Consider the following 51,509-nt stretch of genomic DNA (forward strand, 5'->3'; position numbering starts at 1 on the left):
CTTGAAAAGTTTTATCCACAGCGCAACCGCAGGCTTGCCGATGCCATGATTGCGTCGGGCAGCGCGGTGCTTTCCGAGTTCCCGCTGGACGCCGGGCCTACGGCCAGCAACTTCCCGCGACGCAATCGAATCATCAGTGGTTTGTCCCTCGGCGTGCTGGTGGTCGAGGCCAGTGTCGCCAGCGGTTCCTTGATCACCGCGAGGCTGGCGGCGGAACAAGGTCGTGAGGTGTATGCGATTCCGGGATCGATCCATCATCCCGGCGCCAAGGGCTGTCATCAGCTGATTCGCGACGGTGCGATGCTGGTGGAAACCATCGAACATATCCTCGAAGCGTTGCGCGGCTGGCAGCAGTTGCCGTTAGCCATGCAGGCTCCGTCGGTAGCTCATCCGCTGTTGATGCTGCTGCACGCGGCGCCGCACACCAGTGAAGCGTTGTCCGTCTCCAGCGGCTGGGCGCTGCCCAAAGTGCTGGCGGCGCTGACGGAACTGGAAATGGACGGCCGGGCGGTCTGCGAAAGCGGGCGCTGGTTTGCGCGGGTGAGCTAGGTTTTATAAGGAACATCGGTAAACTGCGCAGAGCCTTATTCCGGAGAGTTTTTCATGGTCAACAGTTGGCGTGTGCAACAAGCCGCGCAAGCCATTCGCGCAGGGGCGGTGATTGCCTATCCAACCGAGGCGGTCTGGGGCCTGGGTTGCGACCCGTGGGACGAAGAAGCGGTCGAACGTCTGCTGATGCTCAAGGGCCGGTCGGTGGACAAGGGCCTGATTCTGATCGCCGACAACATCCGCCAGTTCGACTTCCTGTTCGAAGATTTCCCAGAGCTGTGGATGGACCGCATGGCCAGCACCTGGCCGGGGCCGAATACCTGGCTGGTGCCGCATCGGAATCAGTTGCCGCAGTGGATTACCGGCGTGCACGAAACGGTGGCGTTGCGGGTCAGCGATCACCCGTTGGTGCGGGATTTGTGTGCATTGGTCGGGCCGTTGGTGTCGACCTCGGCCAACCCGCAGGGCCGGCCGGCGGCGCGGACGCGGATTCGCGTGGAGCAGTATTTCCGTGGGCAGCTTGATTTGATTCTTGGCGGCAACCTCGGTGGGCGCAAGAATCCGAGCGTGATTCGCGATCTGGCGACCGGGAACGTCATTCGCCCGGGTTGAGACCGCGTCATCGTTCTTCGCGGGCAAGCCTCGCTCCTACAGGGATCGCATACAAACTGTAGGAGCGAGGCTTGCCCGCGAAGAGGCCCTCAAGGCAACAAAACAGTCGAACCTGTCGTCCGCCGTGCCGACAACTCGGTCTGCGCCTTCGCCGCGTCAGCCAGTGAATACTTCTGGCTGATCTCCACCTTCAGCTTCCCGCTGATGATCATCTCAAACAACTCATCCGCCATCCGCTGCAGGTTTTCAGCGTTGTTGGCATAAGTCGCCAGTGTTGGGCGGGTCACGTACAACGATCCCTTCGCCGACAAAATCCCCAGGTTTACGCCGTCCACCGCGCCCGAAGCGTTGCCAAAACTCACCACCAGGCCCCGAGGCGCTGTGCTATCCAGCGAAGTCAGCCAGGTGTCTTTGCCGACACCGTCGTACACCACCGGGACTTTTTTGCCGTCGGTCAATTCCAGTACGCGTTGTGCGACGTTCTCGTGGCTGTAGTCGATGGTCGCCCACGCACCGTTGGCCTTCGCCAACGCGGCTTTCTCCGGCGAGCTGACCGTGCCGATCAACTTCACGCCCAGCGCCTTGGCCCATTGGCAGGCCAGCGAACCGACACCCCCGGCAGCGGCGTGAAACAGAATGGTTTCGCCACCCTTGAGTTCATAGGTCTGACGCAACAGGTACTGCACGGTGAGGCCCTTGAGCATTACCCCGGCGGCTTGTTCAAAGCTGATCGCGTCCGGCAGGTGCACCAGATTGGCTTCCGGCAATACGTGAACCTCGCTGTAGGCGCCCAATGGGCCGCTGCCGTACGCCACGCGATCACCGACCTTGAAGCGGGTGACTTCGCTGCCCACTGCCTCGACCACGCCTGCACCTTCCGAACCCACGCCCGACGGCAAGGCGGGCGGCGCATAGAGGCCACTACGGAAATAGGTGTCGATGAAGTTCAGGCCGATGGCCTTGTTAGTGACGCGCACTTGCTGCGGGCCGGGCTCGGCCGGTTGGTAATCCACATACTCGAGCACTTCGGGGCCGCCATGGGCGCGGAACTGGATACGCTTTGCCATCAGAACTCTCCTTAGGTCTTCAGCTACTAGAGGTGTAGTGCCAAGCGCCCTATCGAACTCCCAAGCTTGATCCCCGTCAACTGTGGCGAGTCCATCTGCAATGTTATGCTACGCGCCCATTTGCGCCGGCCCCCGCTCCCATGGAGCGCCGCGTAGTTTTGCCCGATTCAAGGTGAAGACATGACGACCCGCACCGAGGCCGTAAAAGCCTACCTGCTCGACCTGCAAGACCGCATTTGCGCTGCCCTGGAAGCCGAAGACGGCGGCACGCAATTCGTCGAAGACGCCTGGACCCGGCCTGCCGGCGGTGGCGGTCGTACCCGCGTGATCGAGAACGGCGCGGTCATCGAAAAGGGCGGCGTCAACTTTTCCCACGTGTTTGGCAGCGGTCTCCCACCGTCCGCCAGCGCCCATCGACCTGAACTGGCCGGCCGTGGCTTTGAAGCCCTGGGCGTGTCGCTGGTGATTCACCCGCACAATCCGCATGTGCCGACTTCCCACGCCAACGTGCGCTTTTTCATTGCCGAAAAAGAAGGCGAAGAACCGGTCTGGTGGTTCGGCGGCGGCTTCGACCTGACCCCTTATTACGGCAACATCGATGACTGCGTGCACTGGCACCGCGTCGCCGAGCAGGCCTGCGCGCCGTTCGGTCCGGACGTCTATTCGCGCTACAAAGCCTGGTGCGACAGCTATTTCCACATCAAGCATCGCCACGAACCGCGCGGCATCGGCGGCCTGTTCTTCGATGATTTGAACGAGTGGGATTTCGACACCAGCTTCGCTTTCATGCGTGCCATCGGTGACGCTTACATCGACGCCTACTTGCCGATCGTGCAGCGCCGCAAAAATGATGCGTTCACTGCAAAACAGCGCGAATTCCAGGAATTCCGCCGTGGCCGTTACGTCGAGTTCAACCTGGTTTACGACCGTGGCACGCTGTTCGGCCTGCAATCGGGTGGGCGTACCGAGTCGATCCTCATGTCGTTGCCGCCGCAAGTTCGCTGGAGCTATGACTGGAAAGCCGAGCCCGGCAGCGAAGAAGCACGCCTGACCGAGTACTTCCTGCAAGACCGCGACTGGTTGGCCCAGGCCTGAGGATTTCTGATGGATCGTTACGTCGTATTCGGTAACCCGATTGGCCACAGCAAGTCGCCGTTGATCCATCGTCTGTTCGCCGAGCAGACCGCTCAGCAACTGGACTACAGCACTTCGCTGGCACCGCTCGACGATTTTTCCGACTTTGCCCGGGAGTTTTTCCTGGAAGGTCGCGGGGCGAACGTGACGGTGCCGTTCAAGGAAGAGGCGTTCCGTCTGGCCGACAGTGTGACGGCGCGAGCGCAGCGGGCTGGCGCGGTGAACACCCTGAGCAAGCTCGCCGATGGCACGCTGCTGGGCGACAACACCGATGGTGCCGGGCTGGTGCGGGACCTGACGGTCAACGCCGGTTTCAGCCTCAAGGGCAAACGCATCCTGCTGCTCGGCGCCGGCGGCGCAGTGCGCGGTGCGCTGGAGCCACTGCTGGCCGAGCAACCCGCCTCGGTGATCATCGCCAACCGCACGGTGGAAAAAGCCGAGCTGCTGGCAGAATTGTTCGCGGATCTGGGGCCGGTGTCGGCCAGTGGTTTCGACTGGTTGCGGGAATCGGTGGACCTGATCATCAACGCGACATCGGCCAGTTTGTCAGGCGATGTACCGCCGATTGCGGGCAGTCTGATCGAACCGGGCAAGACCGTTTGCTACGACATGATGTACGGCAAGGAACCGACCTCGTTCTGCCGTTGGGCTACGGCGCATGGCGCTGCCGTGTCGATGGATGGTTTGGGGATGCTGGCTGAGCAAGCGGCAGAAGCCTTCTTGCTGTGGCGTGGCGTACGCCCGGACACAACGCCGGTGCTGGCCGAACTGCGCCGCCAACTGGCGGCGTAGCCCTTGTAGGAGCGAGGCTTGCCCGCGAAGTTTTTGGCGTACTTAAGGACGCCTTCGCGGGCAAGCCTCGCTCCTACAGGGTTTGATGTTCAATCTTCGAAATGGATCGGACATTTCTCTGCGCCTTCGAGCTTTCGCAACTCTTCCACCACCGGCGGTCGCGCCCCGCGCAAGGTCAGGCTACGGTCCTGCTTGCGTAGTCGCCGCGCTTCCTGGTGCAGCATTTCCACACCCGAATAGTCGATGAAGTTGATCTGCTGCGCCTCGATCACCACCCGCGCCCCGTGCATGCGTTGCAGGCGCACTTGCAGGTAATGGCTGGCGCCGAAAAAGATCGAACCGCCGACCCGCAGAATGTCTTCATCGCCATCGCGCCAATGCTGCACCCGTGGTTGCGAGGTGCGCTTGAGGTAGAAAAACAACGACGCGAGCACGCCGGCATAGATCGCGGTCTGCAATTCCAGCAACAGCGTGGCGACACAGGTCAGCGCCATCACCATGAACTCGGCGCGGCTGACCCGCAGCAACGCGCGAATGCCGCGATGATCGACCAACCCCCAGGCGATCAGCAGGATGCTGCCAGCCATGGCCGGGATCGGAATATGCGCAATCAGGTTGGCGCCGAAGATCGCAAACAGCGCCACCCACAACGCGGAAAACACCCCCGCCATTGGCGAACAGGCACCCGCTTCGTAGCTGAGGCCGGAACGGGTGAAGGAACCGGCTGACAGCGAACCGGAAAAAAACGCACCGACCATGTTCGATAAACCCTGCGCGCGGACCTCCTGATTGGCATCGAGCAATTGCTGCGAGCGTGCCGACAAGGAACGGGCAATCGACAGGCTCGTCACCAGCCCGAGCATCCCCACCGCTACTGCGCTGGGCAGCAATCGCAAAATCATGTCCAGATCCAGTGGCAACGGGCTGAAGGGCGGCAGCCGCCCGACAAACGCGCTCACCAGGTTCACGTGGCCGAACATCGATGGCCACAGCCAAACCAGCAGCCCGGCGAGGATCAGGGTGATCAGCAGCGTCGGCCAGCGAGGCAGCAACCCTTTCAGGATTATGCCGACGACGACTGTTGCCAGTCCCAGCCCGAGCGAGGGTTTATCCACCGCATCGAGGTGCTGCAGCAGTATCAAAAAGCTGTCCAGAGCGGTGGCCTGGCTAGGCAAGTCCAGCCCCAGCAGGTTGGGCATTTGACCAATGGCAATCACCACGGCGGCGCCGAGGGTGAAGCCCAATACCACCGAGTGCGAGACAAAATTCACCAGTGCGCCGAACCGCAGCAAACCCAGTAGCCACTGGAAAATGCCGGCGAGCAGCGTCAGAAGCAGGATCAGCGTGATGTAGTCCTTGGACGCAGGGACGGCCAGAGGACTGACACTGGCGAACAGGACAATCGAAATGGCTGCCGTAGGCCCACAGATCAAATGCCACGATGAACCCCAGAGGCAGGCGATCAGCACCGGGATGATGGCGGCGTACAAGCCGTATTCCGGTGGGAGACCGGCGATCAGCGCGTAGGCAATGGATTGCGGCAACGCGAGAATGGCGCCGCTGAGACCGACGATCAGGTCACGGCCGACGCTGGCGCGGGTCTGCCGGGGCAACCACGTGAGGAAGGGGAAGAGTGAATGGCGGCTGGGGAAGGCCATGGGTCCTCTCGGTTGAAAATTTTGCGCAAGGGTATCAGGAGACGACGATCCTTCCCTTTGTAGGAGCGAGCGATGCGGCGATCCGACTTGCCCGCGAAGAACGTAACGCGGTTCTTTAGAAAAACCGCGTTATCGTTCTTCGCGGGCAAGCCTCGCTCCTACAGAGGATAGGATCACTTACAACTTGGCTTTTACCGCCGGCAACGCATCCTTGCCGTCCGCGGTCTTCACGCCTTCAAGCCATTTATCCAGCACCGCCGGATTGGCCTTGATCCACGCCTTGGCCGCATCCGCATTGCTGACCTTCTTGTTCACCACATCCGCCATGATGCTGTTTTCCATCTCCTGGGTGAAACTCAGGTTGGTCAGCAACTTGCCCACATTCGGGCAGGCCTCGGCGTAACCCTTGCGGGTCAGGGTATGGACGCTGCCGGTGTCGCCGAAGTATTTCTCGCCGCCCTTCAGATAATGCATTTTCAGCTGCACGTTCATCGGGTGCGGTGTCCAGCCGAGGAAGGTCACGAATTTCTGTTTCTTCACCGCACGAGACACTTCGGCCAGCATCGCCTGTTCGCTGGACTCGACCAGTTTCCACTGGCCCATGTCGAAGTCGTTCTTCTTGATGATTTCTTGCAGCGAGATGTTCGCCGGGGCGCCGGAGCCGATGCCGTAGATCTTCTTGTCGAACTTGTCGGCGAATTTATTCAGGTCGGCAAAGTTATGCACACCCGCGTCCCACACGTAATCCGGCACCGCCAGGGTGAATTCGGTGCCATCGAGGTTCTTCGCCAGTTGCGTGACGTCGCCGGTGGCGACGAACTTGTCATAGAAACCCTGCTGCGCCGGCATCCAGTTGCCGAGAAACACGTCGACCTGGCCATCCTTCAACCCGCCAAAGGTAATCGGCACCGCGAGGGTGTCGACTTTGGGCTTGTAGCCCATGCCGTCCAGCAGAAACCCGGTGATGGCGTTGGTCGCGGCGATGTCGCTCCAGCCAGGGTCGGCCATTTTCACCGTCTCGCAGCTCTGATCGGCATACGCCGACGCACTGCCCAGAGCCAGCAGTCCGACCGTCAGTACTGTGGATAACTTTTGCATGGACTTCCCCTTAACATTATTGGTTTTGGCAGGGTTGTGGATAACGTGCTTTACGCTCCAGATCGTCGAGGTCGATGTGGTTGCGCATGTACTGCTGACTGGCGTCCACCAGTGGCTGGTGATCCCAGCTCTTCAGCTTGCCGATGGTCAGTGCCTCGGCGACGAAACGCCGACGACGCTGGCTCGCGAGCACCTGTTGGTGTATCGCCGGGATGTTCCATTTGGCCCGTGCTTCGGCGAGAAATTCCTCGAACAGGAGCCGATGTTGCGGCGACTGGCTGAGTTCTTCCTGTTCACGCGGGTCGTTGTGTACGTCGAAGAGCAGGCACGGATCGTCTTCGCTGTAGATGAATTTGTAGGCGCCACGGCGAATCATCATCAGCGGACTGATGGTGCCTTCGGCCATGTATTCGCCGAAGACTTCGTCATGACCGCCCTGCCCTTGCAGGTGCGGAACCAACGAGCGGCCATCCAGCGGCAAGCCCGGTTCCAGAACCCCGCCGGCCAACTCGACAAACGTCGGCAGCAGGTCGGCGGTGGAAACCGCAGCGCTGACCCGTCCGGCGCCAAACTGGCCGGGTGAACTGATCAACATCGGCACGCGCGCGGCCATTTCGTACCAATGCATTTTGTACCAGAGGCCGCGCTCGCCGAGCATGTCGCCGTGGTCGCCGGAGAACACGATAATCGTGTCGTTGATCAGCCCGGTATCTTCGAGCGTTTGCAGAAGTTTGCCGACGTTACTGTCGATATAGCTGCAAGCACCGAAATAAGCCCGGCGTGCATCGCGGATCTTATCCACAGGCAGCGGCTTGTCCCACAGGTCGTAGACCTTGAGCAAACGCTGGGCGTGCGGATCGAGCTCGGTTTGTGCCGGGGTTTCGGGCAATGGGATGTCGGCGTCGTCGTACAGATCCCAGAAGGCCTTGGGAATGGTGTACGGGTCGTGTGGGTGAGTCATCGACACGGTCAGGCAGAACGGCTGGTCGCCGTCTTCGCGGATGTGATCAAACAAATACTGCTGGGCCTTGAACACCACCTCTTCATCGAAATCCAGCTGATTGGTACGCACGCAAGGCCCGGCCTGCAGCACCGACGACATGTTGTGATACCAGGTCGGACGCACGTCCGGTTCGTCCCAGTTCACTGCCCAACCGTAGTCGGCCGGGTAAATGTCGCTGGTCAGGCGTTCTTCGTAACCGTGCAGTTGGTCCGGGCCGCAGAAGTGCATCTTGCCGGACAGCGCGGTGCGATAACCGAGGCGCCGCAGGTAGTGGGCGTAGGTGGGCACGTCGGCAGGGAAATCGGCCGCGTTATCGTAGGCGCCGATTTTGCTCGGTAACTGACCGCTGACCAGGGTAAAACGCGACGGCGCGCAGAGTGGGCTGTTGCAATAAGCGGCGTCGAACACCACGCCTTCGGCTGCGAGGCGGCTGAGATTGGGCAATTTGATCGGCGAAGGGCCGTAGAACGGCAACATTGGCGCGGCCATCTGATCGGCCATGATGAAAAGAATATTCTTGCGCTTCATGTGATCGCGGCATTCCATAGTGAATATTTATGCGAGAGTGCTGCAATCGAGCATGGAGTCCATGTGATTTGTGGTAAAGCCCATGCCAGGCAATGACTAGGATAAGCACAGCTTATGTATGACGCCCTCGGTGATTTGTCTCTGGATCTGCTCCGCGCCTTCGAAGCGGCTGCCCGCCATCACAGCTTCACCGCCGCTGCGGTAGAGCTCGGCACCACGCAACCGGCCATCAGTCAGCAGATCAAACGGCTGGAAGATCAACTCGCCACACGGCTGTTCGATCGCATTTATCGCGGGATCGAATTGACCGAGGCCGGGGCGATTCTTTTCGAGCAGGTTCAGCTCGGTTTGCAGAATATCGACGCAGGATTAAGTGCGATCAGTGCACAGCAACAGCATGAAGTGTTGCAGGTCGCCACCGATTTTGCTTTTGCCGCTTACTGGCTGATGCCCCGATTGCACCGCTTTCACGCGGCCAATCCTCACGTGGACGTTAGCCTGGTCACCAGCGAACGCAGCCTCAATATGCTGCGCACCGATATCGATGTTGCCGTGCTGTTTGGTGACGGGCGTTTTAAACAGGGCGAAAGCCATTGGCTGTTCAGCGAAGAAGTGTTCCCGGTGTGCAGCCCGCTGCTATTGAAGGACCGTCCCCTGCCCTTGCCGCCCCAAGGGCTGCTGGAATTTCCGCTGCTGCACCTGCGTGGCGAAAACAGCAGCAACTGGTTCGACTGGAGTGGTGTGTTTCGCGAATTGGGGATTACTTCGGCGCCGGCGCCCGGGCAGTTGCGATTCGACAATTACACGCTGTTGATTCAAGCGGCGATTGGCGGCCAGGGCGTGGCGATTGGCTGGCGGCACCTTGTGGATAACTTGCTGGCGCAAGGTCTGTTGTGTCGGCCAATTGCTGAAACGGTGATGTCCCGGCAGGGCTATTACGTGGTCCTGCCCCAACGCAAACGGCGTGGGGTGTTGATTCAACAGTTCGTGGATTGGTTGATGGCCGAGCAGGCCAGCAGTGCGCAATCGCTGAATGGTCTGCCTTTGCCTTCGATTGCGGTGTGAAAGCAAGAAGGTCGTCCGGGCGCGGCCCGAGCTTTCACTACTCTGAAGTCGCCACGAAATTCACGTGTTCGCCCACGTGAAGATTGAAGTGCATTTCATCGGCGATCCCTATCGCGACACGTTTCAAGCGATCCAGCGGTTCGGCCAGCCCCGGTTCCAGGCTGCTGCTGGCGTGGCTGAAATGCTCGATCGTCAGCCCCGGGATGCCACGCGGTGCATTCACCAGCGTCCAGTGCAACTTACTGCTTTGCAGGGATTCGTGGATTTCTTCGGCGGCGTGGCGTTGCAGTTGATCCTCGATCTCCGGATCGTCCAACACCTCGAAATCCCCCACCAGAAACAGTCGGGCAATGCCGGCAGCCTGCATGCCGGCTATCAGCGCATCGACGGCGAGCACCTGTTCGACCGGGCCCGGAACAATGGTTTTTTCAACGTGTTCGCTGTTGAACGGCAAGCCTGGTGCGTCTAATAGACAGATGACGGCCGAACAGCCCGCGACGCTTTGTTTGACGCGCTCGGCCTCAAACAGGTCGCCCGTCTTGGTGCGCAAACCCGGACGTGGCGCGAGTGCCGTCAAGTCATCGAGGATGGCGATCACTTCGTGTTGCCGCCGCAGCATCTCAGCCATCAGCGCACTGCCCAGGCTACTCATGGCACCATAAAGCACCACTTTTACCACCGGGGTTTCGGCATTTTTCATGGCTGGGCTCCGTTTCCTGGGTGTATAGCATTTGACCTGTGGGAGACGGTGAGGGTTCGACAGGGATTCAGAGGGTTTCAGATGCAACAGATCAAGGGTTACCACGCCCACGTGTATTTCGACGCCAGCACCATCGACCAGGCGCGAACCTTGTGTGAGCGGGCGGCACAGCTGTTCCCGCTGAAAATGGGTCGGGTGCACGAACGTCCGGTCGGCCCGCACCCGGACTGGAGTTGCCAACTGGCATTCGGGCCGGAACTCATCGGCGACGTGTTGCCGTGGCTGGCGCTCAACCGCAAGGGTTTGGTGGTGTTCCTGCACCCGGACACCGGCGACGATCTGCTCGACCACACCGAACATGCCATCTGGATGGGGGCGATCCGGCCGCTGGACCTGTCTATTTTTTGATCAGAGTGTTTCTTCGGCTTCGCCCGGCAGGTGTTCGTCCAGGTGCAGCCAGGGCAGACGGCTGTCGGTCCAGATGTGCCGCTCGGCCGGAGCCTGCTCGGGATGATCGAGCGTGGCGATGGTCAGGTCGATGCTTTCGGGACTGAGGTGTGTCACCAGCGCGAGTTGCGCCCCACAGTTCGGGCAGAAATATCGTACGCAACTGGATGACGAGGCGTACTGCGCCGGTGTGCCTTTCAGCCATTCAAAGGTCGATGCGGGCACGGTGATCCAGGTGGTCACGATCCCGCCGCTGACTCGTCGGCAGATTGAGCAGTGGCAGTGGGCGATGTCGTGCAGCGGGCCGCTGAATTGATAGCGCAGATGTCCGCAGTGGCAGCCGCCTGTGTGAAGTTCGTTCATCACATTTCCTCCTGTTGCGTATGTTCCGACGCCATCGCGAGCAGGCTCGCTCCCACATTAGATCTTCAGTGAATACAGAATGGGGGGCGACGAGATCAATGTGGGAGTGAGCCTGCTCGCGATGGCCTCAACTCGGTCTCACGCCCTGCCACCCGTCCGACGACCGGTCGCACATCCGGTCAATGCTTTCATCGGCGAAAGCTGGGTGAAAGCTTCCCCGATTAGGATCGCCCCCACTACCGGCAACAGACCGGTCGGCCAATGCCAGTGTTTTATCGCTCGCACAGCCCATTTAACAACAACAATGGTGACCCTGATGTCCTTTACTACTCGCCGCTTCGCCGCAACTCCGCCCGTACGCCTCGTGCTTCCCGTTCTGCGCTGACCCACCCGGTTCGCCCATTCCCTAGCCGCGCTACGCCTGGAGTATTCCCATGCTGACTTTCCTTGGCTTCGCCATGGTCATCACGTTCATGTTCCTGATCATGACCAAGCGCCTGTCTGCGCTGATCGCCCTGATCATCATTCCAATCGTCTTCGCTCTGTTCGGCGGTTTTGCGCCGAAGATCGGCCCGATGATGCTCGAAGGCATCACCAAGCTTGCGCCGACCGGCGTGATGCTGATGTTCGCCATCCTCTACTTCGCCCTGATGATCGACTCCGGCCTGTTCGACCCGGCCGTGCGCAAGATCCTCAAACTGGTCAAGGGCGACCCGTTGAAAGTTTCGGTCGGCACCGCCGTACTGGCGCTCGTCGTCTCCCTCGATGGTGACGGCGCGACCACTTACATGATCTGCGTGGCCGCCATGCTGCCGCTCTACAGCCGCATCGGCATGAGCCCGCGGATTATGGCTGGCCTGATCATCCTCGCCGGTGGCGTGATGAACATGACGCCCTGGGGCGGTCCGACTGCCCGTGCGGCCAGTGCGTTGCATGTGGACCCGTCGGCGATCTTCGTACCGATGATTCCGGCGATGGGTGCCGGTGTCCTGGCCATCCTGGCCATCGCTTACTTCTACGGCAAACGTGAACGTGCGCGTCTGGGTGAGCTGCACCTGGTGGGCGACGAAATCGACCACAGCGAAATCAGCGTTTCGCAGTTCCCGGACGCCCGTCGTCCAAAGCTGATCTGGTTCAACGGTGCCCTGACATTCGCACTGATGTGCACCCTGATCGCAGGCCTGCTGCCGTTGCCGGTGCTGTTCATGGTGGCGTTCAGTATTGCCATGATCGTCAACTATCCTTGCCTGCAACAGCAGAAGGATCGCGTTGCGGCCCACGCCGGCAGCGTGCTGGCGGTGGTCGGTTTGATCTTCGCGGCAGGCATCTTCACCGGTATCCTGTCGGGCACCGGCATGGTCGATGCGATGTCGAAGAGCCTGTTGGCGGTCATCCCGGATTTCCTCGGCCCGTACCTGGCCGTGATCACCGCGCTGGTGAGCATGCCGTTCACGTTCTTCATGTCGAACGACGCATTTTATTACGGCGTGTTACCAGTACTTGCCGAAGCGGCCAGTCATTACGGTATAACCGCAGTTGAAATGGCACGTGCCTCGATCGTCGGTCAGCCCGTCCACTTGCTGAGCCCGCTGGTACCATCGACCTATTTGTTGGTGGCCCTGGCCGGTATCGACTTCGGTGACCATCAGCGCTTTACCCTGAAATGGGCAGTGCTGGTGTGCATGTGCATACTGGTTGCAGCATTGCTGATGGGGATTTTTCCGCTGTTCAGCACTCTATAAGCCCAAGACTCACCACTGGGGGTCCAGGCTTCGTTTTTTGAAGCCTGGGCCCTTTGTGGTTTAACACTCGCTCAAAGGAATACACATGGAATGGCTGACCAACCCTGAAATCTGGGTTGCCTTCTTTACCCTGACCGCCCTGGAAATCGTCCTGGGTATCGATAACATCATCATGATTTCGATCCTGGTCAGCCGCATGCCCAAGCACATGCAGGCGCGCACCCGAATCTTCGGCCTGGCGCTGGCCATGGTCACGCGGATTCTATTGCTGCTGTCGATTACCTGGGTCATGCGCCTCACCGCAGACTTGTTCGAAGTGTTCGGCCAGGGCATTTCCGGGCGAGACCTGATCCTGTTCTTCGGTGGTCTGTTCCTGCTGTGGAAGAGCTCGCAGGAGATGTACCACGCGCTGGAAGGTGAAGACGAAACCAACGAGGAGCCGGGTGGCAAGGGCGGTAACTTCCTCTACACCATCATCCAGATCGCGATCATCGACATCGTGTTCTCGCTGGACTCGGTGATCACCGCCGTCGGCATGGTCTCCCACGTACCGGTCATGGTCGCGGCGATTGTTGTGGCTGTGCTGGTGATGATGCTGGCTTCCGGCACCATCAGCTCGTTCATCGACAAGCACCCGTCGCTGAAGATGCTGGCGCTGGCGTTCCTGCTGATTGTCGGTACCGTGCTGATTGCCGAATCCTTCGATGTGCACGTGCCAAAAGGCTACGTCTACTTCGCCATGGCGTTCTCGCTGGCGGTGGAAGCGATCAACATCAAGATGCGCACCGCGATTGCGAAGAAGAAGAAACAGCAGGACCCGGTGAAACTGCGCAAGGATATTCCTGGGCAGTAAGCCGAATGTAAAACCTGTGGGAGCGAGCCTGCTCGCGATAGCGGCCAGTCAGTCAACATCAATGTTGAATGTGACGGCCTCATCGCGAGCAGGCTCGCTCCCACATTTTTTTTGTGCGGCCGCCAGGCCCTGATTTCATGACAGTTTTGTTTCAATCACCTCTTTAGCTATGCGATGCTGGCGCGCAGACCGTTAGCCAACTACAGCTTAAGTACACAACGTAGAAAGTCGCGCGGCACCGTCAACTTGCTCCTTTGGGGCGCTACCACCACAGGGGGCCCTTATGCTCACCCTGCTCAATTTGTTATCTGCCGTGGCCTTGCTGATCTGGGGCACGCACATCGTCCGAACCGGCATCCTGCGGGTCTACGGTTCCAACCTGCGCCATGTGATCGGCCAGAACATGTCCAAGCGCTGGCTGGCGTTCATCGCCGGCATAGTCGTGACCGCCATGGTCCAGAGCAGCAACGCCACCGCCATGCTCGTCACCTCCTTTGTCGGCCAGGGCCTGATGGCGCTGATGCCTGCGCTGGCGACCATGCTCGGCGCCGATGTCGGTACGGCGTTGATGGCACGGGTGCTGACGTTCGATTTGTCATGGCTGTCGCCGCTGCTGATTTTTCTCGGGGTGATTTTCTTCCTGTCGCGCAAACAGACGCGGCTCGGCCAGATGGGCCGGGTGGCCATCGGTCTGGGCCTGATCATTCTGGCCCTGCAACTGATCGTCGAAGCGGCGGCGCCGATCACCCAGGCGCAAGGGGTCAAGGTCATCTTCGCCTCGCTGACCGGCGACATCCTGCTCGACGCCTTGGTCGGCGCCCTGTTCGCGATGGTTTCCTACTCCAGCCTGGCCGCCGTCCTGCTGACCGCGACCCTGGCCGGCGCCAGCGTGATCAGCTTGCCGGTGGCCATCGGCCTGGTGATCGGCGCCAACATCGGCAGCGGCATTCTGGCGTTCATGAGCACCAGCATGCAGAACGCCGCGGGCCGTCAGGTGGCGCTCGGGAGCCTGCTGTACAAGCTAATTGGCCTGTTGCTGATCATTCCGGTGCTCGACCCGTTGGTGCACTGGATCGACAGCCTCGACTTCAGCCCCCAGGAAATGGTCATCGGCTTCCACCTGCTCTACAACACGGCTCGCTGCCTGATCTTGCTGCCGACGGTCGGGATAATGGCCAGGCTGTGCGCATGGCTCTTGCCGGAGCGCCCGGAAATCAACGGCACGGCCAAACCACGGCACCTTGATCCGACGGCGCTGGTGACCCCCAGCCTGGCGCTGGCCAACGCCGTCCGGGAAACCCTGCGCATAGGCGATCTGATCGACAGCATGCTGGAAGCCATGCTCGACGTGCTGCGCGGCAAGCAAACTGCCGTCACCCAGGAAATGCGTCGCCTGACCGATGATGTGGATGCGCTCTACAACTCGATCAAGCTCTATCTGGCGCAAATGCCCCGTGAAGACCTCAGTGAGCAAGACAGTCGGCGTTGGGCAGAAATCATCGAGCTGGCGATCAACCTCAAACTCGCCAGCGACCTGATCGAGCGCATGTTGCGCAAGGTGCAGCAACAGAAAACCTCGCAGCGCCGGTCTTTTTCCGAGGTCGGCCTGGACGAATTGGCGGGGCTGCACAGCCAGTTGATTTCCAATTTGCGCCTGGGGTTGTCGGTGTTCCTCAGCGCCGACAAGGAAAGTGCCCGCCAGTTGCTGCGGGAGAAGCGTCGCTTTCGTGCACAGGAACGCCGCCTGGCCCATGCTCACGTCAGCCGGTTGCAACGTAAGATTGTGCAGAGTATCGAGACCAGCTCGCTGCACCTGGAGCTGATCGCCGACATGAAGCGTCTGAATTCTCTGTTTTGCAGCAGTGCTTACGTGGTGCTGGAAACGTCTGACACCGGTGCGCTCGCTGTAGATGATTTGGCTGACATCACACATTCGCCTTGAACGTCTGGCAGTGTGGTCAGTCAGTTATATGTATTCAGCTTGATGGCCATTCGCGAGCAAGCCCGCTCCCACATTTGAAATGCATTCCTCTGTGGGAGCGGCGGTGCGACGGTTCGACTTGCTCGCGAAGAGGCCCTGACTGACGACACGGATCTCCAAATCAGCCGTATGGAAACTCGCTATGCGTTGTTTGTTGTTCGCCTGCCTGTTGCTCGGATCATTCCCCTCCTTTGCCCTGGACCGCTTCCAGGTCGAGGGCTATACGCTGCCCAACGGCCTGCAATTGCTGCTCAAGCCCGGCACCGAGCGCGGGCATGTGGCGATTCGCCTGGTGGTCGGCGTCGGCATCGATGATTTCAACTGCGCCGACAAGGAGCTTCCGCACCTGCTCGAACACTTGCTGTTCAGTGGCATCGACGCCACCGGCGAAGGTGGTCTGGAAGAGCGCATGCAGGCGCTGGGCGGCGAGTGGAACGCCTACACCAGCAACGCCGACACCACGTTCGTCATCGAAGCCCCGGCGAAAAACCAGCGCAAGGTCCTCGACCTGCTGTTGGCGCTGTTGACCCAGACCCGAATCGACGACAACGCGATCAACGCTGCCAAGAAAGTGGTCGAGCGCGAAGACGGCGGCCATTACTCGCACCTGCAACGGTGGCTGGATCGTCAGGACCTGGGCCACACCGCGAGCAATCAACTAGCCGTGGAGCTGGGCCTTAAGTGCCCGGAGCGGGCTGAGGTCGATTACCTGACCCGCGAACAACTGGAGAAGGTACGCAAGGCCTGGTACGCGCCCAACAACATGACCCTGATCGTGGTCGGCGACCTCGACCGCTTGCTGCCGGGTTATCTGGAACGGGCCTGGGGCGAGCTTGATGCGGTTGACCCTACCGATCACCCGCCGCTGCCGGAAATCAACGCCAGCGCGGCCCATGAACGCACGTTGAGTCACGGTATTGTCGGCGCGGGTGCCAAGTTGCACTGGTTGGTGCCGGAGCCCGTGCTGGCGGATCAGCACGACGAAACCTTCGACCTGCTCAAGGATTATCTGGACTGGGCGCTCTATCGTCAGATGCGCCTTGCCCATGGTCTGTCCTATGGCCCCTCCGCCGAGCGCGAAGTGTTTGGCGGCGTGGGTTTCATGAGCCTCAACGCCGACCTTGAGCGCGACGATGTGACGGCGGCGGAACAGGTGCTGGATGAGTTGAAGGCCGGGTTGCTCAAGGACGGTCTGGACGCCGGCACCTTCAACCGTCTCAAGCAGGCCGCCATCGCGCGCCAGGCCTGGGCCGTGCAAGGCAACAGCGCGTTGGCCGATTACTACTGGAGCGCGTTGAGCGACTACGAAGACGGCCGCTTCGCCGACCCGGCCAAGGAGCTCCAGGGGGTTACGCTGGAAAAAGCCAACAAGGCCATGCGTGAATTGCTCCTGCAGCCGGGTTATCTGCGGATCGAGAAGCCGTTGATGAGTTATGACCAGGTGCTGTGGGCAATTGCCGGGGCGTTCGCTTTGATGGTGCTCGGACTAGTGGCGTGGCGCATCCATCGTAAGCAATAGCCAACCCCTGTAGGAGCCGGCTTGCTGGCGATGGTCGTCAACGATAACGCGTATTTTCTGAATAAACGCGGTGCCTTTGAGTCCATCGCCAGCAAGCCGGCTCCTACAGTTTTGCGTAGGCCAGCGAACGCTACTTCACCCTCGCCACACCGCCCCCCGGGCGGTAACCTGTCGGGGTTTTTTCCTACGACTATTGTGAACCGCCGAATGCCCACCCTGACCTTGTTCGTACAGCGCATCCTCGAACTGATGAAGCGCTATCCCGGGGTCATTGCGCTCGGCGGTTTCATTTCCGGGGTCGGCAGCTTCATGCTGGTGGATCGTCAGCAAGGCCTGGCGACGTGGATCACCATCATCATGGTGTTGAGCTGGATCTGGCTGATGCTGGAAAACAGCCTCACCAAGCTCTTCACCCGAATCTTCAAACGGGAAATTCCCCAGCCGTTGCTGCGTTATGCGACGCAGATGATCCACCAGGAAAGCCTGTTTTTTGTCCTGCCGTTCTTTTTCATCACCACCACCTGGAACAGCGGCCAGTTGTTCTTCACCGGGCTGCTGGGCATCGCCGCGCTGATTTCCATCACTGATCCGCTTTACTACAAGTGGCTGGCGCCCCGGCGCTGGGCGTTCCTGGCATTGCATACGCTGACGCTGTTTGCCGCGCTGCTGACCGCCCTGCCCGTCATCCTGCACCTGACCACCTCCCAGAGTTTCAAACTGGCGCTGGGCACCGCCGTCGTGCTGTCGTTCCCGAGCCTGGCGTCGATCTTCCCCATTCGCACCGTGCGCAACGCACTGGCAATCCTGAGCATCACCGTCGGCATCGGCGGCGTGGGTTGGGTGCTGCGCTCGTGGGTGCCGCCGGCCACGTTGTGGATGACCGATGTGGCGATCAGTACGCAAATGCAGGACCGCACGCCGGGCAAGAGTCTGGAAGAAGTCAGCGCCGAGCAGATCCGTGGCGATGGTCTGTACGCCTACACCGCGATCAACGCCCCGCGCGGTCTCGACGAGCGCATTTACCATGTGTGGCAGTTCAACGGCAAAGAGGTCGACCGCATCGCCCTGGACATCCACGGCGGGCGCAAGGAAGGCTATCGCGCCTGGACCCACAAGCAGAACTTCCCCGGTAACCCGGCGGGCAAGTGGCAGGTTCGGGTGCTGACCGAAGACGGCCAATTGATCGGGGTGTTGCGCTTCAAGATCACGGACAGCACACCGACCAAAGAAAAGTAATGCGGTTCGTGCTATTACGTAGCTCTGCGTAACAGCCGAACAAGCACGGAGCTTATGACCAGCAGCACAATGGCCGGCAATGCCCAACTGGACGCCGCTCACTCCCCCGCTCAGTTGCGGGTGACGGGTGACTGGACGCTTGCCCATTACGCCGAACTCAAGGACCTGAGCGAAAAGCTTCGCGGCCAATACGACGACAAAACCCACATCGACCTCAATGGCCTCGGCGCGCTCGACACCGCCGGCGCATCGCTGCTGGTGGAATTGCTCGGTTCGGACCGTCTCGGAAAATCCGCTGAACATCCGGACTGCACCTTGTCTGTCGCCGATCGTGCGTTGTTGCAGACCGTTTATTGCTCGATGACCGACTTCTGCGTACCGATCAAGGAAGCGGAAATCAGCGTCGGCATTCAGTTGCTGACCCGTATCGGCCGCGCAGTGGATGCCGTCTGGCAAGACACCCTGCAACTGCTGGGCTTCGTCGGTCTGATACTGGAAACCATCGCCCGTGGGCTGTTCCGCCCGAAGCGCTGGCGCATCACGCCTATGGTCGCGCACATCGAACAGACCGGCCTCGACGCCGCGCCCATTGTTGCCCTGCTGACCTTTCTTGTGGGTGCGGTGGTGGCGTTTCTCGGCGCAACGGTGCTGGCGAGTTTCGGTGCGAGCATCTTCACCGTGGACCTGGTGGCGTTCTCCTTCCTGCGTGAGTTCGGCGTGTTGCTGACCGCAATCCTGATGGCCGGGCGCACCGCCAGTGCGTTTACCGCGCAGATCGGCTCGATGAAAGCCAACGAAGAAATCGACGCCATCCGCACCTTGGGTCTCGACCCGATGGAGTTGCTGGTGGTGCCACGCGTGCTGGCGCTGCTGGTGGCGCTGCCGATGCTGACCTTTGTGGCGATGCTCTCTGGGATTGTCGGCGGTGGCGTGGTCTGCGCCGTGGCGCTGGATATCTCGCCGGCGATGTTCTTGTCGCTGCTGCAAACCGACATTGGTGTGCAGCACTTTCTGGTCGGCATCGTCAAAGCGCCGATCTTCGCCTTCCTGATCGCCGCCATCGGTTGCCTTGAAGGCTTCAAGGTCAGCGGCAGCGCCGAGTCCGTCGGGGCGCACACCACGTCGAGCGTGGTGCAGTCGATTTTCGTGGTGATCGTGCTCGACGCCGTGGCCGCACTGTTTTTCATGGAGATGGGCTGGTGAGTCGTCTACCCCGAGCGCCCTCCGAGGCGGTGATAGAGGTCCGTGGGCTGTGCAATCGCTTCGGTCGCCAGAGCGTGCACGAGAACCTCGACCTGGATTTGTACAAGGGCGAAATCCTCGCGGTGGTCGGCGGTTCCGGCAGTGGCAAGTCGGTGCTGTTGCGCAGCATTGTCGGCCTGCGCCAGCCCAGCGAAGGCGTGGTGAAAGTCTTTGGTAAAAACCTGCCGACCCTGTCCGAACACGAGCGCTCGATGGTCGAACGGCGCTTCGGTGTGCTGTTTCAGAAAGGCGCGCTGTTCTCTTCGCTGACCGTGACCGAGAACGTCGCCCTGCCCCTGATCGAACACGCCGGGCTGAGCCGCAACGATGCCGAACACCTGGCGGCGGTGAAACTGGCGTTGGCCGGGTTGCCGCTGTCGGCGGCGGACAAGTACCCCGCTTCGCTGTCCGGCGGCATGATCAAGCGCGCGGCACTGGCCCGGGCGCTGGCGCTGGACCCGGACATCCTGTTCCTCGACGAGCCCACCGCCGGCCTCGATCCGATTGGCGCGGCAGCCTTCGATCAATTGATCCTGACCCTGCGCGACGCGTTAGGGCTGAGTGTGTTTCTGGTGACCCACGACCTCGACACGCTCTACACCATCACCGACCGCGTGGCGGTGCTGGCGCAGAAGAAAGTGCTGGTGGCGGACGCCATCGACAAGGTGTCGGAAACCGACGACGCGTGGATTCACGAATACTTCCATGGCCCTCGCGGCCGCGCGGCGCTGTCAGCCGCTCAACAGCTTAACGAGGTCTGACATGGAAACCCGAGCCCATCACATATTGATCGGCCTGTTCACTGTGATTGTGGTGGCAAGCGCCCTGCTCTTCGGCCTGTGGCTGGCCAAGTCCAGTGTCGACACCGAGTTCAAGGATTACGAGATCGTCTTCAACGAGGCGGTCAGCGGCCTGTCCAAGGGCAGCGCCGTGCAGTACAGCGGGATCAAGGTCGGCGATGTGGTGAGTTTGCGCCTGGACCCGAAAGACCCGCGTCGCGTGCTGGCGCGGATTCGCCTCGGCGGCGATACGCCGATCAAGGAAGACACCCAGGCCAAACTGGCGCTGACCGGGATCACCGGCACCTCGATCATCCAGCTCAGTGGCGGTACACCACAGAGCCCGACGCTCAAGGGCCACGACGGCAACTTGCCGACGATTGTGGCCTCGCCCTCGCCCATCGCCCGTTTGCTCAACGACAGCAACGACTTGATGGCCGGCGTGAACGTGTTGATGCACAACGCCAATCAGATGTTTTCGTCGGAGAACGTCGAGCGCATCAGCAAGACCCTCGAACACCTGGAACAAACCACCGGCACCATCGCCGATCAGCGCGGTGACATCCGTCAGGCGATGCAGCAACTCTCTGCCATCGGTAAACAAGCGACGGCGACGCTGGAACAGACCGCCGCCCTGATGCGCAACGCCAACGGCCTGCTCACCGATCAGGGCACGCAGATGTTCGGCAGCGCCGAGCAAGCCATGAAGTCGCTGGAACAAAGCAGCGCAACCATCAACAAATTGCTCACCAACAACCAGGATTCGCTCAACAGCGGCATGCAAGGCCTCAATGGCCTGGCCCCGGCTGTACGTGAGTTGCGCGACACCCTGACCTCGTTGCGCGCCATCTCCCAGCGCCTGGAAGCCAACCCGAGCGGTTACTTGCTGGGCAATGACAAGAACAAGGAGTTCACGCCATGAAGCTGACTCACATCGCCCTCCTCGGCGTTTTTACGCTGACCGGCGCCTGCTCGATCCTGCCCAAGTCCGAACCGTCCGACGTCTATCGGCTGCCCTCGGTCCAGGGCAGCGTTTCGGGCAGTTATGGCACGGCGCAACGCTGGTCACTGCGCCTCACCAAACCGCAGGCCAGCGAGGCGTTGAACAGTCCGCAAATCGCCGTGATACCGCAAGGCGACCTGATCAGCAGCTACAAGGCTTCACGCTGGAGCGATCCGGCGCCGGTGCTGCTGCGCAATCGTCTGCTCGATGGTTTCCAGCGCGATGGCCGGGTGCCGTTGTTGAGCACCGATGACAGCAATTTCCAGGCGGATCTGGAGTTGGGCGGGAGTTTGCAAGCGTTCCAGACTGAATACCAAGGCACCTCGGCGAGTGTCGTTGTGCGTCTGGATGCGTTGCTGGTGCGTGGTTACGACCAGCGCATTCTCGCCAGCCGCCGCTTCGAAGTGCGTCAGCCGCTGAGCGATGTGAAGGTGCCAGCGGTGGTGGCCGGGTTTGGCCTGGCGAGCGATCAGCTGACGGCGCAGGTGGTGGATTGGGCGGTTGAACAAGGACAGAAAGTCGCGCCGCCACCGCGACCGTAAGCCGACGCAATCCCCTGTAGGAGCGAGCCTGCTCGCGATAGCGGAGCGTCAGTCACATTCATTTCGACTGGTACACCGCCATCGCCGGCAAGCCGGTCTCACTCCCACAGGGGGGTGGTTAGCCGAAGAACCAGTAGCAGACGCCAATGGCGCCTAGCACCCCGGCCAGCTCCGCCAGCAACGCACACCCCACCGCATGCCGTGCCCGCTGAATCCCCACCGCGCCGAAGTACACGGCCAGCACATAGAACGTCGTCTCGGTACTGCCCTGAATCGTCGCCGCTACCAACGCAGGGAAGCTGTCTACCCCGGACGTCTTCATGGTTTCGATCAGCATCGCCCGTGCGGCGCTACCGGAGAACGGCTTGACCATCGCCGTCGGCAGCGCGTCGACGAAACGCGTATCCCAACCGGCCCATTCCACCAGGTGCCGAATACCGTCGAGGCCGAAATCCAGCGCACCGGACGCCCGTAGTACACCGACGGCACAGAGCATCGCCACCAGATACGGCAGCAGATTCTTCGCCACATCGAAGCCTTCTTTCGCGCCTTCGACGAAGGCCTCGTAGACCTTCACTTTGCGCAGCGCGCCGATCACCAGGAACAGCATGATTATCCCGAAGAGCGTCAGATTGCCGAGGATCGACGACAAACTGGCTAGTGCGGTGGCCGAGAGCGTTGCCAGCAACGCCATGAAACTACCAAGGATCAGGGCACCGGGAATCATATAGGCCAGCACCACCGGGTCCCAGACGCGCAGGCGTTGCATGAAGGCGACAGCCAGGAAACCGACGATGGTCGAGCAACTGGTGGCCAGCAGGATCGGCAGGAACACCAGCGTCGGATCCGGCGCGCCTTGCTGCGCGCGGTACATGAAGATCGTCACCGGCAACAGGGTCAGGGAGGAGGCGTTGAGCACCAGGAACAGGATTTGCGCGTTGCTGGCAATGGTGTTGCTGGGGTTGAGCTCTTGCAGCGCCTTCATGGCTTTAAGGCCGATCGGCGTAGCGGCGTTGTCCAGGCCCAGGCCGTTGGCGGCGAAGTTCAGGGTGATCAGGCCGATGGCGGGGTGACCGGCCGGCACTTCTGGCATCAGACGCAGGAACAACGGGCCCAGCGCTCTGGCCAGCCACTCGACGATCCCGGCCTTTTCGGCGATCCGCAGAAAACCGAGCCAGAGGGTGAGGGTGCCGAACAGCAGGACCATGACCTCGACCGACAACTTGGCCATGGCGAAAATGCTTTCCACCATCGCCGCGAAGATCCCGGCATTCCCGCCGATCAGCCACTGCGCCAGCGCCGACACGGCCGCCACAATGAAGAAGCCAAGCCAAAGGCCATTGAGCATCAGTAAATCCCCCGAAGAATGCGGCGAATGATAGCGGGGTAGCCAGAAACGACAAACCCCGGATTTCTCCGGGGTTCGTTTGTGCAATTGCGTCGTACACATAATGTACGTGCAACCGCGTCCTGTAGGAGCATGGCTTGCCAGCGAAGAACGATAACGCGGTTTAACTGAAATACCGCGGCGTCCCATTCGCGGGCAAGCCTCGCTCCTACAGGGATCTGCGTCAGTTGTTGGACACTTCGCCGACCGGCAGCTTTTCCTTGCTGCGCCAGTGCGGCAGGGAGTTCCAGTAGCGCTGGCCCTTGGCGTCGTCGTACATGCCTTCCCAACGGGCGATGACCAACACGGCCAGGGCATTGCCGATCACGTTCAGAGCCGTACGCGCCATGTCCATGATGCGGTCGACACCGGCGATGAACGCCAGGCCTTCCAGCGGGATGCCCACGCTGCCCAAGGTTGCCAGCAGCACCACGAAGGACACGCCCGGAACGCCGGCGATGCCTTTGGAGGTGACCATCAGGGTCAGTACCAGCAGCAATTGCTGGCTGATCGACAGGTCGATGCCATAGAGCTGGGCAATGAAGATTGCCGCGATGCTCTGATACAAGGTCGAACCGTCAAGGTTGAACGAGTAACCAGTCGGTACCACGAAACTGCAAATGGCTTTCGGTGCGCCGTAGGCTTCCATCTTCTCGATCACGCGTGGCAGCACGGTTTCGGAGGAGGCGGTGGAGTAGGCCAGCACCAGCTCATCCTTGAAGATGCGCATCAGCTTGATCACCGAGAAACCGAACAGGCGAGCGATCAGGCCCAGCACCACGAAGGCAAAGAAGGCGATGGCGACGTAAACCAGGATCACCAGTTTGGCCAGCGGCAGCAGGGACGCGAAGCCGAAGTTGGCTACGGTCACCGCGATCAGTGCGAATACGCCGATCGGGGCGTAGTTCATGATCATGTGGGTGACCTTGAACATGCTTTCCGACACGCCCTGGAACATCGTTACCAGCGGGTCGCGCAACTCGGGCTTCAGGCTCGACAAACCGAGACCGAACAGCACCGAGAAGAAGATGATCGGCAGCATTTCGCCGCGGGCCATGGCCGCGAAGATGTTGGATGGGATCAGGTTGAGGATGGTTTCGATGAACGCGTGTTCATGCTGTACCTCGGCGGCGGTCGCCTGGTACTTGGAAATATCCACGGTACCCAGGGTGCTCATGTCGATGCCGGCACCCGGGTGGAACAGGTTGGCGAGCAGCAGGCCAACGACGATGGCGATGGTGGTGACGACTTCGAAGTAGATGATCGTCTTGAGGCCGATGCTGCCGAGTTTCTTCGCGTCACCGACGCCCGCAATACCGACGATCAACGACGAGATCACGATCGGGATCACGATCATCTTGATCAGACGGATAAAGATATCGCCTGCTGGTTGCAGAACGTTGCTGATCCACCAAGCCTTTTCGGCACTGAAATGGTTGAGCAGCGCACCGATTGCAATCCCCAATACCAGACCGATTAGGATCTGCCAGGCGAGGCTAAGCTTTGCCTTCTTCATATCTTTACCCTTACTTGCGTTTGACTCAGGCAGATGCGGGAACTGGAACGCTTTTGGCGAAAAAGTCTTGTGCATCTGCCCCCGTATAAGGTGCCCCGGAGCGAGTATTTATGGCTCTCTGGCAGGCGAAAAAAGGCGCAACTATTCCGATGCAAGGATGCGACGTCTAATGCCGTAAACGCCTACCCTATGCCGAATCGGCATGAGGTTTTTTCACTGAAAGCGACGTCGCAAACGGTTCGAATATGACATTTCGGCAGGCATATGTGCCGTGAACCGGCCATCTCCGGGCAGGCTGGGTGTTTTTTGATCAGTGGTGCGGGAGGGGGATTTCAGAAAAATCCGACAATCAGAGGTGAGAAATCGCTGCAAAATAAGGCGGTTTTTTCTCGATGTACGGTCACGAAAGAAACACCGGGAAAAGTATTTTCCGGTGAATAGTCGTGCGAATGAGAGGTTGGAACAGCGAAACCGGATGGATCGCTCTATTTCAAAGCGTTGCGCGCAAGCTCTTCGCAAGCCCGTCGAGCCACGGAGGGACGACGAACTTGCGTCGCAGCTTTTTCCTGACCCGGCCCTTTCGCAGGTACTCCCTGTACCCGTAGGTCACTCCGCCCCTGAAACAGGCAGAACGTCCCGACCCCTTGGTCATGCGTCTACCTTCCTCAGGTAGCGCATTGGAGAGAAGCAATGTTGCTTCTTTCGTGTGACAAATTCGGTACCAGCCCGGATCTTTCTTCAGTTGTTTTCTTCGCCGTGCCTGGCCGCCATCGCGATGGCACTGCCGCCCGGGAGCAGGGCGGCTGCCAACGTTTTGGGTGAAACGCTCATCTTCAACCTCGACCGCGACGGCCAAAGAAGAACGAAGCAATGAACATCACCAGGAACACGACAAAGAGAATCTTGGCGATACCCGTGGCGGTGCCCGCGATACCACCGAAGCCCAGTACTGCAGCGATGATGGCAATGATCAAGAATGTGATTGCCCAGCTCAACATGGTGATTCTCCTTACGCTTCTATTTAGAGAGGCTACTTGTGGTGCGTTTCCCGGCGCCGCGAGCGCGCCAAGTTCGTGTGTCTAGAACACCCAACGCTCCTGACGTGTCAGCTCGTCCGCAGGCTGAGCCTGGTCGACATCCATCATTCGCGTCGGGGCGCTGTCAGCGAAGCTGCTGCTGACGGCACTGAAGTGGGTTTGAGTCGGATGCTGAATCGACACGCGTGGCGCTTCTTGCTGCTGGCTCTGCTCCCAACGCTGAAACTGCTGGCCGCCGATCAAGGTGATCAAAAGCGCCAGAACAGCAAACAGGCCTTGCTGGATATGCAGTGGCGAGATACGCAATTGGGCGGCACGTTGGCGATTCATCCTGAAGCTCCTCCCACTCTGTAGTGATCTTGTTATGGGCCTCGTTTCTGAATGCCCTGGTTAATCAGGTTGTTGCAGCCTGCATGCCAGCTTTTAACGACGATAAATATCAATAAAATCAGCTAGTTATGATTTTCATGAAAATCATGCCGGACGCATCCTGCACGATGGCTCTTCCACAGTCGTGCGTAATGCACGATGGATTTGTAGGAACTTTCATTTTTTTTGAATTGCGGGGAGGGCGCGGATGTCACAAGGAAAGATGGGGAATCAACTGAAAACCGGCTATCTGATAAAAAAACAACAAAATCAGGTGATTAACCGTAGGGTGAGGGGCGAGCTACCCTGCTGTAGCCGGAATCGACCAGAATCAACCATGCAACTTGCCCGATTATTCCGGGACTAAACCAAGATCATTCTTTAAGGAGCGTAGGAAAATGGAATCAGCCACTGAGCATCAAGGCCGCATTCTGCTGGTGGACGACGAATCCGCCATCCTGCGAACGTTCCGATACTGCCTCGAAGATGAAGGCTACAGCGTCGCCACTGCCACCAGCGCGGCGCAGGCCGATGCGCTGCTGCAACGCCAGGTGTTCGACCTGTGCTTCCTCGATTTGCGCCTCGGCGAGGACAATGGCCTCGACGTGTTGGCGCAGATGCGCATTCAGGCGCCGTGGATGCGCGTGGTGATTGTCACCGCACATTCGGCTGTGGACACCGCGGTGGATGCCATTCAGGCCGGCGCCGCTGATTATCTGGTCAAGCCGTGCAGCCCCGATCAATTGCGCCTTGCCACCGCCAAGCAACTGGAAGTGCGGCAACTGTCGGCCCGTCTGGAGGCGCTGGAAGGTGAAGTGCGCAAACCCAAGGACGGTCTGGATTCCCACAGCCCGGCGATGAAAGTGGTGCTTGAAACCGCCCGCCAGGTGGCCAGCACGGATGCCAACATCCTGATCCTCGGCGAGTCCGGTACCGGTAAGGGTGAACTGTCCCAGGCCATTCACGGCTGGAGCAAGCGTGCGAAAAAATCCTGCGTCACCATCAACTGCCCATCGCTGACCGCCGAACTGATGGAAAGCGAGTTGTTCGGTCACAGCCGTGGCGCGTTCACCGGCGCCAGTGAAAGCACGCTCGGACGAGTGAACCAGGCTGACGGCGGAACGCTGTTTCTCGACGAGATCGGCGATTTTCCCCTGACATTGCAGCCAAAATTGCTGCGCTTCATCCAGGACAAGGAATATGAACGCGTCGGCGATCCGGTCACCCGCCGCGCCGATGTGCGCATCCTCGCGGCCACCAACCTCAATCTTGAAGACATGGTCCGCGACGGCCGTTTCCGTGAAGATTTGCTCTATCGCCTGAACGTCATCACCCTGCACCTGCCGCCGCTGCGCGAACGGCGGGAAGATATTCTGAACCTGGCTGAGCGTTTTCTGGCCCGGTTCGTCAAGGAATACGCACGTCCCGCGCGGGTTTTCAGTGAAGAAGCCCGTGAAGCGCTGCTCAGCTATCGCTGGCCCGGGAACATCCGCGAGCTGCGCAACGTGGTCGAGCGGGCGAGCATTATTTGTCCACAGGAGCGGGTTGAAATCAGCCACTTGGGCATGGCCGAAACCCCGGTCAACAATGCGCCACGCATCGGCGCTGCGCTGAGCCTGGATGAACTGGAGAAGGCCCACATCGGCGCGGTCCTCGCCACCGCCGACACCCTGGATCAGGCCGCCAAGACGCTCGGCATCGACGCTTCGACGCTCTACCGCAAACGCAAGCAGTACAACTTGTGAGCCCTGCGCGATGAAACTGGCGATGAAGTTGCGTACTCGGCTTTTTCTGAGTATTTCCGCCTTGATCACCGTGGCGCTGCTGGGGCTTTTGCTCGGTCTGGTCAGCGTGATGCAGATGGCGGGAACCCAGGAAGCGCTGATTCGCAACAACTTCGTCACCCTGGATCTGGGTCTGAAGATGCGCCAGACCCTGGGCGATCAACTGATCCTCATGCTGGGCGAAAAATCGGATCCCGCGGCGTTTGAAACGTCCAGGCTGCATTATCTTCAGTTGGTGGATGAAGGCATCGCCCATGAGCAGAATCAAGAGGGCGGCCAACACGGTTTCAGGCAGGCCAAGGACGATTACCTGCGGTTTCTTCAGGCGCTGGACCAGGCACACGATCCGTCCCATGTACTGAGTGGCAACGAAGACCTCGCCGAAAAACTCAACGTGTTGCGCAACGGGCTGATTACCGAGCAAAAGCGAGCGCTGGATACCATCAATGAAACGCAACGTCAGGCGCGGGAACGAGCGCTGCTGATTGCCGGCCTGCTCGGTCTGGTCGGGCTGGCGGTGCTGATCATCGGTTTCGTCACCGCTCATGCGATCGCACGTCGTTTCGGCGAACCGATCGAGGCGTTGGCGCAGGCCGCCGATAACATCGGCCAAGGCAATTTCGAGGTAACCCTGCCGATTTCCTCGGCAGTGGAAATGAATCTGCTGACCAAGCGTTTCGGGATCATGGCCGAGGCTCTGCGTCAGCATCAGGCCACTAATATCGACGAATTGCTCGCCGGCCAGCAGCGTTTGCAGGCGGTGCTCGATAGCATTGATGACGGGCTGCTGATGATCGACCGCGACGGCCATCTGGAACACCTCAACCCGGTGGCGCAGCGCCAGTTGGGTTGGGACACCGATCGTCTTGGTCAGGGGCTGGGTGCCGCGCTCGAACGCCCCGAGCTGGATCAACAGCTGCAACTGGTGCTGCGTGGCGGCACGTTGGAGCGGGCGCCGGAGGACCTGAGTATCGAGGTCGATGGCGAGTCGCGGTTGCTCACGTACAGCCTGACGCCGGTCAGTCATACCCAGGCCCAGATTCTGGGCGCGGTCATGGTGTTGCATGACGTCACCGAGCAGCGTGCTTTCGAGCGAGTGCGCAGCGAGTTCGTGTTGCGTGCGTCTCATGAGCTGCGAACGCCGGTCACCGGGATGCACATGGCATTCGGCCTGTTTCGGGAGCGCACGCACTTTGCGCAGGACTCGCGAGAAGCGGACCTGCTGGACACCGTCAATGAAGAGATGCAGCGTTTGATGCAACTGATCAACGACTTGCTGAACTTCTCCCGCTACCAGAACGGTCTGCAGAAACTCTCGCTGGCGCCGTGTTCCATCGAGGAGCTGCTCGAGCGGGCCCGGTCGCGGTTCGCTGATACAGCGCAAGAGAAGGGCATCAACCTGCTGGTGGAGGTGCAAGGTCCGTTACCGTGGTTGCAGGCCGATCAACCGCAACTGGACCGTGTGCTCGACAACCTGATCGACAACGCCTTGCGCCATACCGGCCCTGACGGCCAGATACGCTTGCAGGCGCGGCGTCATGGGGAGCGGGTGATCATCAGCGTCGAGGACAATGGCGAGGGCATCGCCTACGGCCAGCAGGGGCGAATCTTCGAGCCTTTTGTGCAGGTCGGGCGCAAGAAGGGTGGCGCGGGGCTCGGCCTGGCGTTGTGCAAGGAAATCGTGCAGTTGCACGGTGGGCGGATGGGGGTTTATTCGCGGCCGGGGCAGGGCACGCAGTTCTACATGGCGTTGGCGGTTTAACGCGCGTTTACGCTTCGTCGTCCAGGCGTCGACCGGCCAGTCGCCGGCCCCGGGTAATCAGCTCGATGAACTGTACGGCGCTCAATGCATGGGCGAACAACCAGCCCTGACCGAACTTCACCCCTTCACTGCTCAAAAATGCGGCTTGGGCTTCATGTTCGATGCCTTCGGCAATCACCTTCAGGTGCAGCGACTGGGCCATGTGAATGATATGCGGCGCCACGCCACTGCTGGCGGCGTCATGCCCCAGCGCATCGATGAACGCCTTGTCGATTTTCAGGCAGTCCACCGGCAGGGTTTGCAGATAGGCGAGGCTGCAATAGCCGGTGCCAAAGTCATCGATCAACACCTGATGCCCGACATCGCGCAAGGCCTGCAGGTTTTCCCGGGCCACCACCACGTCAATCAATCCCCGCTCGGTCACCTCAAAGGCAATCTGCTTGGCCGCGACCCGGTGCAAGGTCAGCAGGCGCGCCATCACCTGACCGATTCGCGGCACCATGACATCGCACGCTGCGAGGTTGACCGAGATGTACAGCTGCGGATTGGCCCGCAACAACTGCCCCAATTGCTCCAGCAGGCGTTGCAGGACGAAGTCGGTCATCTGACGGATCTGCCCGGTGTTCTCCGCCATCGGAATGAACAGGTCGGGGCTGGTCAGGGTGCCATCCGGCCGGCGCCAGCGCAGCAAGGCTTCGGCTCCGACGCAGTTGCGGCTGTCGAGGTCGAAGATCGGTTGATACAACACCTGCAACTCGCCACGTCGTATCGCACCGGTCAATTCGGCGTCCAGCGACTGCCGCTGACGCACCAGCAGAAACACCATGAAGCCCACCAGTATTCCCAATGCCAGGCTGGCCGGCACCAGCCACCACCAGGCGGTGGGCACATTCACGGCGGTGCGCGGGGTGATCAGCACCAATTGGTATTCGGGGCTTTTGGTCGGCATGAGGTAAATCAAGCGAGTCGGGGTGACTTGCAAGGCTTCGCTGCTTTTCGGTGGCCAAGGCACGGTCGGTGGCCAGGCTTGCGGGGAGCCCAGCACCGGAATCGCGCGGGTGCCGTTGTCGAGTATCACCAAAAGACTGCTGCCCGGCGACAGGTCGACCATGTCGGTCAAATGTCCGCGAGAGGTCGCGACTCGGAAGTTGCCCCGTCCGAGCATGAGCGCGGCGCGGTTTTCATCAGGTTCGGTGGTGGTGTTCAGCCAATAACTGTAAGTGGGGTCTTGAATGTCCGGTGCTCGTGTCAGCGACAGTCCTTCCTGGCTCGGTCGGTTGGAGCAGATCTTCGAGGCATCCATATACGCGGCCTCGTAAACGAAGCGGTAATTGAAGGTGACCTGCTGCAAAGTGGCGATCATGTCTTTGTCGCAGGTTCGCAGCGGTTGGGCCTCCAGATCATCAAGGCCTTCGCGCAGTTGCCCGAACAACTGCTCCAGGCGCGAAAGAAATCGTTCGCCTTGCGCGTTCATTTCCAGACTTTCGTTTTGCTCAATCTGATGAATGGCCACGAACAGGCTGAGCGCCAATAGCAACACGCTGCTCAGGGCGGCCGCCAGCATCGCCAAAAACCATGGGCGATAGAACCAGCTACGAAGCGTCTCTCGAGCAGCAGGCATATGGGAATATCCGAAGAATTACCAATGAGTTATAGCTGCTGATTGGGAAAAAGCCCGCACCGTCGGGCGGGCGTCATTATTTTGTCTGATTCAACACCTGGAGAAGCGCAGCTGTCTGCGCATCCGGCATGCCGTCGAAGCGCGACGGCCGGAAATGCATTTGAAAGGCGCCGATCACGTGACGCGTCGCAACGTCCAGCTCGCCGGTTTGCGGCGTGGCGTAACCGAGGCGGGCCAACTGCGCCTGAAACCAGCTGACGCTCGGCAGTTTCGAGTCGAACTGCACTTGTTGCCGCGCCACGGCCTGCTCGTCTGGCCAAACACCAAGGCCTTCGGCGGCGAGGCGCTTCCAGGGGAAAAGCGGCCCCGGGTCCAGCTTGCGGAATGGCGCGATGTCGCTATGGCCGATAATGCTGTGAGGGTTGATGGCGTGACGTTTGCTGATGTCTTTTAGCAAGACGATCAAGGATTGGACCTGAGCTTCGCTGTAGGGATACCAGTAACGCCCTCCGGTCGGGAGTTCCTTGAATCCTGGGTTGACGATTTCAATGCCGATGGAGCTGGAATTCAACCAGGTCCGACCCTGCCACTCACTCTCTCCGGCGTGCCATGCCCGTTGGTTTTCGTCCATCAACTTATAGATAGTGGCGTTTGTGTCGTCGCCGATCAGGTAATGGCTGCTGACTTCGCCGTGGGTCAGCAGTTGCAACGAGCGTTCCAGCGATGCCGAGGTGTAATGCACCACCACGAATTGAACGCGGCTGTCGTGATTGGCCGAAGGATGGCTGGTATCGAACCGAGGTTCGCTGGCACAGCCGGCCAACAGGATAAGCGACACGAAGAGGGTGAGAAATTTCATGGTAGAGGCAGTACGCGCAAGACAGTAATGCAACAGTGTAACGTACTGCCTTGCGCGAGAATGGTCGGCGCGAGCTTTTAAACAAAATGGAACAATTGGCTGTCAGCCCAGTTCCACTCGGTTACGCCCGGCATGTTTTGCGCGATACAGCGCCTGATCGGCTCTTTTAAGCACCAGATCGCTGTGTTCGCCGGGTTTGAACGCTGTCAGTCCCATGGAAATGGTGATGGTCACCGGCTCGCTTTTGAAATGGAACGGGCAGGCTTCTACCGCCGCTCGCAAGCTTTCCAACAGCTTTGCGCCGACGGCCGGCACGGTACCGGGCATTAACAGGACAAATTCTTCTCCGCCAAAACGCGCGATGAAATCTATCCCGCGCAGGCGCTTGCGCAGCACCGTTGCGATGATTTTCAGCACTTTGTCGCCCGCCAGATGACCATAGTTATCGTTGATGCGTTTGAAATGGTCGAGGTCGAGCATGGCCAGCAGAAGGGTGTTGCCGTGCTGCTGCCACTGATGGATTTCGTGGTCGAGCCGCTCGCTCCAGGCCGCCCGGTTCGGCAGCCCGGTCAGCGGGTCGATCAAGGCTTTCTGGCGCTGCTCTTCGAGATGTTCGCGATAACCCTGAGCTTCCTGCTCCATGTGCGCCACCCGTTCGGCCAGGCCTTTCAGGCGGGCGGCCACTTCCTGTTCGCGTTCGTCGCGCTGCTTCTGGTGTTGGTCCATGGTGCCCAACAGGCCTTCGAGGTGGTTCTCCAGCACATGCTTGAGATCGTCCAGGTCGGCTGCTTCCTGCATGCTGCTCTGCAAGCCGTCGACTTGTTCGCGGATCTGCGTGTCCATTTGCCTTGCCGCAGATTGGTTGTCGGCATGGCCATCGCTGGCAGCTTGCAAGTTGCTCTGGAACGACTCGAGGCGTTCGTTGAGTTGCTGCAAATAAACTTCGAACTCGTGCTGTCCGCTGTTGTTGATCGCCAGCATCAAAGTTGCCAGATCGTCGAGGATCGGCAGTAGTTCGTACCAGTTCAAGCCGTTTTGCAGGCGATCACGCATCGCTTCGGCTTGTGGGCGATGACGTTCGGGGAGCGACAGGTCGTCGAGCAGGCCCAGTAGCGTGTCTTCGATGTGCTTGGCCACCGAGCTGTAGGACGGCTCGGGCGAGTCCGGAAGGGCGTAGAGAATATCGTGTTCAGGTTGTTCCGGATCGATGGCGGCCAGCGCCTGGGCCACGGCCGAGGGCAGGGGCAAGCTGTCGAGAGGCACCACCGGGGTGAGTTCGTCGGGATTGCCAAGCGGTTGAGCCTCGACAACCGGTGTCATCGCGGCGGGTGCGGGTTGTTCCGGTTGTTGAGCCTGCGGCTGGGCCGGTGTTTCCACCTCGGGCGCCGGCTGAGGCTCAACAACTGGCGGGACAAACGTCACGACGGCAGGCGGCGGGGCGTCTGTCGGCGTTTCGATCACCGGCGGCTCGGGTGCGGCCACGGGCGTGTCAGGCGCGGTTACTGGTGGCTCAGCGGCGACTGGCGCGGATTCGACGGCGACTCGCGGCGTCTCGGCAGGCAAAGCAGCAATGGCTTCTACAGGCGCTGGAGCGGACGCCTGGGCCTGCGGAGCCGCAGCTTCCGGAGTGGCTTCATCCGCTTCACGACTGCCGAACAGTCGTTGCAGCAAACCCGGACGACCGGGTTCTGTCGGGGTCTCCAGCTGATTCAAGGCTTTGCCTTGCAGGCCGCTCAGTTCGCTGAGCAGCAACGGGATCTCGCGTGCCTGGCTGACGCGCCCGTCCAGGGTTTTGGCAAAGTTCTTGAGTGGCCGGCTCACTTCCCGGGGCAACGGCAACGTTTGCAGTTGCGCAACCAGCGAGGTCAGCGCGGCACTGGTCTGATTGACTCGGGTTTCGCGACGCTGTTCGGAGTCGAGTACGGCTTTTTCCAGTCGCGGAAGCAGCGCCGCCAAGCCCGCATCCATGTCATTGGTGCGGATGACCTCGCGCATTTCTTTCATGCACTGGTCAACAGCGCGGTCAGTGCCCTCGGCCGCCAGCGTACTGCGCACCAACCCCCGACGCAGCAAGTCGAGCCGGGCGTCCCAGCGACGCTCGAGTTTTTCCTGTTGTTCGATGCTTTTGAGGTATTTCTCTTTCCAGCGCTGTGCTTCGTCGCTCATTCAGGGGTTCCGCGAGGGGCAGGACTCAACGCGGGGAATGCATCGGCCGTGAGCGAACCCGGCAGACGAATTTCTACCGCGACCGGCAGGTGATCGGAAATGGGTTGAGCCAGCACTTCGACCTTTTCCAGCGTCAGGGTCGGGCTCAGCAGAATGTGGTCCAGGCAGCGCTGCGGGCGCCAGCTGGGGAAGGTCGCTTCCAGTTGCGGCGCCAGCAGGCCGAGGTCGCGCAACGGGGAGTTTTGCAGCAGATCACTGGCATGAGTGTTCATGTCACCCATCAGCACCTGGTGTTTATAGCCGCCAATCAACTCGCGGATGTAAGCCAGTTGCATGCTGCGGGTGCGTGCGCCCAGCGCCAGATGCATCATGACCACCACCAGCGATTCCGGACCTTCGCCGAAGCGCACCAGGATCGCCCCGCGACCCTTGGGCCCCGGCAGCGGGTGATCTTCAATCGCCCACGGGCGCAGGCGGCTGAGCACGCCATTGCTGTGCTGGCCGAGACGACCAAGGTTGCGATTGAGTTGTTGATACCAGTAGGGGAAGGCGCCGAGTTGCGCCAGGTGTTCCACTTGATTGACGTAGCCGGATCGCAGGCTGCCGCCATCGGCTTCCTGCAGTGCAACCAGATCGAAGTCGCCCAGCAGATTGCCGATTTTTTGCAGATTGTCGGCACGCCCGGTGTGCGGCAACAGATGTTGCCAGCCCCGGGTCAGGTAGTGCCGATACCGCTCGGTACTGATACCCACCTGGATATTGAAGCTGAGCAAGCGCAGACGGCTGTCTGCGGGCAGGCCCGTCGATTCCAGGTGATGCTCGTTGACCTGCGGATCATGCAGGCCAACGACGCGTTCAGTACCCCAGCGGCGCATGGCAGGCCTCGCGCTTAGTGGGCAACAGCCTTGATAGTCGCTCGCTCTTGGTCAACCAGCTTGTCGGCCAGTTGCAGCGCTTGCTCGGCGCCGCCGGCAGAGCCCACGTCAAAGCGATACTTGCCGTTGACGATCATGGTTGGAACGCCGGAGATTTCATATTTCTTGGCCAGTTCTTTGGCTTTGTTGATTTGGCCTTTAATGGCGAAGGAATCGAAGGTCGCCAGGAACTTGTCCTTGTCTACGCCTTGAGTCGCCAGGAAGTCGGCCATTTCGTTTTTATCGGTCAGCTTTTTGTGTTCTTTCTGAATCGCGTTGAACACCGCTGCGTGAACCTTGCTCTCGACGCCCATGGCTTCCAGGGTCAGGAACATCTGGCCGTGTGCGTCCCACGGGCCGCCGAACATTGCAGGAATACGCACGAAATTCACGTCGGACGGCAGCTTCTCGACCCAGGGATTGATCACTGGCTCGAACGCGTAGCAATGCGGGCAGCCGTACCAGAACAGCTCCACCACTTCGATCTTGCCAGGCACCGCAACCGGAACCGGATTGCTCAGTTCGACATAAGGGGCGGCGGGGGCTTCGGCGGCTTGGGCAGTCATGCCGAACAGGCTGGCAGCGACGAGTGCGGCGCTGATGATCAGATTACGCATGCTTTACTCCTGGACAATTTGGGTCGCCTCGCGCGACCTGTTTTCAGACAGGTCATGGCGGGCTTGAGTTCTGTAGTGTAACGGCAGCAGGCACAAAAAAGGGTGGCCTGAGCCACCCTTTTTATACTTGCTGCGACGGATTAATAGAGCGTTAACGTTGCAGGAGATGTACATCCCGCGCGGCGCCCGCTTCGCCGTCTTAGTGCAGGCCTTGAATGTAGCTGGACACCGCTGCGATGTCTTCGTCGCTCAGCTTTTTGGCAATGGTCTGCATGGTTTTGGTGTCGCCGTCGTTGTTGCGACCGCCTTCTTCCTTGCGGAAATCGGTCAGTTGCTTGGCGACGTATTGAGCGTGCTGGCCACCCAGGTGCGGGAAACCGGCGGCGGCATTGCCCGCGCCATTTGGCGAGTGGCAACCGGTGCAGGATGGAAGGCCCTTGGCCAGGTCGCCACCACGGAACAGTGCTTCACCGCGAGCCACGACTTTCGGGTCGGCGGCGCCAACGCTGCCTTTCTGACTGGCGAAGTAGGCGGAGATATCAGCCAGGTCCTGATCGCTCAGGTTGGTCAGCAGGCCGGTCATTTCCAGAACGGTGCGCTTGCCCGACTTGATGTCGTGCAATTGCTTGGTCAGGTAGCGTTCACCTTGTCCCGCCAGTTTTGGAAAGTTTGGCGCCATGCTGTTGCCATCCGGGCCGTGGCAGGCGCCACATACGGCGGCTTTGGCCTGACCGGCTTTTGCATCACCCGGTTGTACTGCCTCACCTGCAGCATGGGCCATGCCGGAGATGCCCACGGTCAACAGCAGACTCACGATCAATTTGTTCATCAGCTAATCCAACTACGGCTAAGGGTTAAAGAGTTATGGACCGGGATCACTCGCTCATCCACTGGATGATGACTTGGTAATCCTCGGCACTGCAGTCCATGCACAAACCACGCGGCGGCATCGCCTTGAAACCCTGGGTCACGTGTTGCACCAGCGTCTCCATACCTTTCGCCAACCTCGGCGTCCAAGCTTCCTGATCGCCCTTTTTGGGCGCCATGGGTAGTTGGCCGGAATGACAGGCACCACAAACACGGTTGTACACAGCTTCCGGATCCTGTGTAGCCTGAGCGCTGTAAAGCGGTATCAAGACACCGGCAGCTAGCAGCCATTTCGTCATAAAACGACCTTTTCAGGGTTGAGAGCGTTCTGCGTTCTAATGCGCAATCAAGGTCAATCGCTCTCGTGAACTTCATCCTACGCTGGGACAAAGCGCACACAAAATCTGCGGCATTATATACTGGCGTCACTGAAACGGAAACGACACCGCTTGCCGCGTCCATTCCCGGCGCCGCCCACATCGGAAATCCCATGCAACTCAAGAACCCCATCCTCGGCCTGTGCCAACAGTCCACCTTCATGCTCAGCGCTGCCAAAGTCGATCAATGTCCCGACGACGAAGGCTTCGAAGTGGCCTTCGCCGGGCGTTCCAACGCCGGTAAATCCAGCGCTTTGAACACCCTGACGCATGCCAGCCTGGCGCGGACCTCGAAAACCCCGGGTCGCACGCAACTCTTGAACTTCTTCAAGCTAGACGATGATCGGCGTCTGGTCGACCTGCCGGGGTACGGTTACGCGAAAGTACCTATCCCGTTGAAGCTGCACTGGCAGCGTCACCTGGAAGCTTATCTGGGTGGTCGCGAGAGTTTGAAAGGTCTGATTCTGATGATGGACATCCGTCATCCAATGACCGACTTCGACCTGCTAATGCTCGATTGGGCCGTGGCCAGCGGCATGCCGATGCACATTCTGCTGACCAAAGCGGACAAATTGACCTACGGCGCAGCGAAGAACGTCCTGCTCAAGGTGCAGTCGGATATCCGCAAAGGCTGGGGCGATGCGATCACCATTCAGCTGTTCTCGGCGCCAAAACGCCTCGGTCTGGAAGAGGCCTACACAGTACTGGCAGGCTGGATGGAGCTGGCGGACAAGGGCGCTGAACCCGTCGAGCAATAAATCGCAGGCAAAAAAAACCCCGGACTTCTTATGGGGAGGGGGAAGTTCCGGGGTTCAAGTTCCGGACCGCTAGGGCGGGGTCCAGATTATCTGCCAACACTTAACACAACATAGGAGCATCGAAGGGCTTCACCAGCCATTCAGTAACTCTGAGTGGCGCTTCACAGGTTTAGTTCCGGTGTTTCCAAAACCATTTGAAATAAGCCGGCTCGCTATCAGAAATAAGCGCTCTTCGTCCCTTCTGCCGCGGCACTATGCCGCAGCGAAATACCCTGTAGGAGCGAGCCTGCTCGCGATGGTCGTTAACGATAACGCGTTCATCCTGAATGAACGCGTTGCTTGTCAGTTCATCGCGAGCAGGCTCGCTCCTACAGTAGATCAGTGAGCCTCATCCCAGTTATTTCCTACGCCCACCTCGACCAGAAGCGGTACATCCAGCTTCGCAGCGTCGCTCATGTGCACGCGAATTTCCTCGCGAACCTGATCGACCAGGTCTTCACGCACCTCAAGCACCAATTCATCGTGCACCTGCAGGATGACTTTGGCGTCGAGGCCTGACGACGTCAGCCAGTTATCCACAGCCACCATGGCTTTCTTGATGATGTCTGCCGCAGTGCCTTGCATCGGTGCGTTGATCGCGGTGCGTTCGGCGCCTTTGCGCAGGGCAGGGTTTTTCGCGTTGATTTCCGGCAGGTACAGACGACGACCGAAAATGGTCTCGACAAAACCTTGCTCGGCCGCCTGGGCGCGGGTGCGCTCCATGTATTCCAGGACGCCTGGGTAGCGGGCGAAATAGCGGTCGATGTACGCCTGGGACTGTTTGCGGTCCACGCCGATCTGCTTGGCCAGGCCAAACGCGCTCATGCCGTAGATCAAACCGAAGTTGATGGCTTTGGCGCTACGACGCTGATCAGTGGTGACCTCTGCCAACTCGACGCCGAACACTTCGGCGGCCGTGGCTTTGTGCACGTCCAGGTCATTGCGGAAGGCGTGCAGCAAACCTTCGTCCTTGGCCAGGTGAGCCATGATGCGCAGTTCGATTTGCGAGTAGTCGGCGGCCAGCAGCTTGTAGCCTTTAGGCGCCACGAACGCCTGACGGATCCGCCGACCTTCGGCGGTGCGGATCGGAATGTTCTGCAGGTTCGGATCGCTGGACGACAAACGCCCGGTCGCCGCGACAGCCTGATGATAAGACGTGTGAATCCGCCCGGTGCGCGGGTTGATTTGCTCCGGCAGGCGGTCGGTGTAGGTGCTTTTCAGTTTGCTCATCGAGCGGTACTGCATCAGCACTTTGGGCAGCGGGTAATCCTGCTCGGCCAGTTCCGCCAGCACCGCTTCGGCAGTGGAGGCCTGACCCTTGGCGGTTTTGCTGAGGATCGGCAAGCCGAGTTTTTCGTACAGGATCACGCCCAATTGCTTCGGCGAACCGAGGTTGAATTCCTCGCCGGCGATGGCAAATGCCTCACGCTCCAGCGCGACCATCTTCTCGCCCAGCTCCACGCTCTGGATGCCCAGCAGGTTGGCGTCGACCAGCGCGCCCTGACGCTCGATCCGTGCGAGCACCGGCACCAGCGGCATTTCGATGTCGCTCAGGACTTTGCTCAGGCTCGGAATCGCGTTGAGCTTTTCCTGCAGGGTTTGATGCAGGCGCAGCGTCACGTCGGCGTCTTCGGCGGCGTACGGTCCGGCCAGTTCCAGGGAGATCTGGTCAAAGGTCAGCTGCTTGGCGCCTTTGCCGGCGATGTCCTGGAAGCTGGTGGTGGTGTGATTCAGGTACTTGAGCGCCAGGCTGTCCATGTCGTGGCGGGTCGCGGTCGAGTCCAGTACGTAGGATTCGAGCATGGTGTCGAAGGCGATGCCTTGCACGGTGATGCCGCAGCTCTGATCGCCACCGATGGCGCAGTTGGCCAGGATGTTCATGTCGAACTTGGCGTGCTGGCCGACCTTGAGTTTTTTCGGGTCTTCCAGGATCGGTTTCAGTGCGCGCAGCACGGTGTCGCGATCCAGTTGATCCGGTACGCCCATGTAGGAATGGGTCAGTGGAATGTAGGCCGCTTCGTTGGCCTGTACGGCGAACGACAGGCCGACCAGTTGCGCCTGCTGCGCATCGATGCCGGTGGTTTCGGTATCGAAGGCGATCAGCTTGGCGTCGTTGAGCTTCTTCAGCCACAGGTCGAAATCGGCCTGGGTGAGGATCGTGGTGTATTTGAGCTCGCTCTCGACGGCGGCTTCCTCAGCCACCGGTGCGGTGACTTCCTGGCCGGAGCGCTTGGCGTCGCGCTGGTTTTCTTCAAACCAGCTTTTGAACTCGAGCAGGGTGTAGAGCTCGGCGAGCTTGTCGTGATCCGGCTTGCCCATTTGCAGGTCATCAAGGCCGATGTCCAGCGGCACGTCGATCTTGATCGTCGCCAGTTGATAGGAGAGGAAGGCCATCTCCTTGTGCTCTTCGAGCTTGGCCGGCAGGGTTTTCGCACCGCGAATCGGCAGGGTCGGGACGATGTCGAGCTGTGCATACAGCTCGGTCAGGCCGCCGTTTACGCCTACGAGCAGGCCGGAAGCGGTTTTCGGACCAATGCCCGGAACGCCCGGAATGTTGTCGGAAGAATCGCCCATCAGTGCCAGATAATCGATGATCTGCTCGGGAGCGACGCCGAATTTCTCCTTCACGCCCTCCACGTCCATGCTGCTACCGGTCATGGTGTTGACCAAGGTAATGTGGCCGTCGACCAGTTGCGCCATGTCCTTGTCGCCGGTGGAGATGATCACCGGGCGGGCGGCCGCCGCGCTGCTGCGGGCCAGGGTGCCGATCACGTCATCGGCCTCGACGCCTTCGACGCACAGCAGCGGGAAGCCCAGCGCGATCACGCTTTGGTGCAGCGGCTCGATCTGTACGCGCATGTCGTCGGGCATGCTCGGGCGATTGGCCTTGTATTCGGCGTACATGTCATCGCGAAACGTCCCACCCTTGGCGTCGAACACCACGGCGAACGGACTGTCCGGGTACTGCTTGCGCAGACTCTTGAGCATGTTCAGCACGCCTTTGACCGCTCCGGTCGGCAGACCTTTGGAAGTGGTCAGCGGCGGCAGGGCGTGAAAGGCGCGGTACAGGTAAGAAGAACCGTCCACCAGGACGAGGGGGGCTTGGCTCATGAGCAGGATCAACCTTTTCGGCGGGTCCGGCGCTAGAATAGCGGGACCGTTGACGACAAAGGGACAAGGTTATCATGCGCACACTAAATCGCCTGTTGCTGGCTGGCTTGTTTGCAATTGCACCATTGGCCGTGATGGCGGCGGATGACGCACCTTCGCCAGACCCGGATGTCACGATCCGCACGGAAGGGGATAAAACCATTCAGGAATATCGGCAAAATGGTTTTCTGTATGCCATCAAGGTCACGCCTAAAGGTGGCAAACCTTATTTCCTGGTGCGTGCGGATGGCTCGGAAGGTAACTTCATTCGCTCGGACTACCCGGATATGCTGATCCCGGCGTGGGAAATATTTAAGTGGTAAGTCGTCCTTAATTTTAATCGGTGCCGCCATTTGCGGCGCCCGTACTGGCAGTTAAAACATGTCTGTGTTCACCCCGCTGGCTCGGCCTGAGCTGGAAACCTTTCTCGCCCCTTACGGGCTCGGCCGCCTGCTTGATTTTCAGGGGATTGCTGCCGGTAGCGAAAACACCAACTTCTTTATCAGCCTGGAGCAGGGCGAATTTGTCCTGACCCTGGTCGAGCGCGGTCCGGTTCAGGAGATGCCGTTCTTCATCGAGCTGCTGGACGTGCTGCATGAAGCCAACCTGCCGGTGCCTTATGCCTTGCGCACCACCGATGGCGTCGCCCTGCGCGAACTGGCCGGCAAGCCTGCGCTGCTGCAACCGCGTCTGGCGGGCAAGCACATCAAGGAAGCCAATGCGCAACATTGCGCTCAGGTGGGCGAGTTGCTCGGCCATCTGCACCTGGCGACCCAGGCCAACATGATCAAGCGCAAAACCGATCGCGGCCTGGACTGGATGCTGGAAGAGGGCACGCAACTGCTGTCGCACCTGAATGCCGAGCAGAGTGATCTGCTGCAACGGGCGCTGGATGAAATCACACAGCAAAAAGAGAAAATTCTGGCGTTGCCACGGGCCAACATCCACGCGGACCTGTTCCGCGATAACGCGATGTTCGAAGGCACGCACCTGACCGGGTTGATCGACTTCTACAACGCGTGCTCGGGGCCGATGCTCTACGACGTGGCGATTGCCTTGAATGACTGGTGTTCGGATGACGACGGTCTGATTGACGGACCGCGGGCGCGGGCGTTGCTGGGGGCGTATGCGGCATTGCGACCGTTCACTGCTGCCGAGGCGGAGTTGTGGCCGACCACGCTGCGCGTGGCGTGTGTGCGATTCTGGCTGTCGCGGTTGATTGCCGCGGAGTCTTTCGCCGGGCAGGACGTGTTGATTCACGATCCGATGGAGTTTCAGTTGCGGTTGGCGCAGCGGCAGAAGGTCAACACCCCGCTACCTTTCGCCCTCTAAAAGCTTCGCGGGCAAGTCGGATCGCCGCACCGCTCGCTCCTACAAGTTGGCGTCGTACACAAAATTGTAGGAGCGAGGCTTGCCCGCGAATGGGGCGCCGCAATTCTGGAATTACAACGACTCCAGACACCCCGCCAAATCATTCCCCAACTTCTCCAGCACCTGCTCATACCCCTGAGCAGTCGCCGGCGTGTACCCGCCCAGCGCATCCAGCTCCGCCAGTTTTACCGGCAAGCCCGCCACCAGTGTTTCCGCCAGTCGCGGCCGCAACGGCGGCTCGCTGAACACACAGGTCTTGCCCACTTCCTGCAACCGCGTGCGCATTGCCGACACGTGCTGGGCACCCGGCTGGACTTCGGCGGCGACGCTGAATACGCCCGCGTGCTTCAGGCCGTAAGCCTCTTCGAAGTAGTCGAACGCTTCATGGAACACAAAGTACGGTTTGCCCGCGATGCCCGCCAGTCGTGCCTTCAAGCGCAGGTCCAGCGCGTCGAGACGTTCATCGAACGCCTTCAGATTGCTCTGATAGCGCGCTGCGTTGGCCGGATCGGCAGCGCTCAAATCAGCGGCCATTTTCGTCGCGATCACGCGAGCGTTGATCGGCGATAACCACAAATGCGCATCCAGGCTGCCCGGACGGTGATCGTGATCATGCTCGTCGGCTTCTTCAGCGTGGGAGTGACTGTCTTCGGCGAAACGACGCAATTTCAACCCCGGCAGATCCTGCACGGCAACGCTCGGCAGCGTACGACCGTTCAGCACGCGAGGCAGGAAACCTTCCATGTCCGGTCCGATCCAGTAAACCAGGTCCACCGATTGCACCTTCCGTACGTCGGACGGGCGCAACGCATAGTTATGCGGCGAGGCTCCCGGCGGCAGCAGCACTTCCGGAATCGCCACACCGTCCTGCACCGCAGCGGCAATCAACTGCAGCGGCTTGATGCTGGTGAGGACTTTGACTTCGGCCTGGGCAGAACTGATCAACAGAAAACTGGCGACAAATGCGACAAAGATAGAAAAAAGTCGGGACACGATGACCACTCAAAGAGGCGAGAACGGGTAACATAATAACGTCTCTCACAAAACTCGTCGCCGCTCATGCCTAAAACACCGATTGCCAGCCGTCCCCACGACCACTCTCATTGCGTGCATAGCGCACTGTCTGAGGCCGATGCCCTGTGCGCTCGGCAAGGCCTGCGCCTGACGGCCTTGCGTCGGCGGGTGCTGGAACTGGTGTGGCAAAGCCATAAACCGCTGGGTGCCTACGACATTCTTGCGGTACTCAGCGAGCAGGACGGCCGCCGCGCTGCGCCGCCGACCGTGTACCGCGCGCTGGATTTCCTGCTGGAAAACGGCCTTGTGCACCGCATCTCCTCGCTGAACGCCTTCGTCGGCTGCAATCACCCGGAACACGCGCACCAGGGCCAGTTCCTGATCTGCCGCGAATGCCATGCCGCCATCGAGCTTGAGCAAAAATCCATCAGCGACGCGATTATCACCAGCGCCAAGGATGTCGGGTTCGTTGTCGAAGGTCAGACGGTCGAAGTGGTCGGCCTCTGCTCGGGTTGCCAGGGGGCTTGATGAGCAACGCGTTGATCCGCCTTGAGCAGGTTGCCGTCACATTTGCCGGGCAAAGCGTGCTGGATAACATTGAGCTGAGCGTCGAGCCGGGGCAGATCGTCACCCTGATCGGCCCTAACGGTGCTGGCAAGACCACCCTTGTGCGGGCGGTGCTCGGCCTGTTGAAGCCGGACAGCGGCAGCGTGTGGCGCAAGCCGAAACTGCGCGTTGGCTACATGCCGCAAAAACTTCACGTCGATCCGACGCTGCCGCTGTCGGTGCTGCGCTTTCTGCGTCTGGTGCCCGGCGTGGACCGTGCTCGTGCCTTGGCGGCCCTCAAGGAGGTCGGCGCCGAACAGGTGATCGACAGCCCGGTGCAAAGTGTTTCCGGCGGTGAAATGCAGCGCGTGCTGCTGGCTCGGGCGCTATTGCGCGAGCCGGAACTGCTGGTCCTTGATGAGCCGGTGCAAGGCGTCGACGTAGCGGGGCAGGCCGAACTCTATAGCCTGATTACCCGTCTGCGTGATCGTCACGGCTGCGGCGTGTTGATGGTTTCCCACGATTTGCATCTGGTCATGAGCACCACCGATCAAGTGGTCTGCCTCAACCGTCACGTCTGCTGTTCCGGCCATCCCGAGCAAGTCAGCGGCGATCCCGCTTTCGTCGAGCTGTTCGGAAAGAACGCACAAAGCCTGGCGATTTATCACCACCATCACGACCACGCCCATGATCTGCATGGTTCGGTCGTCAGCGCGGCCCCGTCGGCCCAACCTCACGTTCACGGAGATAGCTGCAAGCATGGCTGATTTTCTGCTTTACGCCCTGCTTGCAGGTCTGGCTCTGGCGCTGGTGGCGGGCCCGTTGGGTTCGTTCGTGGTCTGGCGGCGCATGGCCTATTTCGGCGACACCCTGTCCCACGCCGCCTTGCTCGGCGTGGCGTTGGGCTTCCTGCTGGATGTCAGTCCGACGGTGGCGGTCACCGTCGGCTGTTTGCTGTTGGCCGTGTTGCTGGTGACGTTGCAACAGCGTCAGCCGCTGGCGTCCGACACGCTTTTGGGAATTCTCGCACCGAGCACGCTCTCTTTGGGCCTTGTCGTACTAAGCTTCATGCACGAAGTGCGGATCGACCTGATGGCCTATCTGTTCGGCGACTTGCTGGCGATCAGCCCGACCGATCTGGCCTGGATTCTCGGTGGCAGCGCCGCTGTCATGGCCTTGTTGGTGACATTGTGGCGGCCATTGCTGGCGATCACGGTGCATGAAGAGCTGGCGAGGGTGGAAGGTCTGCCCGTGCCGGCGCTGCGCCTGACCCTGATGTTGCTGATCGCCGTGGTGATCGCGGTGGCGATGAAAATCGTCGGTGTGTTGCTGATTACGTCGCTGTTGATCATCCCTGCGGCTGCGGCACAACGTCACGCCAAGTCGCCGGAACAGATGGCGCTGGGCGCGAGCCTGCTGGGCATGCTCGCCGTGTGTGGCGGGTTGGCGTTGTCCTGGTTCAAGGACACCCCGGCGGGCCCATCGATTGTTGTGACGGCCGCCGCACTGTTTCTGCTGAGTTTTGTCCTGCCCCGTCGAGGGGTGTAGACTTGCTCGTTTTTTGCGCAAATAGAGAGTCGCAGGAATGAAGCCGTTCGCCTCCCGTTATCTGCTCCTTGTCGCATTTTCGCTGCTACTGGGTGCATGCCAAAGCACGCCACCGGCGGCCACTGAGGCCACTGATGCGCGGGCCACGGCCATCGCACAGCTCGAGCAAAGCCTCGCCAGCAGCGAACTGGCCACTGCCGAAGATCAATTGGCTGCCTTGCAGGCTGAGTCGCCAAACGACCCGTCCCTTGTGCAATACCAACGGCAACTCGCCGAGGCCTATCTGCAACGCAGCCAGATCGTGCTGCAAAAAGGCGATGTGAATGCTGCGGCAACCGCACTGAGCCGTGCGCGGGCGTTGATGCCCAAGGCGCCGGCGTTGACCGGTGGGGTCAACAACGCCATCGTCAACGCACGCAAGGCAGAGCTCGACAAAGCTGAAGCGGCGCTGTTGGCTGCCGAGGCTAAACCTCAGGCAAAAGTGATTGATCCGACCGCTGAAAGCACCACCGTCGCGTTGAACCTCACCGATATGAGCAAACTTCGCCGGCAACTGGATGCGATCGCGGCCGATGTGGTGAATTACCAATGTGACGTGAGCATTCAGGCGCCGCGCACGCAGGACTACCCGTGGCTGGCGACGTTATTGACCAAGCGGGTAAAGAAGCTGGATTCGGGGTTTGACCTGAATCTGGAGAAGCAGATCCTGCGCAATGTTCCGGCGCAGATGGTCCTAAGCCCGCGTAAACCCTAAAAAGCTTCGCGGGCAAGTCGGATCGCCGCACCGCTCGCTCCTACAGGTCCTGCTGCGTTTATATCGACGTCGCGCAAATCCTGTAGGAGCGAGCGGTGCGGCGATCCGACTTGCCCGCGATGGCGTCCTAACGAATTACACAAAACTCAGGCCGGAATCGCCTTCGCCTTAGGCTCCCGATCCCAAACCCGATGCTGCCCGATCGCGGCGAAAAACGCTTTGATCAACTTGGCATCCGTCCCCACGATCAGCCCCGCATTAATCTCAAGCTTCAACACATCCAGCAACTGTTTCGCCTCGCCCTGCAGCGCGATGGCCTTCAGGTGCTTGTACGCCTCCAACAGGTAATGCAGCGCCACACCATCACCGCTCAACGCCTTGATTGACGCCGCACCGCCAGGCACGAACACCGCGTCGAACGCCACCGACGGCAATCCTTCCATCGACGCATCGACCGGCAGCGTCTTGCCATCGGCCGTTGTCACCGGGGCGGAAGTCGGGGCGAGCAGTTTGGCGTGCGCGCCTTCTGCGTTCAGCGCCTTCTTCATGGCATCAATGGCTGCGCCATCAACCCCATTGGCCGCCAGAATCGCCACTTTGCGGGTTTTGATGTCCGCCGGTAGCAAATTCGCCTGGCTCAGCGCTGGCGAGCGATCAAGTGAGAGTTTGCGCACCTCGACCGTCCCGGCCGTCGGTGCCGGCAAACCAAGGTTTTGGGCCACACGCTTGGCCAATTCCAGATCGATGTTGGCGAGGATCTCATTCACCTCGCGTGCGCGGATGTGCACTCGCTCAACCTTGCCCAACTCAAAACTGTAAGCCGAGATGATGTGTTCCTGCTCGTGCTTGCTCATGCTGTGGAAAAACAGCCGCGCCTGCGAGAAGTGGTCGCTGAACGACTCGCTGCGCTGGCGGATCTTGTTGGCGTCGATGCGCTCCGGATAGCTCTCGAAACCGCCGTCCTGGGCGGCGGGCGGGGTCTCTTTCGGCCAGCCTCCATCAATGGAGTTCGGCTCGTAGGACGCACGACCCTTGTCGATAGTGGTGCGGTGCATCGCGTCCCGCTGGCCGTTGTGGAACGGCGCCACCGGACGGTTGATCGGGATCTCGTGAAAATTCGGCCCACCGAGTCGGCTGATCTGCGTATCGGTGTAGGAAAACAGCCGACCTTGCAGCAGCGGATCGTTGGAAAAATCGATCCCCGGCACGATATGCCCCGGGCAGAAGGCGACTTGTTCGGTTTCGGCGAAGAAATTGTCCGGGTTGCGGTTCAGCGTCATTTTGCCGAGCGGCGTGATCGGTACCAGTTCTTCCGGGATCAGTTTGGTCGGGTCGAGGATGTCGAAGTCGAAACTGTGCTCGTTTTCTTCTTCGATGATCTGCACGCCCAGCTCCCATTCCGGGTAGTCGCCCATTTCTATGGACTCCCAGAGATCGCGCCGGTGGTAGTCGGTGTCCTTGCCGGCGAGCTTCTGTGCTTCGTCCCACACCAGCGAACACGTGCCTGCGGTCGGGCGCCAATGGAATTTGACGAAGCGCGATTTGCCCTCGGCGTTGATCAGCCGGAACGTGTGTACGCCAAAGCCCTGCATGCTGCGCAGGCTTTTCGGGATCGCCCGGTCGGACATCGCCCAAATCACCATGTGCGCGGACTCCGGCACCAGCGACACAAAATCCCAGAAGGTATCGTGCGCCGAGCCGCCGGTAGGCATCTCGTTGTGAGGTTCGGGTTTTACCGCGTGTACGAAGTCAGGAAACTTGATCGCATCCTGTATGAAAAATACCGGCATGTTGTTGCCCACCAGATCGAAGTTGCCTTCGTCGGTGAAGAACTTCACGGCGAAACCTCGTACGTCGCGCACGGTATCGCCTGACCCGCGTGGACCCTGAACGGTGGAAAAACGCACGAACACCGGCGTTTTCTTACCGGGGTCCTGTAAGAAACCAGCCTTGGTCAGCACGGAATGGTTTTCATAGCTCTGAAAGTAACCATGAGCGCCGGTGCCGCGGGCATGGACGATGCGCTCGGGAATGCGCTCATGGTCAAAGTGCGTGATCTTTTCACGCATGATGAAATCTTCCAGCAGCGACGGTCCGCGAGCGCCAAGCTTCAACGTGTTCTGGTTGTCCGACACCTTCACGCCCTGGTTGGTGCGCAAGGCCTGTTCGGTGGCGTCGGAGCGAAATTTTTCCAGGCTGTCGAGCTTGGCGTTGGTGTTGCCGCGGTCCAGAGTGTCGGTCCCGGCCAGTGCACTTTTAGGGGCGGCAGGCTTTTTAGTACTCATCAGTCGTAGACTCCTCGTTGCGATTCCCGCCGTAGCCAGGACGCTTATTCAGACCCCAGGCACGGCACCGGGGACGTTTTCGAGTTGCCCTATTAGTGACTGACAGGGTTTTTAGCCGTTCCTTTTTTATGACCTTTGATCGCGTTATTGCCAAATGAAAGGTTGAATGCGGAATAAATGCTAATAACCTCTATACGGACAGGCTAAAATGCGCGCCCGGCTAACCGCTGATCCTTTTTCAACGCGCCCCACAAGGTTCGCTACGTGATCGAGTTTCAAAACGTCCACAAAACCTACCGCGTCGCCGGTAAGGATATTCCCGCCCTGCACCCGACCAGTCTGTCGATTGAGAACGGCCAGGTTTTCGGCCTGATCGGTCATTCCGGTGCGGGAAAAAGTACCCTGCTGCGTCTGATCAATCGCCTGGAGAACTCCAGTGGCGGCAAGATCATCGTCGACGGCGAAGAAGTCACCGCGCTCGACGCCAGCGGCTTGCGGCGCTTCCGTCAGCAGGTCGGGATGATTTTCCAGCACTTCAACTTGCTGGCTTCCAAGACCGTGGCCGACAACGTCGCACTGCCGCTGACCCTCGCCGGTGAACTGTCGCGTGGCGAGATCGACCAGCGTGTCGCCGAGTTGCTGGCGCGGGTAGGTTTGTCCGACCACGCCAAAAAGTACCCGGCGCAGTTGTCGGGCGGCCAGAAGCAGCGTGTCGGCATTGCCCGCGCACTGGCGACCAAGCCGAAAATCCTGCTGTGCGATGAAGCCACCAGTGCACTGGACCCGCAGACCACGGCGTCGGTCCTGCAACTGCTGGCCGAGATCAACCGCGAACTGAAACTGACCATTGTCCTGATCACCCACGAGATGGATGTGATCCGTCGCGTGTGCGACCAGGTGGCCGTGATGGACGCTGGCGTGATCGTCGAGCAAGGTTCGGTCGCTGAAGTGTTCCTGCACCCGAAACACCCGACTACTAAACGCTTCGTGCAAGAAGACGAGCAGATCGACGAAAGCGAACAGCGCGACGACTTTGCTCACGTGCCGGGCCGTATCGTGCGTCTGACCTTCCAGGGCGAAGCGACCTACGCGCCGTTGCTGGGAACCGTCGCTCGGGAAACGGGCGTGGACTACAGCATTCTGGCCGGCCGTATCGATCGCATCAAAGACATCCCCTATGGGCAACTGACCCTGGCGGTCACCGGCGGCGACATGGAGGCGGCGTTTGCCCGCTTCACCGCAGCTGACGTTCATATGGAGGTGCTTCGTTAATGGAAGCTCTGACAACGTTTTTCGCCAACATCGATTGGTTCGAAATCTGGCTGGCCACCGGCGACACCCTGCTGATGCTCGGCGGTTCGCTGCTGTTCACCGTTTTGCTGGGCCTGCCGCTGGGCGTGCTGTTGTTTCTCTGCAGCCCGCGTCAGTTGCTGGAAGCCAAAGGCGTATACGCGATGTTGTCGCTGGTGGTGAACATCCTGCGTTCATTGCCCTTCATCATTTTGCTGATTGTGATGATCCCGTTCACCGTGTTGATCACCGGCACTTCGCTGGGTGTCGCCGGTGCGATTCCGCCGCTGGTGGTCGGTGCCACGCCGTTCTTCGCGCGTCTGGTGGAAACCGCCTTGCGTGAAGTGGATCGCGGCATCATCGAAGCGACCCAGGCCATGGGCGCGACGACACGTCAGATCATCACCAACGCCTTGCTGCCGGAAGCCCGCCCGGGCATCTTCGCGGCGATTACGGTGACAGCTATTACACTGGTGTCCTACACGGCGATGGCTGGTGTGGTTGGCGCCGGTGGTCTGGGTGACCTGGCGATCCGTTTCGGATACCAGCGTTTCCAGACTGACGTGATGGTCGTCACGGTGGTGTTGCTGCTGGTGTTGGTTCAAGTGCTGCAAACGGTTGGCGACAAGTTGGTCGTACACTTCTCGCGCAAATAATTTATGAGCAGGCCATTCGCTGGCGGGCGCCGCAAACAGGCGCCGCAAGCGGATATTCACAAGGAGTTAGCTGAATGAAAAAACTACTCGTCGCGTTCGCTGCCGTTGCAGCCTTTTCTGCCCACGCCGACACCCTGACCGTTGCGGCCACCCCGGTTCCGCACGCAGAAATCCTCGAATTCGTGAAACCGGCCCTGGCCAAAGAAGGCGTGGACCTGAAGGTCAAAGTCTTCACCGATTACATTCAGCCGAACGTGCAAGTGGCGGAAAAGCGTCTGGACGCCAACTTCTTCCAGCACCAGCCATACCTCGATGAGTTCAACAAGGCCAAGGGTACCAACCTGGTTTCCGTAGCCGGTGTGCACCTGGAACCGCTGGGCGCTTATTCCAGCAAGTACAAGGCACTGACCGAACTGCCGGGCGGCGCCACCGTGGTGATCCCGAACGATGCCACCAACGGCGGCCGCGCCTTGCTGCTGCTGGCCAAGGCTGGTGTGATCAAGTTGAAGGATTCGAACAACATCCTGTCGACCGTCAAGGACATCACCGAGAACGCCAAGGACCTGAAATTCCGCGAACTGGAAGCCGCGACCATCCCGCGCGTGCTGACCCAGGTCGACCTGGCGCTGATCAACACCAACTACGCGCTGGAAGCCAAGCTCGATCCGGCCAAGGATGCGCTGGTCATCGAAGGCAGCGACTCGCCGTACGTGAACATCCTCGTTGCGCGCCCGGACGACAAGGACAGCGAAGACATGAAGAAACTGGTTGCCGCGCTGCACAGCCCGGAAGTGAAAGCCTTCATCCTCGAGAAGTACAAAGGCGCTGTGGTGCCGGCGTTCTGATCGTCTGAAGCAATGAAAAAGGGGCGCATTCAAATGCGCCCCTTTTTTGTGCCCGAAACACCAC

Annotated in this window: 47 protein-coding genes (1 of these 47 only partly in view); 27 read left to right on the plus strand and 20 right to left on the minus strand. The window is 60.1% G+C overall.

Features of this window, described 5'->3' with window-relative positions:
- Positions 1–549: the 3' end of a DNA-processing protein DprA gene (gene dprA, locus KGA97_RS03535; protein ID WP_223480222.1), read on the plus strand. The gene continues 552 nt to the left of window position 1, outside the view; the window shows 549 of its 1,101 coding nt (coding positions 553–1,101); its start codon lies beyond the left edge, outside the window; its stop codon occupies positions 547–549.
- Between the two features lie 54 nt (positions 550–603).
- Positions 604–1,161, plus strand: a complete 558-nt coding sequence (locus KGA97_RS03540; RefSeq protein WP_223480223.1) for an L-threonylcarbamoyladenylate synthase — start codon at positions 604–606, stop codon at positions 1,159–1,161.
- An 89-nt stretch (positions 1,162–1,250) separates the two neighbouring features.
- Here KGA97_RS03540 and KGA97_RS03545 read toward each other — a convergent pair whose 3' ends face one another.
- A complete protein-coding gene (locus tag KGA97_RS03545) occupies positions 1,251–2,228 on the minus strand; it encodes an NADPH:quinone reductase (protein ID WP_008027591.1) in 978 nt (325 codons plus the stop codon).
- 180 nt (positions 2,229–2,408) lie between these two features.
- Here KGA97_RS03545 and hemF point away from each other — a divergent pair, with 180 nt between their 5' ends.
- Together hemF and aroE are read left to right on the plus strand one after the other, a co-directional pair.
- Positions 2,409–3,323 carry an oxygen-dependent coproporphyrinogen oxidase gene (gene hemF / locus KGA97_RS03550; RefSeq protein ID WP_008027593.1) on the plus strand — a complete coding sequence of 305 codons (915 nt, stop codon included), beginning with the start codon at positions 2,409–2,411 and terminating at the stop codon, positions 3,321–3,323.
- Positions 3,324–3,332: 9 nt separating this feature from the next.
- On the plus strand, positions 3,333–4,154 hold the full coding sequence (gene aroE, locus KGA97_RS03555; protein ID WP_207285005.1) for a shikimate dehydrogenase: 822 nt from the start codon (positions 3,333–3,335) through the stop codon (positions 4,152–4,154).
- Between the two features lie 89 nt (positions 4,155–4,243).
- Here aroE and KGA97_RS03560 read toward each other — a convergent pair whose 3' ends face one another.
- The 3 genes from KGA97_RS03560 to betC form a co-directional block, all read right to left on the minus strand.
- Complete coding sequence (locus KGA97_RS03560) at positions 4,244–5,812, minus strand: SulP family inorganic anion transporter (RefSeq protein ID WP_223480224.1); 1,569 nt, start codon at positions 5,810–5,812, stop codon at positions 4,244–4,246.
- A 177-nt stretch (positions 5,813–5,989) separates the two neighbouring features.
- Positions 5,990–6,910 carry a choline ABC transporter substrate-binding protein gene (choX, locus tag KGA97_RS03565; protein ID WP_207285006.1) on the minus strand — a complete coding sequence of 307 codons (921 nt, stop codon included), beginning with the start codon at positions 6,908–6,910 and terminating at the stop codon, positions 5,990–5,992.
- Positions 6,911–6,926: 16 nt separating this feature from the next.
- Positions 6,927–8,441: a choline-sulfatase gene (betC, locus tag KGA97_RS03570; RefSeq protein WP_223434182.1), complete on the minus strand. Its 1,515-nt coding sequence runs from the start codon at positions 8,439–8,441 to the stop codon at positions 6,927–6,929.
- A gap of 114 nt (positions 8,442–8,555) precedes the next feature.
- Between betC and KGA97_RS03575 the strand changes: the two genes are divergently transcribed.
- The gene (locus KGA97_RS03575; RefSeq protein WP_008027604.1) at positions 8,556–9,506 is read left to right on the plus strand and encodes a choline sulfate utilization transcriptional regulator; all 951 of its coding nucleotides are present in this window, start codon (positions 8,556–8,558) and stop codon (positions 9,504–9,506) included.
- A 37-nt stretch (positions 9,507–9,543) separates the two neighbouring features.
- Here the strand turns inward: KGA97_RS03575 and KGA97_RS03580 are convergent, their stop codons facing one another.
- Complete coding sequence (locus tag KGA97_RS03580) at positions 9,544–10,206, minus strand: NAD(P)-dependent oxidoreductase (protein WP_223480225.1); 663 nt, start codon at positions 10,204–10,206, stop codon at positions 9,544–9,546.
- An 81-nt stretch (positions 10,207–10,287) separates the two neighbouring features.
- On the opposite strand from KGA97_RS03580, the gene KGA97_RS03585 reads away from it, so the two are divergent.
- Positions 10,288–10,614, plus strand: coding sequence for a DOPA 4,5-dioxygenase family protein (locus KGA97_RS03585; protein ID WP_192228131.1), 327 nt, complete (start codon positions 10,288–10,290; stop codon positions 10,612–10,614).
- Here the strand turns inward: KGA97_RS03585 and KGA97_RS03590 are convergent, their stop codons facing one another.
- Positions 10,615–11,016, minus strand: a complete 402-nt coding sequence (locus tag KGA97_RS03590) for a GFA family protein (protein ID WP_223480226.1) — start codon at positions 11,014–11,016, stop codon at positions 10,615–10,617. It lies immediately after the preceding gene.
- Between the two features lie 434 nt (positions 11,017–11,450).
- Between KGA97_RS03590 and KGA97_RS03595 the strand changes: the two genes are divergently transcribed.
- From KGA97_RS03595 to KGA97_RS03635, 9 genes are all read left to right on the plus strand, one after another.
- Complete coding sequence (locus tag KGA97_RS03595) at positions 11,451–12,758, plus strand: CitMHS family transporter (RefSeq protein ID WP_008027613.1); 1,308 nt, start codon at positions 11,451–11,453, stop codon at positions 12,756–12,758.
- Between the two features lie 85 nt (positions 12,759–12,843).
- Positions 12,844–13,611: a TerC family protein gene (locus KGA97_RS03600; RefSeq protein WP_192228129.1), complete on the plus strand. Its 768-nt coding sequence runs from the start codon at positions 12,844–12,846 to the stop codon at positions 13,609–13,611.
- Positions 13,612–13,894: 283 nt separating this feature from the next.
- Entirely contained in the window at positions 13,895–15,553 is a 1,659-nt protein-coding gene (locus tag KGA97_RS03605; protein WP_008044735.1) for a Na/Pi cotransporter family protein, read from the plus strand.
- Between the two features lie 181 nt (positions 15,554–15,734).
- The gene (locus KGA97_RS03610; protein ID WP_223480227.1) at positions 15,735–17,111 is read left to right on the plus strand and encodes a M16 family metallopeptidase; all 1,377 of its coding nucleotides are present in this window, start codon (positions 15,735–15,737) and stop codon (positions 17,109–17,111) included.
- Positions 17,112–17,318: 207 nt separating this feature from the next.
- Positions 17,319–18,347: a DUF5924 family protein gene (locus tag KGA97_RS03615; RefSeq protein ID WP_008044733.1), complete on the plus strand. Its 1,029-nt coding sequence runs from the start codon at positions 17,319–17,321 to the stop codon at positions 18,345–18,347.
- Positions 18,348–18,401: 54 nt separating this feature from the next.
- Positions 18,402–19,550: an ABC transporter permease gene (locus KGA97_RS03620; RefSeq protein ID WP_032828683.1), complete on the plus strand. Its 1,149-nt coding sequence runs from the start codon at positions 18,402–18,404 to the stop codon at positions 19,548–19,550.
- On the plus strand, positions 19,547–20,350 hold the full coding sequence (locus KGA97_RS03625) for an ABC transporter ATP-binding protein (protein WP_008044731.1): 804 nt from the start codon (positions 19,547–19,549) through the stop codon (positions 20,348–20,350). Before KGA97_RS03620 ends, KGA97_RS03625 begins: the two co-directional genes overlap by 4 nt.
- Position 20,351: 1 nt before the next feature.
- Positions 20,352–21,290 carry an MlaD family protein gene (locus KGA97_RS03630; RefSeq protein WP_192228125.1) on the plus strand — a complete coding sequence of 313 codons (939 nt, stop codon included), beginning with the start codon at positions 20,352–20,354 and terminating at the stop codon, positions 21,288–21,290.
- Positions 21,287–21,913, plus strand: coding sequence for an ABC-type transport auxiliary lipoprotein family protein (locus KGA97_RS03635; RefSeq protein ID WP_223480228.1), 627 nt, complete (start codon positions 21,287–21,289; stop codon positions 21,911–21,913). The genes KGA97_RS03630 and KGA97_RS03635 overlap by 4 nt, the downstream gene beginning before the upstream one ends.
- A gap of 118 nt (positions 21,914–22,031) precedes the next feature.
- On the opposite strand, the gene KGA97_RS03640 is transcribed toward KGA97_RS03635, so the two are convergent.
- The 4 genes from KGA97_RS03640 to KGA97_RS03655 all read right to left on the minus strand — a co-directional run bounded on the left by KGA97_RS03640 (position 22,032) and on the right by KGA97_RS03655 (position 26,183).
- Positions 22,032–23,261 carry a nucleoside recognition domain-containing protein gene (locus KGA97_RS03640; RefSeq protein WP_223480229.1) on the minus strand — a complete coding sequence of 410 codons (1,230 nt, stop codon included), beginning with the start codon at positions 23,259–23,261 and terminating at the stop codon, positions 22,032–22,034.
- A 223-nt stretch (positions 23,262–23,484) separates the two neighbouring features.
- Entirely contained in the window at positions 23,485–24,816 is a 1,332-nt protein-coding gene (gene gltP / locus KGA97_RS03645; protein ID WP_008044718.1) for a glutamate/aspartate:proton symporter GltP, read from the minus strand.
- Positions 24,817–25,649: 833 nt separating this feature from the next.
- Positions 25,650–25,814, minus strand: a complete 165-nt coding sequence (locus KGA97_RS03650) for a DUF1328 domain-containing protein (protein WP_003177151.1) — start codon at positions 25,812–25,814, stop codon at positions 25,650–25,652.
- 81 nt (positions 25,815–25,895) lie between these two features.
- On the minus strand, positions 25,896–26,183 hold the full coding sequence (locus KGA97_RS03655) for a hypothetical protein (RefSeq protein ID WP_008044713.1): 288 nt from the start codon (positions 26,181–26,183) through the stop codon (positions 25,896–25,898).
- 437 nt (positions 26,184–26,620) lie between these two features.
- Here KGA97_RS03655 and algB point away from each other — a divergent pair, with 437 nt between their 5' ends.
- Positions 26,621–27,967 carry a sigma-54-dependent response regulator transcription factor AlgB gene (algB, locus tag KGA97_RS03660; RefSeq protein ID WP_008044712.1) on the plus strand — a complete coding sequence of 449 codons (1,347 nt, stop codon included), beginning with the start codon at positions 26,621–26,623 and terminating at the stop codon, positions 27,965–27,967.
- A gap of 10 nt (positions 27,968–27,977) precedes the next feature.
- Entirely contained in the window at positions 27,978–29,768 is a 1,791-nt protein-coding gene (locus KGA97_RS03665; protein ID WP_223480230.1) for an ATP-binding protein, read from the plus strand.
- Between the two features lie 7 nt (positions 29,769–29,775).
- On the opposite strand, the gene KGA97_RS03670 is transcribed toward KGA97_RS03665, so the two are convergent.
- The 7 genes from KGA97_RS03670 to KGA97_RS03700 form a co-directional block, all read right to left on the minus strand.
- Positions 29,776–31,389, minus strand: coding sequence for an EAL domain-containing protein (locus KGA97_RS03670; protein ID WP_008044710.1), 1,614 nt, complete (start codon positions 31,387–31,389; stop codon positions 29,776–29,778).
- 76 nt (positions 31,390–31,465) lie between these two features.
- Positions 31,466–32,248 (minus strand): N-acetylmuramoyl-L-alanine amidase, encoded by a 783-nt coding sequence (locus KGA97_RS03675; protein ID WP_223480231.1) that lies wholly within the window; start codon positions 32,246–32,248, stop codon positions 31,466–31,468.
- A gap of 102 nt (positions 32,249–32,350) precedes the next feature.
- Positions 32,351–34,414, minus strand: coding sequence for a GGDEF domain-containing protein (locus KGA97_RS03680; RefSeq protein WP_223480232.1), 2,064 nt, complete (start codon positions 34,412–34,414; stop codon positions 32,351–32,353).
- Positions 34,411–35,289 carry an endonuclease/exonuclease/phosphatase family protein gene (locus tag KGA97_RS03685; protein ID WP_008027651.1) on the minus strand — a complete coding sequence of 293 codons (879 nt, stop codon included), beginning with the start codon at positions 35,287–35,289 and terminating at the stop codon, positions 34,411–34,413. Before KGA97_RS03685 ends, KGA97_RS03680 begins: the two co-directional genes overlap by 4 nt.
- Before the next feature lie 14 nt (positions 35,290–35,303).
- Positions 35,304–35,945, minus strand: coding sequence for a thiol:disulfide interchange protein DsbA (gene dsbA / locus KGA97_RS03690; protein ID WP_008044707.1), 642 nt, complete (start codon positions 35,943–35,945; stop codon positions 35,304–35,306).
- A 199-nt stretch (positions 35,946–36,144) separates the two neighbouring features.
- Entirely contained in the window at positions 36,145–36,774 is a 630-nt protein-coding gene (locus KGA97_RS03695; protein ID WP_008044706.1) for a c-type cytochrome, read from the minus strand.
- Between the two features lie 46 nt (positions 36,775–36,820).
- A complete protein-coding gene (locus KGA97_RS03700; RefSeq protein WP_008027657.1) occupies positions 36,821–37,111 on the minus strand; it encodes a c-type cytochrome in 291 nt (96 codons plus the stop codon).
- 191 nt (positions 37,112–37,302) lie between these two features.
- Between KGA97_RS03700 and yihA the strand changes: the two genes are divergently transcribed.
- Entirely contained in the window at positions 37,303–37,947 is a 645-nt protein-coding gene (gene yihA, locus KGA97_RS03705) for a ribosome biogenesis GTP-binding protein YihA/YsxC (RefSeq protein WP_008044703.1), read from the plus strand.
- A gap of 378 nt (positions 37,948–38,325) precedes the next feature.
- Here yihA and polA read toward each other — a convergent pair whose 3' ends face one another.
- Complete coding sequence (gene polA / locus KGA97_RS03710; RefSeq protein WP_223480233.1) at positions 38,326–41,097, minus strand: DNA polymerase I; 2,772 nt, start codon at positions 41,095–41,097, stop codon at positions 38,326–38,328.
- A 74-nt stretch (positions 41,098–41,171) separates the two neighbouring features.
- Between polA and KGA97_RS03715 the strand changes: the two genes are divergently transcribed.
- Positions 41,172–41,459: a DUF2782 domain-containing protein gene (locus KGA97_RS03715; RefSeq protein WP_008027663.1), complete on the plus strand. Its 288-nt coding sequence runs from the start codon at positions 41,172–41,174 to the stop codon at positions 41,457–41,459.
- Between the two features lie 58 nt (positions 41,460–41,517).
- On the plus strand, positions 41,518–42,468 hold the full coding sequence (locus KGA97_RS03720; protein ID WP_223480234.1) for a homoserine kinase: 951 nt from the start codon (positions 41,518–41,520) through the stop codon (positions 42,466–42,468).
- A gap of 111 nt (positions 42,469–42,579) precedes the next feature.
- Here KGA97_RS03720 and KGA97_RS03725 read toward each other — a convergent pair whose 3' ends face one another.
- Positions 42,580–43,500 (minus strand): zinc ABC transporter substrate-binding protein ZnuA, encoded by a 921-nt coding sequence (locus KGA97_RS03725; RefSeq protein WP_008044699.1) that lies wholly within the window; start codon positions 43,498–43,500, stop codon positions 42,580–42,582.
- A gap of 66 nt (positions 43,501–43,566) precedes the next feature.
- On the opposite strand from KGA97_RS03725, the gene zur reads away from it, so the two are divergent.
- Genes zur through KGA97_RS03745 form a run of 4 tightly spaced genes read left to right on the plus strand, consistent with a single transcriptional unit; the run spans position 43,567 to position 46,369 of the window.
- On the plus strand, positions 43,567–44,049 hold the full coding sequence (gene zur, locus KGA97_RS03730) for a zinc uptake transcriptional repressor Zur (RefSeq protein ID WP_008027669.1): 483 nt from the start codon (positions 43,567–43,569) through the stop codon (positions 44,047–44,049).
- Positions 44,049–44,834 (plus strand): zinc ABC transporter ATP-binding protein ZnuC, encoded by a 786-nt coding sequence (znuC, locus tag KGA97_RS03735; protein WP_008027671.1) that lies wholly within the window; start codon positions 44,049–44,051, stop codon positions 44,832–44,834. The genes zur and znuC overlap by 1 nt, the downstream gene beginning before the upstream one ends.
- On the plus strand, positions 44,827–45,615 hold the full coding sequence (znuB, locus tag KGA97_RS03740; protein WP_008027673.1) for a zinc ABC transporter permease subunit ZnuB: 789 nt from the start codon (positions 44,827–44,829) through the stop codon (positions 45,613–45,615). The genes znuC and znuB overlap by 8 nt, the downstream gene beginning before the upstream one ends.
- Positions 45,616–45,652: 37 nt before the next feature.
- Positions 45,653–46,369, plus strand: a complete 717-nt coding sequence (locus KGA97_RS03745; RefSeq protein ID WP_008027675.1) for a PA5502 family lipoprotein — start codon at positions 45,653–45,655, stop codon at positions 46,367–46,369.
- A 146-nt stretch (positions 46,370–46,515) separates the two neighbouring features.
- Here KGA97_RS03745 and katE read toward each other — a convergent pair whose 3' ends face one another.
- Entirely contained in the window at positions 46,516–48,654 is a 2,139-nt protein-coding gene (gene katE / locus KGA97_RS03750) for a catalase HPII (RefSeq protein ID WP_223480235.1), read from the minus strand.
- 264 nt (positions 48,655–48,918) lie between these two features.
- Here katE and KGA97_RS03755 point away from each other — a divergent pair, with 264 nt between their 5' ends.
- The 3 genes from KGA97_RS03755 to KGA97_RS03765 all read left to right on the plus strand — a co-directional run bounded on the left by KGA97_RS03755 (position 48,919) and on the right by KGA97_RS03765 (position 51,445).
- Positions 48,919–49,926 (plus strand): methionine ABC transporter ATP-binding protein, encoded by a 1,008-nt coding sequence (locus KGA97_RS03755; protein WP_008027677.1) that lies wholly within the window; start codon positions 48,919–48,921, stop codon positions 49,924–49,926.
- Positions 49,926–50,600 (plus strand): methionine ABC transporter permease, encoded by a 675-nt coding sequence (locus KGA97_RS03760; protein ID WP_008027679.1) that lies wholly within the window; start codon positions 49,926–49,928, stop codon positions 50,598–50,600. The genes KGA97_RS03755 and KGA97_RS03760 overlap by 1 nt, the downstream gene beginning before the upstream one ends.
- A gap of 74 nt (positions 50,601–50,674) precedes the next feature.
- Positions 50,675–51,445, plus strand: coding sequence for a MetQ/NlpA family ABC transporter substrate-binding protein (locus tag KGA97_RS03765; RefSeq protein WP_223434191.1), 771 nt, complete (start codon positions 50,675–50,677; stop codon positions 51,443–51,445).
- Positions 51,446–51,509: the final 64 nt, after the last annotated feature.

This window comes from Pseudomonas sp. BF-B-15 (genome assembly GCF_019946675.1).
Classification (GTDB): domain Bacteria; phylum Pseudomonadota; class Gammaproteobacteria; order Pseudomonadales; family Pseudomonadaceae; genus Aquipseudomonas; species Aquipseudomonas migulae.

Excerpts from the sequence above, each read along its gene's own strand:
- KGA97_RS03680 (WP_223480232.1), bottom strand. The coding sequence starts at position 34,414 with ATGAGCGACGAAGCACAGCGCTGGAAAGAGAAATACCTCAAAAGCATC.
- KGA97_RS03620 (WP_032828683.1), top strand. The coding sequence starts at position 18,402 with ATGACCAGCAGCACAATGGCCGGCAATGCCCAACTGGACGCCGCTCAC.
- KGA97_RS03650 (WP_003177151.1), bottom strand. The coding sequence starts at position 25,814 with ATGTTGAGCTGGGCAATCACATTCTTGATCATTGCCATCATCGCTGCA.
- KGA97_RS03545 (WP_008027591.1), bottom strand. The coding sequence starts at position 2,228 with ATGGCAAAGCGTATCCAGTTCCGCGCCCATGGCGGCCCCGAAGTGCTC.
- KGA97_RS03575 (WP_008027604.1), top strand. The coding sequence starts at position 8,556 with ATGTATGACGCCCTCGGTGATTTGTCTCTGGATCTGCTCCGCGCCTTC.
- KGA97_RS03695 (WP_008044706.1), bottom strand. The coding sequence starts at position 36,774 with ATGAACAAATTGATCGTGAGTCTGCTGTTGACCGTGGGCATCTCCGGC.
- KGA97_RS03540 (WP_223480223.1), top strand. The coding sequence starts at position 604 with ATGGTCAACAGTTGGCGTGTGCAACAAGCCGCGCAAGCCATTCGCGCA.
- hemF (WP_008027593.1), top strand. The coding sequence starts at position 2,409 with ATGACGACCCGCACCGAGGCCGTAAAAGCCTACCTGCTCGACCTGCAA.
- KGA97_RS03600 (WP_192228129.1), top strand. The coding sequence starts at position 12,844 with ATGGAATGGCTGACCAACCCTGAAATCTGGGTTGCCTTCTTTACCCTG.
- KGA97_RS03665 (WP_223480230.1), top strand. The coding sequence starts at position 27,978 with ATGAAACTGGCGATGAAGTTGCGTACTCGGCTTTTTCTGAGTATTTCC.
- KGA97_RS03605 (WP_008044735.1), top strand. The coding sequence starts at position 13,895 with ATGCTCACCCTGCTCAATTTGTTATCTGCCGTGGCCTTGCTGATCTGG.
- KGA97_RS03560 (WP_223480224.1), bottom strand. The coding sequence starts at position 5,812 with ATGGCCTTCCCCAGCCGCCATTCACTCTTCCCCTTCCTCACGTGGTTG.
- KGA97_RS03670 (WP_008044710.1), bottom strand. The coding sequence starts at position 31,389 with ATGCCTGCTGCTCGAGAGACGCTTCGTAGCTGGTTCTATCGCCCATGG.
- KGA97_RS03590 (WP_223480226.1), bottom strand. The coding sequence starts at position 11,016 with ATGAACGAACTTCACACAGGCGGCTGCCACTGCGGACATCTGCGCTAT.
- KGA97_RS03630 (WP_192228125.1), top strand. The coding sequence starts at position 20,352 with ATGGAAACCCGAGCCCATCACATATTGATCGGCCTGTTCACTGTGATT.
- znuC (WP_008027671.1), top strand. The coding sequence starts at position 44,049 with ATGAGCAACGCGTTGATCCGCCTTGAGCAGGTTGCCGTCACATTTGCC.
- betC (WP_223434182.1), bottom strand. The coding sequence starts at position 8,441 with ATGAAGCGCAAGAATATTCTTTTCATCATGGCCGATCAGATGGCCGCG.
- katE (WP_223480235.1), bottom strand. The coding sequence starts at position 48,654 with ATGAGTACTAAAAAGCCTGCCGCCCCTAAAAGTGCACTGGCCGGGACC.
- KGA97_RS03580 (WP_223480225.1), bottom strand. The coding sequence starts at position 10,206 with ATGAAAAATGCCGAAACCCCGGTGGTAAAAGTGGTGCTTTATGGTGCC.
- KGA97_RS03685 (WP_008027651.1), bottom strand. The coding sequence starts at position 35,289 with ATGCGCCGCTGGGGTACTGAACGCGTCGTTGGCCTGCATGATCCGCAG.
- KGA97_RS03700 (WP_008027657.1), bottom strand. The coding sequence starts at position 37,111 with ATGACGAAATGGCTGCTAGCTGCCGGTGTCTTGATACCGCTTTACAGC.
- KGA97_RS03745 (WP_008027675.1), top strand. The coding sequence starts at position 45,653 with ATGAAGCCGTTCGCCTCCCGTTATCTGCTCCTTGTCGCATTTTCGCTG.
- KGA97_RS03720 (WP_223480234.1), top strand. The coding sequence starts at position 41,518 with ATGTCTGTGTTCACCCCGCTGGCTCGGCCTGAGCTGGAAACCTTTCTC.
- choX (WP_207285006.1), bottom strand. The coding sequence starts at position 6,910 with ATGCAAAAGTTATCCACAGTACTGACGGTCGGACTGCTGGCTCTGGGC.
- KGA97_RS03595 (WP_008027613.1), top strand. The coding sequence starts at position 11,451 with ATGCTGACTTTCCTTGGCTTCGCCATGGTCATCACGTTCATGTTCCTG.
- znuB (WP_008027673.1), top strand. The coding sequence starts at position 44,827 with ATGGCTGATTTTCTGCTTTACGCCCTGCTTGCAGGTCTGGCTCTGGCG.
- KGA97_RS03610 (WP_223480227.1), top strand. The coding sequence starts at position 15,735 with ATGCGTTGTTTGTTGTTCGCCTGCCTGTTGCTCGGATCATTCCCCTCC.
- dsbA (WP_008044707.1), bottom strand. The coding sequence starts at position 35,945 with ATGCGTAATCTGATCATCAGCGCCGCACTCGTCGCTGCCAGCCTGTTC.
- KGA97_RS03640 (WP_223480229.1), bottom strand. The coding sequence starts at position 23,261 with ATGCTCAATGGCCTTTGGCTTGGCTTCTTCATTGTGGCGGCCGTGTCG.
- KGA97_RS03655 (WP_008044713.1), bottom strand. The coding sequence starts at position 26,183 with ATGAATCGCCAACGTGCCGCCCAATTGCGTATCTCGCCACTGCATATC.
- KGA97_RS03635 (WP_223480228.1), top strand. The coding sequence starts at position 21,287 with ATGAAGCTGACTCACATCGCCCTCCTCGGCGTTTTTACGCTGACCGGC.
- KGA97_RS03760 (WP_008027679.1), top strand. The coding sequence starts at position 49,926 with ATGGAAGCTCTGACAACGTTTTTCGCCAACATCGATTGGTTCGAAATC.
- KGA97_RS03675 (WP_223480231.1), bottom strand. The coding sequence starts at position 32,248 with ATGAAATTTCTCACCCTCTTCGTGTCGCTTATCCTGTTGGCCGGCTGT.
- KGA97_RS03765 (WP_223434191.1), top strand. The coding sequence starts at position 50,675 with ATGAAAAAACTACTCGTCGCGTTCGCTGCCGTTGCAGCCTTTTCTGCC.
- zur (WP_008027669.1), top strand. The coding sequence starts at position 43,567 with ATGCCTAAAACACCGATTGCCAGCCGTCCCCACGACCACTCTCATTGC.
- polA (WP_223480233.1), bottom strand. The coding sequence starts at position 41,097 with ATGAGCCAAGCCCCCCTCGTCCTGGTGGACGGTTCTTCTTACCTGTAC.
- KGA97_RS03615 (WP_008044733.1), top strand. The coding sequence starts at position 17,319 with ATGCCCACCCTGACCTTGTTCGTACAGCGCATCCTCGAACTGATGAAG.
- yihA (WP_008044703.1), top strand. The coding sequence starts at position 37,303 with ATGCAACTCAAGAACCCCATCCTCGGCCTGTGCCAACAGTCCACCTTC.
- algB (WP_008044712.1), top strand. The coding sequence starts at position 26,621 with ATGGAATCAGCCACTGAGCATCAAGGCCGCATTCTGCTGGTGGACGAC.
- aroE (WP_207285005.1), top strand. The coding sequence starts at position 3,333 with ATGGATCGTTACGTCGTATTCGGTAACCCGATTGGCCACAGCAAGTCG.
- KGA97_RS03585 (WP_192228131.1), top strand. The coding sequence starts at position 10,288 with ATGCAACAGATCAAGGGTTACCACGCCCACGTGTATTTCGACGCCAGC.
- gltP (WP_008044718.1), bottom strand. The coding sequence starts at position 24,816 with ATGAAGAAGGCAAAGCTTAGCCTCGCCTGGCAGATCCTAATCGGTCTG.
- KGA97_RS03715 (WP_008027663.1), top strand. The coding sequence starts at position 41,172 with ATGCGCACACTAAATCGCCTGTTGCTGGCTGGCTTGTTTGCAATTGCA.